Source organism: Pseudoclavibacter sp. RFBB5, assembly GCF_002931555.1.
Taxonomy (GTDB): Bacteria; Actinomycetota; Actinomycetes; order Actinomycetales; family Microbacteriaceae; genus Pseudoclavibacter.
On the sequence record NZ_PSTZ01000007.1, the window covers coordinates 1,082,906 to 1,138,346 of the forward strand.

The following is a 55,441-nucleotide window of genomic DNA, read 5'->3' on the forward strand; positions in this document are numbered from 1 at the left end:
GTGACGGGCGCCACCGAGGAGAATCGCGATGTCGTGACGACGGGTTACGTGGGGATCCAGACGGGTGACGTGCCGGGCGTTCGAGAGCAGGTCGAGGCTCTCGTCAAGGCACGCGACGGGCGCATCGACGCTCGGTCGGAGACCGGTGGAGACTTCATCTCCGCGCAGCTGACAGCCCGCGTCCCCGCTGACGACTACGACGCGTTCATCACCGAGCTGCGCGACGTCGGCGATGTCGTCTCGGTCGAGACCTCGGCGGTCGACGTGACCCTGCAGAAGACGGACATGTCCTCCCGGGTGGCGACGCTGGAGGCCTCGGTCACCTCCCTGCGGGGAATGCTCTCCTCAGCGACGGAGGTCGACGACCTCCTTGCGATCGAGACGACGCTCACCGAGCGCACCGGCGAGCTGCAGAGCCTGCGCGCACAGCTCGAAGTGCTCGAGGAGAGCATCGCCTACTCGACCGTGTCCATCTCGATCTCGAGCGACGCACCATCGCCCGGCGGTGAGCCGGCCGGGTTCCTGGCGGGACTGCGTGATGGCATGGCTGCCCTGTTCCGCGGATTCGCGGCCTTCTGGACCGCGTTCGGCTTCGCGTTGCCCGGCCTCGTGCTCCTGACCGTCCTTGGTGCCGCGGCATGGCTCATCGTGCGGCTCAGCGTGAAGGGTGCAGGGCAAAGGGCCGCCCGGCGAGCGGCAGCGCCAGCCGTCCCGAACCACGCACCTGCGGGCCCACAGGCCTCGACGGGGCCGTCGGCATCCGGGGAGACGGCGCCGCCCGGAGCCTCGTCCTAGCCGCGACTCGGCGAGCGCACCGCCGCGATCGCTAGTCTTGTGCAGGTCTCTCGCGCGCAGGCCGGCGCGAGCGACCCGCCACATCCACGTTGACCGAGGAGCACAGCATGGCTGCCGACGACACGAACACCAAGTTCGACCCTGATTTCGAGCCGGGCGACGACGACACGACGCGCATCGACGCCACCGGGGCCCCCGAGCGGGGCCTGACCGACGCCGAGGTCGCTGGCGGACTCGAGGACGACCCGGTCGCGCCCCCGCAGCAGGTCGACGAGGGCTCCGACTCCCTGACGGCGGGCGGCCCCGCTCTCAGCGGGGAGAGCAACGCCGCCGCCGAGCTGAAGGCGCACGAGGCCAAGCTCACCCGCATCTTCCAGGCGACGGTCTTCGGCCCCGGCGACGAGCGCATCGGCCGTGTCGGCCAGGTGTACCTCGACGACCAGACTCGCGACCCGAACTGGGTCACCGTCAAGACGGGCCTCTTCGGCACCAAGGAGTACTTCATCCCGCTCGACCTCGCGGAGCTCGACGAGAAGCGGATCCTCGTCCCGTACGCGAAGTCGCTCGTGACGAGCGCGCCGAGCACCGAGGTCGACCAGAACCTCAGCCCCGCCGAGGAGGACGCTCTCTACGTGCACTACGAGGTTCCCGGTCGCATGCCCGAGAACGGCACTGAGACGAGCCTCGTCGAAGGCGGGAGCGAGCTGCGCCCCGGCAGCGCTCCGGTCGTCTTCGAGGGAAGCAGCGACGACATCGGCGAGACCGACGAGGCGACCCTGGCCGAGGATGCGCTGCTCGCCGAGTCCGTCTCGGATTCGGCGTTCGACACGGAAGCCAGCCTCGACGCCCACGAGACGGCGGCACCGCTGCTCACCGCCGATGACGACGACACTCGCCTCATCGCGACGGCCGAGGCAGCGGCCGACGATGACGAGTTCGAGGCGCCCACCGTCAACGAGTGGGAAGAGATCGGCTTCCAGCGCCCGAACGACGAGACGACCGACCCGAGCACCACCGACCGCACCTAGGAGCCTCCGTGCCTATCTTCGCCACGATCTATCACTACGACGACGATTCAGACGCGACCCGCGATGAGCACCGCCCCGCGCACCGAGCCTGGCTCGGCGAGCAGAAGGATGCGGGCATCCTGAAGGCCTCGGGCCCGTGGGCGGCACCCCACGCCGGCGCGCTGCTCCTGTGGGAGAGCGACGACGAAGCGTCGCTGCGCGAGCTGATCCCCGCCGATCCGTTCGCGCAGGTCGGCGTCATCCGCCAGACCGATGTCTACGAGTGGACCCCGGTCTTCGGTCCGTTCGTCCCGTAACCGCACGAACCTCGTCGGACGAAGCCGGTCGCCGCACTCGCGGCGGCCGGCTTCGTCTCGGTTCGGTCGCCTATGCGCGGCTCTCGGCCCGCGCGGTCTCCTCGACTCGGGGCTTCTCGAAGAAGAGCACGATGACCGCCCCAACGACGAACGCAGCGATCGGCAGGAGCAGCGCCTGCCCCATCGCGGTCGAGAAACCCTCGGCGACTGCGGCGGGCAGCTCGCCGCTGCTCTGCTCGGCAGCCTCCGCCGGCATTCCCGGCAGTTCAGCCGCGAGGCGCGAGCTGATGAGCGCCGCGATCGCGGCCGAGCCGAGCACGGACCCGACCTGGCGCGTCATGTTGTAGACCCCCGAACCCGCCCCCGCGAGCGCCGGCGGGAGGTTCCTCGTCGCGCTCGTCGCGAGCGGAGCCCAGAGGCCGGAGAGTCCGAGACCCAGGAATGCGGGCGGGATGAGCAGCTGCCAGAGCGGCCGCTCCGCCGTCATGAGCAGCGACAGCCAGGCGAGCGACACGGCGACGATGAGGAAGCCGGCAAACGCGATCCAGCGCGGCTGGGTTCGGTCGGTGAGCCGGCCGACGAAGGGCGCCATGACTCCGGAGACGACCGCCATGGGCACGAGCATGAGCGCCGCCTGGGTGGGCTCGAGGGCACGCGCGGTCTGGAAGTAGAAGGCGATGGGCAGCGGCATGGAGACGATCGCGAGTCCGAGCACGGAGATGGCGAGGTTGGCGACCGTGAAGTTCCGGTCCCGGAAGAGACCGAGCGGCAGGAGGGGCTCCCTGCGATTGAAGCGCTGCCAGACCACGAAGCCGGCGAGCACGACACCGCCGGCCACGATGAGGCTCCACACCGAGATGGGTCCGGCGATCTGCCCCCAGTCGAAGGTCTGGCCCTCCTGGATGCCGAACACGAGCAGGAACAGGCCGACGGCGCTCAGCACGACCCCGAGCCAGTCGAAGGAATGCGCTTTCGTCTCGAGGCTCGGCACGAGGCGCCAGGCCAGGATGAACGCCACGATGCCGACCGGCACGTTCACGAAGAAGATCCACTCCCAACCGAGGCCGTCGACCAGGAACCCTCCGAGGATGGGCCCGACCAGCGTGGCGACGCCGGCGACCGCACCCCAGAGGCCCATCGCGGCGCCTCGCTTGTCTGGCGCGAAGATCCGGGTGATGACGGACATCGTCTGCGGTGTCATGAGCGCAGCGCCGAGGCCCTGGACTGCGCGGGCGGTGATCAGGGTCCCGATGTCGCCCGACAGGCCGCACCAGAGTGAGGCGAGCGTGAACACGACGAGGCCGATGAGATAGATGCGCTTGGGCCCGAAGCGGTCCCCCAGACGGCCGGTGATGAGCAGCGGCACGGCGTAGCTCAGCAGGTAGGCGCTCGTGACCCAGATGACCGCGGTGATGTCGGTCTGCAGGTCACGGAGGATCGAGGGGTTCGCGATGGAGACGATCGTGGAGTCGACCAGGATCATGAAGAAGCCGGTGACGAGGGCCCAGAGGGCGGGCCAGGGGCGGGAGACAGTTTCCACGAGGGTGGATGCTACGCCGCTTGCGGATGCGACGCTCAGCACCGACGGAATAGCGTGCATCCGTGGGGCGTTGTGCTCCCCGTACGCCCCGAGATAGGAGACGCATGGCAACCATCGACATCACCACTGAGACGTTCAAGGACACGGTCGACTCCTCGGGCATCGTGCTCGTGGACTTCTGGGCCGAATGGTGCGGCCCGTGCCGTCAGTTCGGTCCCATCTACTCCGCCGCGTCGGAGCGCCACGAGGACATCACGTTCGCGAAGGTCGACACCGAAAGCAACCAGGAGCTGTCCGCTGGCCTGCAGATCACGTCGATTCCGACGCTCATGGCGTTCCGTGACGGTGTGCTGCTCTACCGAGAGCCCGGTGCGATGCCCCTCGCCGGGGTGGAGAAGCTCATCGAGGCACTCGAGAACGTCGACATGGATCAGGTTCGCGCCGAGATCGCCGAGAAGTCGGGCGCGGCGCCCGCGAGCGACGCGCAGTAGTCCCAGAGGCGCTCGCCCAGCTCGCTGTCGTAGCTGCGCCAGTGCGAGGTGCCCTGCACCGGGCGCCCTCGCGTGAGACGGGCTGGGACGATGGTCTCGCCGCCGAGGAGCTCCGGATCGGTCACGGCCCGGAGCTGGCACAGCGCACCATCGTCCTTGCCCTGGGCAGCGAAGGCGAGCAGCCCGTCGAGGGCTCGCTTGCCGAACGAGGGTTCATGCACGCCAGCTACGGTCGGCGTGAGCCCACCCGTCGAGTATCCCGGATGCGCGACGAGGCTCCGCACGTGCCCGCCGGCGGCACGCGCCCGCCGGTCGCCCTCGATGGCGAGCGCCTGCGTCGCGAGCTTCGACTGCGCATACGCATTCCACGACGTGTAGCCGCCGCGCAGCTGCACGTCCTGCAGGTGCGCGCGGGTCAGGGCGGGCGCGATGCTGCCGAGCCAGACGATCGCCGCGCTCTCACGGAGCGCTGCCCCGGCCGTCAGGCGGCTCAGCATGGCGAAGTGTCCGAGCACGTTGGTCGCGAAGACCCGCTCGATGCCGTCGCTCGTCGTCTCGCGCTCTGCGGGGGGATGAACAACACCGGCGTTGAGCACGACACCGTCGAACCCGCCTCCGGCGCTCTGCCCGTCGAGCAGTGTCTGCGCGGCAGCTTCGACCTCCCCCAGCTCGGCGATGTCGAACGGCAGCGTGGTGGTGAGGTCCGGACGCCCGGTCCCGGCTGCAGCCGCGGCGAGTCGCGTGGCGTTGCGGCCCGTGATGACCACGTCCGCGCCCCGTCCGACGAGGCTCCTCGCCGTGAAGAAGCCGAGCCCCGTCGAGGCCCCGGTGATCAGGTAGCGGCGACCCGTGAGGTCGTGCGGCCCGTACTCGGTGGGTGCCCTCACTCTCCACCCCCTTCCATCGCCTCGACCAGGCAGAAGCCCGCGCCGAACGGATCGACGAGGTTCGCCATCCTTCCGAAGGGGGTGTCCGCGGGCTCGCCGAGCACGTCTGCCCCGAGGCCGCGAGCTCTGGACGTGGCTTCATCGACGGAGGGCGTCACGAAGTACACGACCCACTCGGCGTCTGGCCGCTGCGCTGCGCCCCTGGTGCCGGTCCCGCTCCCGGCCGACTCCTCGAAGGCACCGAAGCGTGCATCCTCGCCGCCCGGCCTCGGCCCGAACTGCGTGTACCGGAACTCGGGCGGCCCAGCCATGGGATGCGGGTCGAACCCCGTGGCCGCCGCGTAGAACTCAGTCGCCTCGTCCAGCTCGGTCGTGTGCAGCTCGAACCACGCGGTGGTACCGGGCTCGCCCCAGGCGTCGAAGCCTCGGCGCCCGCCGGGCTGCCAGAGTCCGAACGTCGCGCCTTGCCGGTCGGCGAGCAGCGCCATCCGCCCCTGGTCCAGGACATCACTCGGGTCGACGAGCGATGACGCGCCCGCACCGAGGGCGCGTGCGTGGGCCGCTTCGATATCCGGCGCCGCGAAGTACACGATCCACGAGGTCCGCTGGCCGGACTCGGCCGCACCGAGCCCGCCGACGACTGCCGAGCCACCGTCGGGGAGGGGACCCGCCTCGATCAGGTGGGAGTGCCCGCTTTCCGGACCCATGTCCTCCAGCGTCCAGCCGAGAACCGCGGAATAGAAGGACGCCGACCCCCGCGGGTCCGACGTCGCGAGTTCCACCCAGCAGGGGTCCCCTGCGTCGAAGCGCTCGTACCTGGGCATCGTCTGCTCCTCACCGCCGAACGAGAGATTGGATGCACCGAGTCTAGGAGCGTCAGATCTCCACTGCCGGGGAGGCGCTGAGGTCGTAGCCGAAGGCGTAGAGGTGCACGACGATGCCGGGGGCCACTTCCTTCGGCCCCTCACGGTCGGTGAGATGCACGAATCCGAGACGCTCGTAGAGGCGGTGGGCGCCGAGCATCTCCGGGCCGCTGTTCATGACCACGCGCGATGCCCCGCGGTCACGGCCGAGCGCGATGACGTGGCCAGCGAGCGCCTGACCGATGCCCCGACCTCGGGCTTCAGGAGCGACCGCGAGCATGCGGAAGTCCAGCTCTCCCGGCCGGGCGAGCTGGGAGATCCGCTCCCCAGGACGCGGCGTCCACACCGAGCCGAGAATCTGCCCGGTAGCGATGTCCTCTGCCACCCAGACCTCGTCGCGTCGTGCGCGGCTGGCGGCGTCGCGCAGGTCCTCCGCGTAGCTCGGCGTCACCTCGTAGTCGTTGCTGTAAGCACGCTCGGTGAGCCTGCCGATGGCTTCGATCTCACCGTGCCTGACCAGGCGGATGCGGATGCCCTCGGTCTGCGTCAGGTCGTAGCGGTAGGCCAGCTCCACGCCGGCGGTCTCGTCCTCGGTGTCCCGGCCCTTCACCCTGGCGAATCCGACCCGCTCGGCCAGCCGTCTGGCCTGCGTGTTCGCGGCACCGACGTCGAGGACAACCGCCCTCGCGCCACCCCGGCGGGCGAGCTCCAGGCCCGAGTGAACCAGGGCATCCGCAACTCCCGCGCCTCGCGCTTCGGGAGCCACCGCGGTGAAGCGCAGCTCGGCCTCGTCCCCGCGTGCGAGACGTGCGGGGTCCGTTCCGGCGCGAAGGACCGTCGTCGTCCCGATCACCACGGAGGCCTGCGATTCGCTGCCATCGGCGACCGCCACGAGCACCGTGCCGGCCTCGCTTCGCGCGAGGACGTCCCGCTCCGCAGGGCGACGCCACTCGCGCCACCGTGCGCTGCCGTGGGAGCCAGCATCGAAGGAGCGAACCGTCAGCGCCCCAACGGCCTCGAATTCGTCCACTCGGGCTTCTCGGACGATGAAGCTGCCCGGGTTCGTGTTCGTGCGTGGCTCGACGCTAGCTGCGACGCTCATAGACCATCCAATACTTCTCCGGGCTCGACGCGCCCGTATGTGCAACTGTCCAGCATACGACGACGCCGCGCGCAGTCGCTCAGACAGCGGGCGAGCGGCGATCAGTTCGCGTCGTCGACCGGCGTGATCACGCGGTGGGAGCCGGTCGCGGGATGCGCCGCCCGCGCACGTACCGCGGCGAGCTGTGCCTCGACGATGTCGGCGACGAGAGCGAGCGCCCGCTCCTCGAACTGCTCATGCTCGTCCGCAACCACATGCTGCGCGTCGACGTGCCGCAGCCAGGACGTGGTCGCTCGGACCGATGCGGGTGTGTAGCCCATGGACTCGGCCAGGGGCCCACCGAACAGGAAGGCAACGGGCACCCGCAGCCCTGACAGGGCGTCGCGCGAACCGGACCCGGTGCCCTCGGTCACGCCGGCGCGCTCCTCAGACGGCCCGATACCACCGTTGACCAGCACGAGCGCCCCCACACGATCTGGATGCGCTCCGGCGACGGCGACGGCGAGGTCTGCGGCGTCCGCAGCTCCGACAAGCACTGCGCGCTCGATGGAGAAGTGGTCGAGCAGTTGAACGACAGCCGGGATGCTGGTCGACGGAGCGACCTCTGACCTCTGGGCCCAGCCGAGGTCGTCGAGAGACGGCGCAAGCACGTGCGCGTCCGGAAGCAGCTCGGCGAGGGCTCCCGCGGTCACCGAACGTCGCTCATCGAGGACCAGGAGGTTGTCGTGCTTGCGCCCTTGGGAGGAGAGCCACTCGAGGACTTCGACGGGACCCCCGTCGAGCTCCACACGCCGTCCTCCGGGCCCGGATGCACGGTCGGACCGCCGTGCCGCGTGGAGGGCGCGGAGCGCGCGCACGGGCGAGATTGCCTCATCACCCGTCATGCGATCCACTCCTTCGCTGGCTCTCAATGGTACGCATTCACGCTCCAGCGTAGACGCGGTGGCGCCCGCCCGGCCGTTCCGAGGCAGAGGGAGCGCTCGGTCGAGCATTCCAACTCACGCTCGTCGGATGCCGGTCCATCACTAAGGTAAACCTAACCCCTGAGAAGCGCCGCATGTCCAACATCACCACCTGGACCGCGTTCCGAAGGCACAGGTCACCTGCTGCTGGTACCGGAAACTCGGCAATGTCGACGCCACCCAGAGCTGACCAGACGGTGGGTTTCCGGCCTATGACCCCGCGTGACGATTTTCGCCTGAATTCGCCCGCGATAGCGGGCGCAGAGCGTGATAGCGTTGGGCTCACGCGCTGAGTGTCGGGAAGCCGTCCAGTAGCACCGCAGTGAATACGGGTCGAGCGCGCGCCCCATCCGAATCGGAACTGCCCCCCAGACAGCACCGACCCAAGTACTTATCCACCCCTGATCTTTGCTCGTTCACGCTGTCGTGAACAGCAACCCGAATCGCTCCAGATTCGGACAGCGCAGTCCTGCGCGAAATAGACCGTGCCTAATAAGCACAGATCCGTACGCGGATCAATCGCCCGAAGTACGGGCTGCATAACAATGAAGGAAGAAAAACATGGCAACTGGCATCGTGAAGTGGTTCAACGCAGACAAGGGCTACGGCTTCATCGCTCCGGACGACGGAACGCCCGACGTCTTCGCGCACCACTCCGCAATCGACGTCCAGGGTTTCCGCACGCTTGAAGAGAACCAGCGCGTGGAGTTCGATGTGACCCAGGGACCCAAGGGTCTCCAGGCCGAGAGCATCCGCCCGCTCTAAATACAGGCTCTCAGCGGTCCTCGTCCTCCGACGAGCTGACCACGCCCAGCGAGTGCGACCTTCGGGTCGCACTCGCTGTGTTTGTATGCCGACGCATCTCCGGGTTGGTGAGCTATCGAAGCGGACTAAATCCGGCACCACCCTCCCCTGAAATGCGGGCACTCCACGAGGCTCCTGCCTACCCTGTTCGGGCCGCGCGCCATGCCGCGCGCACCACACCGACTTCAGGGGGAAGATTGAGCGCAACACAGACGAACCGAGCGGAACACCGCAGAACCAGCCTCGCTCTCGCGACAACGCTCGCCGCGAGCACACTCGCCATCGGCGGCGGCATCACTACGGCGGGTGCCGCGGAAGCGGACTTCACCTATCCGACCGCGATCGATCCCTCGTCGATCACGATCACGACCAACAGCGGCTCATCGACGGAGGAAGCGAAGAAGTGGGATTGGCTCCGCATCGACGCAGAATGGTCAGTCCCAACTGGGGCGACGGCCGGTGAGACGTTCGGCATCACGCTCCCCTCGGAATTCGGCATAGCGGGCGCCGGCACGTTCTCGATCTCCGCGCCGGAGGACCCGGACACGACCGTCGCGAACTGCACCGTCAGCGACGATGACGCCCCGGTGGTGACCTGCACCCTCACCGACCGCGTCGACGCGCTCCAGGACGTTGCCGGCGACCTGTGGTTCTGGGCCGAGGCGAGCGAGGTCACGGAGAAGGACGGACTCGACTTCGTGGTCGACGGCGTCGTGACGGTTGTCCCCCTCCCCGGCGGCGGTATCGGCGTCCCGGCCGGTGAGCCGCCGGTGACGTCGCTGGTCAAGGACTCCTTCCCGATCACGGCCAGTGGCAGCATGACGTGGCGCATCTACGTGCCCGGTTCGCAGTTCGCCGGCCAGGAGACGTTGACGATCACGGATGCGCTCAATGCTGGCGCAGGATTCGCGCCCCACGAGATCGATCCCGGGTCGTTCTCCTTCGCCGCAGCCACGGGGGACGGCGAACTCACGGACGTCGACCCGTCCGAGTACTCCGTCTCGGTGAGTGATGACCTGCTGAGCTACACCTTCACGTTCGCAGGTCCGATCCCGTCCGACGCTCGATACCGCCTCATGTACAGGACCACCGCCACGGGCCCCCTCGTGCTCGGGCAGAAGTTCGGCAACAGCGCGAACATCGACGGCAGCACCGTCGAGCACGTCACGACGGTCAAACAGCAGGGCGGCGGAAACGGCACGGGAACGCCTCCGACGACGCCGACTGCCACGCCGACACCGACACCGACACCGACACCGACTGCCACGCCGACACCGACACCGACGCCGACTGCCACGCCGACACCGACGCCGACTGCCACGCCGACACCGACGCCGACGCCGACTGCCACGCCGACGCCAACCGCCACGCCGACGCCAACGCCGACATCAACCGCCACGCCGACACCGACACCAACTCCAACTCCAACTCCAACTGCCACGCAGACACCGACACCGTCACAGGCCCTCACGCCGACGCCAACGAGTGCCTCGCATCCTCCTGTGACGCCGACGATCACGCCTGCTCCGGAGGGCAGCCTCGCGACGACCGGAGCCGAGACTCTGGCACCGTTCGCAGCGGCTGCAGCGGCCTTGCTCCTGGTGGCCGGTGCAATGCTCCTTGCACGTACCAGGCGCTCGCAGCCCTGACGCGCGAGCTCTCGAATGCCACCCTGTCCTCGACAGGGTGGCATTCGTCGTTCACGGACGACACCGTTCGCGCTCCGCAGATCGGGTGTGTTCGAAGAAGAACCACCGGTAGGACGAGTATCCTTCTGGGGCGAGAGGCGAACCCCCGAGCGCCGAAGACCTCGTTCACTACCAGCACCAGATCTTGAACGGAGCAACACCCCCTCCATGACCACTCCCCCCACGTGGCCTCACACTCCGACAATCCGCCCCAAGGACCGCAAGCAGCGCATCGAGTCGGCCGCCACGCAGGCGTTCGCGCTTCGGGGCTACCACCAGGTGAGCATGAGCGACGTGGCTGCCTCGGTCGGCATCTCCGCCCCGGCCCTGTACCGCCACTTCGCCAACAAGTACGACCTGTTCAAGCACACGGCCTTCGGTATCGTCGACGCCGTCGAGGGCGCAACGGATGACGTCACCGAGACCACCGTCGCCGCCGGTGCCCCCGCCGAGGAGCGGGCTGCTGCGCTCATCCACGCGACGCTCGACAGTCTCATCAAGTGCCGAGGGACCGGCGAGATCATCCGCTGGGAGTCTCGCTACCTCGAACCGGCCGACCGCGCCTCGGTGGACCAGCGCCTCGCGAAGGTCTACGGACGCTTTTCGAGCGTGCTGAAGGAGTTACGTCCAGGCTTGAGCAGCGAGGACCGCGCGCTGCAGAGCCGGGCGGCGTTCGCGGTGCTCGCGAGCGTGTCCATGCACCGGACGAGCATCTCCGCGGCGACCTCCGAGTACTTGCGCTCTGCCTCGCAGCGTGCCCTCGAAGCCGACCTCCCCGAGACGGAGGCGTACGTCGCTCCTGCCGCCACGGGGATCCCGTCGACCGCCAAGCGCGAGCAGATCGTGGCGCACTCGATCGACCTGTTCTTCGCGCGGGGATACAACCTCGTCAGCATCGAGGAGATCGGCGGTGCCGTCGGCATCACGGCCTCCGGGGTGTACCGGCACTTCGAGAGCAAGAGCGGGATCCTCGCAGCCGCCTGCTCCCGGGCCGCCGAGTACCTCGGTCAGGTGACGCGTGACGTGTTCGCGGCCGTCGATTCCAACGATGCGGCGTTGGATGGCCTGATCGACGCGTACGTCGAAGCACAGCTCGCGCACCACAAGCTGCTGCAGGTCTACATCGCCGAGTCGACGAACCTCAGCGACGAAGAGCGTGAGCGCCTGCTGGCCCTGCAGCGGGACCACATCGAGGAGTGGGCTGGGCTGCTGCGCGCGGTCAAGCCGCAGTTCTCCGCCTCCGAAGCCCGCTGCATCGCCCATGCCGGTTTCCACGTCGTGGATTCGCTCGGGCGCGTGCTTGCCTGGCAGGACACGCCGAGCAACCGCGCGCGCGTCGCGCACATGCTGCGCGCCGTCCTGGGCGTCTGACCCGCACCGCAGTCTGCGGCCCGCGCCTGGCACGGGCGCGGGCCGCAGCCGTCACCGCGGGTCGGTGCCGTGGACTCCCGCCGCTCCGTCCTCGCCGATGGGCGGGCGCCGCGCAGCTCGCACCTGATCGGCGAGCACCTGCGCGCCGCTCATGGTGAGGGCCCGACGCCACGGCAGAACCCCCTCGATCTCGATCTGGATCGACATGCTCAGCACCGTCCGGATCACCACGATGAGTCCGAGGATGAGCGCGTCCTCCAGCGAGGGCTTCGACGTGATGGTGCGCACGAGGTCGGCGGCGACGAGCACCTCGAGCCCCAGGAGGATGCCAGCCCCGAGCGACGTGCGCAGCGTCGCAAGAGCGGCGGTTCCGCCCTGCCCGCGCAGGAGCGCCAAGCCGGCGAGCACGATCGCGACGACGATGCCGATGATGATCGCGGCGGCACCGAGGACCTCGACGGCGACCGCCACGATCTCGAACACGCGGTCCATTGATTCCTGCATTCCAGCTCCCCTGTCTGCTTATTCGTGCCTGCGGTGGCGTCCGGCGAGCACACCGGCGCACAGGAACGCGACGATCCCCGCGACCGGCACCACGATGAGACCCACCCGGAGCGAGGTTGCATCGGCAAGCAGCCCCACGAGGGGCGGTGCCGCGAGAAACCCGAGTCGCATGAGCCAGGAGACGAGCGTGATAGCCGTGCCCGGCTTGAACCCGGGCAGCTCATCAGCCGTGTGCAGCGCGGCAGGCACGAGCGTCGCGATGCCCAAGCCTGCAGCGGCGAACCCTGCGATGGTCCCGCCAACGCTCGGGAACAGCAAGGCGACCCCCATGCCCAGCGCCGTCACGAGACCACCCGCCTGCGCGACTCGGCGCTCCCCGAACCGGTCGACGAGGCGGTCCCCGAGCATCCGCCCGACGAACTGCGCGCCCACGAGCGCGATGAAGCCGAACGCGGCGAGCGCCTGAGGTGCATCGAGCGAGCCGGCGAGGTAGAGGGCCGCCCAGGTGCTGCCCGAGTCCTCGACCACCGAGCCGGCGACGGTCAGGAGGACAAGCGCGAGGAGCACGACGTACTTCGCCGACCCACCCCGAGACGCCGTGCCCGCTTGCACGACCCTGATTCCGGCAGTCGACACCTCGACGTCGTCGTGCTCTGGGCCCGGGATCATCCACCGGTACGCGAGAACCGCCACGATTGTGAAGAGCACGCCGCTGATGCCGAGGTGCAGCGGAAGGGGAACATGCAGCGCCACGGCCGCCGCTCCCATGAGCCCGCCGAGCACTGCGCCGATCGACCAGATCGCATGGAATCCGTTGATGATGGAGCGCCCGAAGCGGCGCTGAACTCGCAGTCCGTGCGAGTTCTGCGCGACGTCGGTGAGCGCATCCGCCGCACCGCCGAGCGCGAACGCCGCTGCCAGCAGCAGCCCGTTCGGCGCAAAGCTCGCCGCGAACAAGGCGACGCTGGTGATCGCTGTCCCGGCCACAGCGAGGCGCGACGACCAGAAGCGGCGGATGAGCGCGGCCGCGGCGAGCCCTGCGAGGAGCGCGCCACTCGGATAGGCGGCGACGACGAGCCCGAACTCGACGTTGCTGAGCGCGAGCTCGGCTTTGAGCCCAGGATACCGAGGGAGGAGGTTCGCGAAGAGCGCCCCGTTGGTGAGGAACATGGCGGCGACGGCGATGCGCGCCCGCCGGTCAGCCCGGGAGGTCACTCCCCGACCGCGTCGTCGTGGTGCTTGCTGAGCATGATGCAATCCAAGCACAGCACGTGCGCCTCGCCCTACCGCCGGGCCTGCAGAGCCAGCAGGACGACCAGGTAGGCACCGCCCATGACGATCGTCACGACTCCCACCGGGACAGCGCCGCCGAGCGCGTGCTGCGCGACGAGGTCGGCCGCGAGCAGCAGCACTCCCCCGAGGACCGCGGAGGACAGAATCGGCACACCCGGCCCGCGCTCGAGACGCAGCGCGAGCTGCGGCGCCGACAGCGCGACGAAGGCGATGGGGCCTGTCGCCGCGGTCACGACTGCCGTCAGCATGACGCCGACGATGAGCACTGCGAAGCGTGTCGGCTCGACCCGCACGCCGTGGCTCCTCGCGGTCTCGTCGCCCAGTTCGAGCTGCCGCAGCGGGCCGGCGAGCAGCGCGACGGCGGGCACGAGGAGGATCAGGATGACCGCGGCGGGCACCAGCTGCGACCACTGGGCGAGCGCAAGCGACCCGGCGCCCCAGATGGACGCCGTCATCGCGACCTCCGTCTGCGCGCGCAGGAGCATCCAGGTGTTGAGGGCGTGCAGGAAGGCCGTCACGCCGATGCCGACCACGATGAGGCGGAAGCTGCTGACGCCTCCCCGACGTGCGAGGGCGTAGACCAGGATGGCCGTGAGCAGGCCGCCGGCGAGCGCTCCGAGTGCCGTCCCGACGAAGGTGCCCGCGCCGGCGATGATGACGATGACGGCGCCCGTGTACGCGCCGGTCGAGAACCCGATGACGTCTGGCGAGCCGAGCGGATTCCGCGTCAGCGACTGGAAGAGCGCGCCGGAGACGGCGAGGGCCGCCCCGAACACGAGTGCCGCGACGACTCGCGGCGCTCGCCACTCGAGCACGACGGTCGTTGCGAAGCCGCCGTCGGGGACGAAGACCGCCTCGAGCACTTCGATGGGGGTGAGCGGGTACTTGCCGAGCCCGAGCGCCACGACGGCGAGCAGGACGGCGACGCCGCTGAGGATGAGCGTCACCACGACGGTGCGCCGCAGTCGGAACTCGCGCGCGACCCTCGCGGGACCTGCGGGCCTCGACGGTGCCGCCTGGTGATCGCGCCGCGGCGTGATGTCCTGCCTGGTCACAGGCCGCTCACCTTCTTCCGGCGTGCCAGGGCGATGAGCACCGGGGCGCCGATGAACGCTGTGACGATGCCGACGGGGAGCTCGCCTGGCCGGAGCACGACCCGGCCGAGGACGTCTGCGACGAGCATGAGAGAGGGGCCGAGGAGGACGCTGAGTCCGAGGATCCAGCGCTGATCCTGACCGACCATGGCCCGTGCGAGGTGCGGCACCATGAGGCCGACGAACGCGATCGGGCCGGCGATCGCCGTGGCGCCTCCCGCGAGCAGCGTGACGGCGACGATGGACAGCACCCTGGTGCGCGCGACCGAGGAGCCGAGCGAGTGCGCGAGGTCGTCGCCAAGCGCCAGCGCATTCAGCGAGCGGCCCAGCGAGAGCGCCAGCACCACTCCTGCGACGACGAACGGCGCGACCGGCAGCGTGGTCTCGAGCGTTCGAAGTTGAAAGGAGCCGGACTCCCACACGAGCAGGGCGTTGAACCGCTGCGGGTCGGAGAAGCGGATCGCGGCGATGATGCCGCTCAGCACTGCCCCGAACGCCATGCCGGCGAGTGTGAGCCTGAGCGGGTTCGGCCCGCCTTTTCCGCTGCCCAGGAAGTAGACGAGCACGGTTGTCGCCGCGGCGCCCAGGAACGCGAACCACACGTACCCGTTGGGGCTGGTCACGCCGAGCACGGCCACGGCGAGCGCGACGGCGAAGGATGCCCCCGAGGTGACGCCGAGGATGCCGGGGTCCGCGAGGGGGTTCCGGGTGACGGATTGGATGATGGCACCAGCGACTGCCAGGCCGGCGCCAACGAGCAGGCCGATGATGGTGCGCGTGACGCGCAGGTCGAGAATCGCCGTGCGCGTGGCCTGGTCGACGTCTCCCCCGGTGACCGTGGCCCAGACCTGCCCGAGCGGCACTTCCCGGGAGCCGATCGCGATGCTGAGGGCGCAGGCGAGGGCGAGCAGGAGAGTCGAGATCAGGAGCATGGAGCCTCGCCGCGCCGCTGAGACGCGCTTGGTCGAGCCTGCCGAGGAACGGACCACGCCGCCAGGTGCGCCGGCTTTCACTTCTGTCGTCACGACAACCGAGTTTAGGCTAACCTACATCGACTGCCGCTCACTCAGACAGAAGGTCTCCATGAACCACCTCGCCAAGGGCCTCGCCCTCGCTTCCGCAGCCGCTCTCCTGCTGACGGGATGCTCCGCGACCGCCGACACCGATGCAGGAGACACGTCCGCCCCGGCAGCCGGTGGCACGTTCCCAGCGGTCGTCGACACCAAGTTCGGCGAGGTCACGATCGATGAGGCACCGACCCGCATCGTCGCCCTCGGATGGGGTGATGCCGAGACCGCGCTCGCGCTCGGCGTCCAGCCTGTCGGCGCGTCGGACTGGCTGGCGTTCGGCGGTGAAGGTGTCGGCCCCTGGGCTGAGGGTCTCTACGACACGGCCCCGGTCATCATCGAGACCATGGAGCCCGACTACGAGGCGATTGCGGCCCTCGAACCCGATCTCATCCTCGACACGAAGAGCTCCGGAGACCAGGACCGCTACGACCGTCTCTCCTCGATCACCACCACGGTCGGTGTGCCGGAGGGAGGCGACAGCTACCTGACGTCGACCGAGCAGCAGATGCAGCTCATCTCGAGCGCGCTCGGCGTCCCCGAGAAGGGTGACGAGCTGCTCGCGGACGTGGACGCGGCCTTCGCTGCTGTCGCAGACGCCAACCCGGAGTGGGCTGGCAAGACGGCGACCGCGGCCACGAAGACGTCCGAGGGCTGGGGCGCGTACATCGACGGCAGCGAGCGTGTCGCGTTCCTCGAGAACCTCGGCTTCGTGCAGAGCCCGAAGATCGCCGAGCTCCCTGTCGCCGAGTCTGGCTTCACCTCGACCGTCTCCAACGAGCAGCTCGACCTGCTCGACGCAGACCTGATCGTCGCGTTCCCGATCTTCATCGAGAAGTCGGCCATCACCGATGACGCGCAGTGGCAGCAGATTCCCGCAGTCGCGGACGGGCGTGCCGTCGTCATCGACGGCGACGTCGCCTCGGCGTACTCACTCGGCACGACGCTCGCCGTGCAGTACGCCATCGACCAGGTCGCCCCGCAGATCCAGACGGCGCTCGCCGGCAAGTAGCGCGCACCCTGACGCAGATGGCGCCCGCCCACCGAGTCCCGGTGGCGGGCGCCGTCTCCGCCTGCGCACCTTCGGCGCGCTCACTCGCGACGCGCATCCGTGAGGGACGCGAATCGCTGCCCTGTCCAGGTCACGGCCGCCTCGAGCGGGCCCCGACGCCGCCACCAGAAGAAGACGGCGCCGACGGCGAGCGCGCACGCGACATGGATAAGCCAGATCGGGGCGCTCGAGACGAGCCAGAACAGCTCCGGGGCATCCGCGAGCACACCGCCGTGGACCAGCGCCGTATAGGTGACCCCTGCCACGATGACGTGCAGGGTGTAGATCGTCAGCGGTGTCGCCCCCGCACCGAGAGCCGGTCCGAGGACGCGGAGTGTCGCGTCGCCGAGTCGCAGGCAGACGGCGAGGCACAGGCCGATGGCGATGATTGAGGTGCCCGCCGTGATCGCCAGGTCGAACGTCGTCCCGGAGTGAGGGGCGGGCGATGCCAGGAACCAGCCGCTCTCCGTCGGGGTGGTGCCGAAGGCGGCGGAGTAGAAGAGCTCGGACGCCTGATCTCCGGCACCCGTCGAGGCGCTGATCGAGCTCAGACCGCCGAACGGCCCGGCGAGCAGCATGCTGATGCCGACGCCCAGGAGCGCAAGCACTGATCCCAAGGCCGTGAGTCCGAGGCTCAGCTGCAGGATCGTGCCGCGCTCGCGGGCGACGAGGAGCATCCGCCCGACCACCATGCCGACGATCGCGTAGACCACCCAGGTCAGCACCGGGTAGGTGCCCGTGACGAAGAGCCCCCGGAGGAGCTCGAGCGGATGCGCGAGGTCGAGCCAGCTGGGTGTGCCGAGCTCGGAGCCGACGTTGAGGGGCGCGCGCAGGAGCATCGACAGGAACGGCCACAGCCCGGCCCAGGCGGTCGCGACCATGAGCAGCGACACGTTCGAGAGCCGGAGGAGCGGCGCGACGAGCCAGAACACGAGCCCGTAGTAGACCAGGATCACGGCGATCGGGCCGGGCACGAGGCCGAGGGTCATACCGATCACCATGAGGGCCAGGCCTCGCCCGAAGACGTTGAGGGCAGCCGCTCCGAAGGCGCGGCGGTCCCGCTGCTTCCTCGTGGTGAGCACGACGCCGATCCCGGCGAGCACCGCGAAGAGGGCGGCCGCCTTGCCGCCGAGGAACGCGGCGAGGGCAGGCGTGGATCCATCCGAGTTGGTGACCCACACGTGCGTAGCCATCATGCCGATGAGCGCCAGGAAGCGCGCGAGGTCGAGGCCCGTGATGCGTCCCGCGCGCCGAGCGCCCTCGCCGGCAGGCCCACCACCTCGGAGGGGTGCGGCCGGCTTGCCTGGCATGCTCTGGGCGCTCACGCATTCACGCTACCGTCACGGCGCGCCGACGCGCACGTCCCCGCGGGGAGGCGGAGTCAGCTCCGGAGGATCTTCTCCATCGATTTCCCCTTCGCGAGCTCGTCGACGAGCTTGTCGAGGTAGCGGATCTCCTGCATGAGAGGCTCCTCGATCTCCTCCACTCGGATGCCGCAGACGACGCCCTTGATGAGGGCGCGGTTCGGCTGCATGAGCGGCGCATCGCCGAAGAAGCCCTCGAAGTCGACGCGGCGCTCGATGGTCCCGTCGAGCTGCTCCTCGGAGTACCCGGTGAGCCAGCGGATGATCTCATCGACCTCGGCCTTCGTGCGCCCCTTCCGCTCCGCCTTCGTGACGTAGTGCGGGTAGACGTCCGCGAACGCGGTCCCGTAGATGCGATGGCCTGCCATGTCAGCTCCCTCGTGTTGTCCAGATTCTAGCGACGTCACCTGCCGTCACGCGCTGTCACATCGGAAGATTCCGCGCGCATCCGGGGTTGGTTCGAGCATGACAACTCTCGGAATCATCGGTGCAGGCAATATCGGCAGCCAGGTCGCTCGGAAGGCGGTGGAGGCGGGGTACGACGTCGTCATCAGCAACTCCCGCGGGCCGGAGACGCTCGCGTCGCTCGTCGCGGAACTCGGACCGACGGCTCGCGCGGCGACGGCCATAGAAGTTGCCGAAGCCGCGGAGGTGGCCGTCGTGACCATCCCGCTCCACGCATACAGCGCCGTGCCGATCGAGGCACTCGCCGGCAAGATCGTGCTCGACACCAGCAACTACTATCCGCAGCGCGACGGTGCCATCGCCGAACTCGACGACGAGACCACCACCACATCCGAGCTGCTCCAGCAGCACCTCCCCCAGTCGCGGGTCGTCAAGGCGTTCAATCACATCGGCGCCGCCGACATCACCAGGGATGCTCGCCCCGCGGGAGACGCCGATCGGCGCGCTCTGGTCGCGGCCAGCGACAGCCAGGACGCCCTCGACGTGGTCCGCGGACTCTACGACGAGTTCGGCTTCGACACGGTCGAGGTGACGCCGCTCGCCGAGGGGTGGCGCATCCAGCGCGACACCCCGGGCTATGGAGCCCGAGCGACGAAACCCCAGCTGGTGGCGGCGCTCGCCGAGGCGAAGCGCTACCGCGACCTCAGCTGATAGCCAGCGACGCGGAGCGCACGAAAAGAGGGCCCGATCGAGTGATCGGGCCCTCAGTGCTGTGGACCTAAGGAGATTCGAACTCCTGACCTCCTCGATGCGAACGAGGCGCGCTACCAACTGCGCCATAGGCCCTGACGGGAGGAAACATTACCACTGGGCAGCACGGACTGCCAACGCGACCCGCGCGAGCCGTCGCCGAATCAGAGCCACCGTGCATCCCGCATAAGGTTCCACGATCCTGGATCACGGACGTCAACATTGGAGGAATCCGTATGAGCTTCTTGACTACTCATACGGATCGTTTGGAACGGTCCCACAGTGTGTACCATCTCGAGGTATGCGCACCGCCGGACTCCCGCCTACGTGGCAACGTGACTCGCACACCTCCGTGATCGAGCCGGACGTCTCCCCGCCTCTCGCCTTGCTTCCCGCGGCGAGAACCCTGCCAAGGCAAGAGCAGGGCCACGCTGTCCAGTGGGAGCCGCATTCGCATCCCGTGAGCCAGCTTCTCTCCGTGCAACGCGGGATCATGAAGCTCGTGGTAGAGCGAAGCGTCTGGGTGGTGCCGCCTCACTTCGCCGTCTGGGTCCCTGCCGGCATCGTCCACACGAGCCGCGTCTCCGCAGACTGCGAGTTCCAGGCGACGTTCTTCTCTGAGCGGGAGTCGTTCCTCCGCCCCCGAGACGCCTACGGAGTGACGGTCACGCCGTTGCTGCAGGAACTGCTGGTCCGCCTCCAGGCCGCCGACCTCACCCAGGTGCAGCGCCGCAACATCGAGCGGGTCCTCTTCGACAACCTCGCCCCAACGTCTCACGACCTCCGCGTCCGCATGCCCCGCGACCAGCGCATCCTGCCCATCGCAGACGTGCTCAGCGCAGACCCGGGCGACCGCCGATCGCTCGACGAATGGGCCGAATCGCTCGCAGTGAGCAGCAAGACGCTCGCCCGGATCTTCCAGAACGAGACGGGCGTCTCGTTCCACAGCTGGCGCCAGCTGGTCCGCGTGCAATCAGCGCTCGAGCAGCTCTCGAACGGGCACAGCGTTGCGCTCGTCGCCCGAACGCTCGGGTACGCGCAGACCAGCACGTTCATCGACGCCTTCAGACGAGTGCTCGCGATGACCCCGGGCCAGTACCGCGCGCACGCCCTCATCGCCTGAACCGCGGAGCGTCCCGGGAGGCGCAGGACCGGACTCTCAACACCAGACACAGCCGAACCGTGGGATACTCGGGAGCAAGGCAAGCCTAGCCTGTGCCCGCCAGACGAAGTAGGTCCACAACATGCGAGACACCACCGAGCTCACCCCTGCGAGTGCACCGCCGATCGCCGAGGCTCGCAAGCGCGGCCTCGCGTGAGCGGAGAGCTGCGCGCCGCCGACCTCACGGTCGCCTACGACCAGCGGACCGTCCTCGATGGGTTCGACGTCACCATCCCGGCGAACTCCTTCACCGTCATCGTCGGACCCAACGCGTGCGGCAAATCCACCCTCTTGCGCTCGCTCGCCCGTCTGCTGCCCGCTGCTGGCGGCAGCGTGCTCCTCGACTCCACGGATATCCGCACGCTGAAAGCCAAGGAGCTGGCCAAGCGCATCGGGCTGCTCCCCCAGTCTTCGATCGCCCCCGACACGATCACGGTCGCCGACCTCGTGTCGCGCGGCCGGCACCCGCACCAGGGCATCCTCCAGCGGTGGTCTCACGACGACGACGACGCGGTCGAAGAGGCCCTCGTGCGGACCGGCCTCACCGACCTCGCGGCGCGCAGCGTCGACGAACTGTCCGGCGGTCAGCGCCAGCGCGTGTGGATCGCCATGGTGCTGGCTCAGGACACCCCCGTCGTGCTTCTCGACGAGCCGACCACCTACCTCGATCTCGCGCACCAGATCGACGTCCTCGAACTCTGCGCCGAGCTGCACCGCCAAGGCAAGACCCTCATCGCCGTCCTGCACGACCTCAATCAGGCAGCACGCTACGCGACGCACCTCATCGCATTGAACGCGGGTGAGCTCATCGCCGAAGGGCCCCCGGCAAGCGTCGTCACCGAGGAGCTCGTCGCCGAAGTCTTCGGCGTTCGAGCACGAATCGTGCCGGACCCTGAGACGGGCACGCCGCTCGTCGTTCCCCTCGCCCACTCCGCCCTCGTGCAGCGGTCTCCCACGACAATGCCTGCATGACCGAGGAATACACGCCATTCCCGCCATTCGTCACCCAGGTCAAGCGGGTGGCTCGCGTCTCCCCCAGCTACGTGCGGATCACGCTCGGTGCCGACGGCCTCGAGCACTTCGCACCGCACGGCAACGACCACCGCATCAAGCTCGTCTTCCAGCACGCCGACGGCAGCTACGGCGACTTCGGTATCAAGGACTCTCCAGCACCCGCGCTCACCGACTGGTACTCGAAGTGGCGCACGCTGCCAGACGAGCAGCGGAACCCCATCCGCACCTACACACCCAGTGCGACGCGCCCATCGCTCCGGGAGATCGACATCGACTTCGTCCTCCACCAGCCGGCCGGCCCCGCCACCGCGTGGGCGGCGAACGCCAGGCCCGGGGACGAGCTCATCGTCGTCGGCCCCGACGTCCGAGCGGACGACTCGACCGGCGGCATGGACTTCCAACCCCACGGGGCGAGGCGCCTCCTGCTCGCTGCCGACGAGACGGGGCTGCCAGCCGTGCGCAACATCCTGCAGCGCCTCCCGACGACGACCGCGGCGAGCGTGTTCCTCGAAGTCCCGTCGGCCGCCGATTGCGTTCCCCTCCCCACCGGCAACGCGGACGTCGTCGTCACGTGGCTCGTGAGAGGGCAGCACCCATACGGCGAGCGGCTCACCCAGGCCGTGGATGCCTGGGCCGTCGCGACGGAGATCTCCGGTTCGTTCTACGCGTGGCTGGCCGGCGAATCGTCGACGGTGAAGGTCATCCGCCGACACCTCGTCCGCCAGTGCGACCTGCCGCCGAGCTCGATCACCTTCTCGGGGTACTGGAAGATCGGCCGGGCAGAGAACTGAGGGGCGGCCGGGTCAGTCGCCGTTGGGGGCTGATGTGAAGTTGGGGCCACCGCTGGGCTGCGGCTCCGGCTTCGGCTCCGGGGGCTTCGTCTCTTCCGGCTCAGGAGCCTGCGACGGCGCAGGCGCCTGCGTCATCTGCGGAGCCTCGGTCGCTGGTGGCTGCGTCGCCGCAGGCGCCGAGGGGGCAGGCGCAGCGGTCGTGGGAGCAGGCGGAACGTAGGTGCGGCGGTTGCCGAAGTGCTCGGCTCGGGCATCGCCAACCACCTGCGGGATCTCGATGACCGCGGCGACCAGCGCCGTCAGATCCTGACCCTGCGCGTTGGCGCGGACGATCTCGATGAGCTCAGCCAGCCGCTCATCGGTCTCCCACTCGGACTGGTCGTACTCTTCGACCTCGGTCTCCGCTGCGGTCGCAACCCGCTGCGAGTACTCCGCGACGAAGTACGGCACGGCGGATTGCATCGTCGAAGTGGCGCCGGCGGCGTCGTTCGCGTCGATCTGATCCCGAGCCGTCGCGAGCAGGTCGCCCATCTTGGTCTTCGACTCGTCCGTCACAAGACCGTTCGACATGACGTACGCCGGCTCGATCGCGTCGACCTGCGCACTCACAGCGAGGGTCTCCGGGCTCAGGACCACGACGGCCGGCTGCGCAGGGGCAGCCGTGGACGCTGCGAGCGACTCCTTGCGGACCGAGGCGAACGAGCCGATCGACACGGGGATCACCACGACGACGACCACAAGTGCGACGGCGGCCACGAACCAGCTCACCCGGGCGGCAGCCGGAGCGGCACGGAAGCGCGCGAAAGGACCACCGAGGAGGAGACGAGCGTTCGTCGCGCCGGTGCGGTCGAGCGTCTCATCGCCGGCCGCGAAGATCCCGTTCGGCACATCGATCGATGAGTCGTCGGTCTTCGCGAACGGGTCGCCGTCTACTGGTGTTGCCATGATCCGACCACACTAGTGGATCGCCTGCACCGCCTGGCGGCGACTAGCCGACGCGGCGACGCCGAAGCGCGGCGTCGAGATCGCCCATGCCGGGCTCGACCTCGTCCAGAATGCCCATGCTCGCCCAGCGGCTCGGCCGCTTCTCGACCGGGGCCACCACGATGGGGTTCAGCACGGCCTCGCTCAGCTGCGGCGACGACTGGGCCAGCCCGGCACGCGTGGCCGCGGTCTGCGCGAGGGGCACCCCCTGCATCGCGGCGGAAGCGCGCGTCGAGAACGTCGCGATCCCTGGCTGCGCGTGCGCATCCCGAATCTTCTGCTCGGACCGACGCGCTGCCTCACGAAGCAGCTCGAGGTGGTTGACCTTCTCGATCTCGACACCGCCGCCAGGACCGTCCGGACCGGGCCGCCCGGGGGTCCCCGACTCCTCCTCAAGAGCAGTCAGCGACTCCGCGGACGCACGCTCGAGGTACAGGGGCTTCGGCACTGGAACGGGAACCCAGCCGTCGAGCGGCTCCGTGACCTGGACCTCCGCGGCTGGCTGAGCTGCGGGGCCGGCCGCGTCGCTCACCGAGAAGTCGATCGTTGCATCCGCGCGTCGTTCAGCCTTCGGCTGGCGCTCGGCGCCAACCGCGACTCGTGCCGCGAGCCGCTGCGCGTTCGCGATGCGGGCGAGACGCTGCAGGCCCGCGACTCCGGCGAGCACCGACACCACACCGGCAACCAGCACCCACCAGACCCCTGCGGTCGCGCCGAGCGAGATGCCCACTCCGACCGCGATGATGCCCACGAGCGTCACGAGAGAGGTGACAAGACGACCGCGCCGGGTCGCACGCGCGGCGCGCTGGCGGTCTTCCGCAGAGCGGGGCACGGTCACGGCAGGCAGGGCCCGACGAGCCGCCTCATCGCGTTCACGTTCCGCGCGCTCGGCCTCGGCCCTCGCGCGCTTGATGCGGCGCTCCTGCTCGCTCACGCCACGCCCGTCGGCCCGCACGCGAGCCCCACCGAGATCGCTCGTGGTCGCGAGCGAGTGCAGGGCCTGCTGCATGCGGATGGCGTTCTGCTCAGTGGCGAGGTAGTTGCGGCGGCGCACCCACGTCGGCACGAAATAGGCGAGCCAGAGCGTCACCGCCAGGGCGAGGACGAGACTGCTGCCGAACTGCATGGCGTCAACATTAAGCGCGGACGCACCCGCGGCCGCCGATTGCTGCGGAGTGTCAGATTCGGGAATCCTGAACTTCTCGCGACGCGCGGGCTGAACCTCACCGGAGAGGGTTCGACGTCCGCTCCCAATCAGCCTCGGGCACCTGCGCCTCACGCTCGTCGGCGGCGCCCTCGCGCCACCGTCGCAGCACCCCCTGCGGCACCTCTTCGCGCACGACGGCGAAGCAGAAGTGGTCGCGCCAGTCACCGTCGATGTGGATGTACCGACGACGAAGGCCCTCGTACCGGAAGCCCAGCTTCTCGACGACCCGCAGGGACTTCGCGTTCTCGGGTCTGATGCAGATCTCCATGCGGTGCAGACCGAGCCCCTGCAGGCAGTGGTCCGTGGCCATCGCCGTCGCGATAGTCGCGAGCCCCTTCCCCGCGAAGTCACGCGCGACCCAGTAGCCGAGTGTCGCCGAGGACAGGGCACCGTAGCTGATGCCAGACACCGTCAGCTGGCCGGCGAATCGACCCTCGTACGTGATCACGAACGGCAGGGCCGTGTGCGCCGAGGCCTGGGACAGCAGGGAACGGATGCCGCCGCGCACGTCCCAGCGACCGCCACCACCAGGGCTCGTCGCCTCCCACGGCTGCAGCCACTCGCGGTTCGCGAGCAGCACTGACTCGAGTTCCCGCGCATCCCGGACCCTGATGGGACGCAGCGACACCGGGCCGTGCGTCAGCGTGGGAACGGAAGCACTCATAGGAAGCGGAGTCTACTCTGCGAGCGACTTCGCGAACTGCCGCAGCCACGGGCTGAGCGCCGGCCCCAGCTTGGGGTCGTCGACGGCGAGCTCGACGATCGCCTTGATGTAGTCGAGCTTGTTCCCCGTGTCGAAGCGACGCTCACGATAGACCACGCCCACGACACCGCCGAGTTCCGCCCGGTTCGCGGCCAGCACCTGGAGGGCGTCGGTGAGCTGGATCTCTCCCCCGGCGCCCGGCTTCGTCTGCTCGAGCACGGCGAAGACCTCGGGGCGCAGCAGGTAGCGGCCGATGACCGCGAAGTTCGAGGGCGCGTCCTCGACAGACGGCTTCTCGACGAGACCCGTGATCTGGATCGTGTCCGGACCGGCGCCCGGCACACCCTCCGCGACGCTCGAGGCGGCGTCATAGGCAACGACCCCGTAGGAGGAGATCATGGCCGGGTCGACCTCCTGCAGGGCGACGACGCTCGCCCCCGTCGCCTCGTGCACCTCGATCATGCGCGAGAGCAGCGAACCGCCACCCGCCATGATGTCGTCACCGAGCAGCACGGCGAAGGCCTCGTCGCCGACGTGCTGACGCGCGCGCAGCACAGCGTGCCCGAGCCCGAGCGGGTCGCCCTGACGCAGGTAGTGCACGTCGGCGAGATTCGTCGCCGCCCGCACCCTCGCGAGCTTCTCCGTCTCACCCCGCGCCTCGAGGAGCGCCTCGATCTCGGCGACCCGGTCGAAGTGGTTCTCGAGGGTCGTCTTGTTGCGCCCAGTGATCATGAGCACGTCCGACAGGCCCGCCTCGACTGCTTCCTCGACCACGTACTGGATCGCCGGCCGGTCCACCACCGGCAGCATCTCCTTCGGTATGGCTTTCGTCGCAGGCAGGAACCTCGTCCCGAGACCCGCAGCAGGAATAACGGCCTTTGTGATGCGCGAGGACATAGGCCGTATCGTATGGCCCTCGCAGGTCGTCGCGAAACGCGAAGCGCCCGCGCGCGTCATCGCGGCGCGGCACCTGCGGGTCCCTCGACGGCCGCGCGTGAGCCGCGCACGTGCCCTTCGCTAGGCTCCTTGCCATGGCGACCGACGCGAAGACCGAGAAGCGCGCCCTCCGCGCGGAGATCCGACAGCGACGACGCAGTCACGGAGAGCTGCTGCTCTCGGAGCACGCCGAACACCTCTCGCACCACCTGCGGGAGCTCGTCGTCGCCCACGGCGCGACACGCATCTCCTGCTACCTCTCCGGCGAGTTCGAGCCGAGCACCAGGCCGTTCCTCAACTGGGCGAGCGACGCTGGCATCACCGTGCTCCTCCCCGTCACACGTGAAGACGGACTCCTCGACTGGGTCGTCTCCGACGGCGAATCGGAGCACCCGCACGAGCTCGGCTTTCCCGAAGCCATCGGCGAGCTCCTCGGGCCCATAGCGCTCGGCGACGCGGACCTCCTCATCGTGCCCGCCGCATCCATCGATCTGGAGGGCTACCGGATGGGCTGGGGGCGCGGCTACTACGACCGGACGCTCGGCTCGATGGCCGACAGGCCGCCCGTCTTCGCCGTGGTCTTCGACGACGAACTCGTCGGCGTTGTCCCCCGCGAGGTGCACGACGAGCGGGTGGATGGCGTCGTCACGCCGTCCGGGATCACACGTTTCTGACGCATTACCCCGCGGGCCCTCCGGCGCGTTTATGCTGTCCTGGTCCCGAAAGCGAGATTATGCCTACCTATTCCTACCGTTGCACCGAATGTGACAACGCCTTCGACATCCAGCAGGGGTTCGCCGACTCGAGCCTCACGGTCTGCGACGCGTGCGGAGGCAAGCTGCGCAAGGTCTTCGGTGCCGTCGGCGTCTCCTTCAAGGGATCCGGCTTCTACCGGACCGACTCCGCGGCCAGCGCCAAGAAGGGCTCCGGCTCCGGCTCCGCTTCCTCTTCGGGGGCCACCTCCGAGTCGAAGCCCGCACCTGCCAAGAAGGACCCGGCTCCAGCCGCGGCCTCCAGCACCTCCAGCAGCAGCACTTCAGCTTCTTCCTGAACTGACAACTTCTCCGTACGCGAGTACAGAACGAAAGGGGACCCCGTGAAGGGATTCCGCGAATTCATCATGCGTGGCAACGTCATCGAGCTTGCCGTCGCCGTCATCATCGGTGCCGCGTTCACCGGCATCGTCACCGCCATCGTCGATGGCATCTTCAACCCGATCATCGCTACCATCTTCCAGGCTGACGACATCGCGGCCGCGACCGTCAACATCGCCGGGGCGCAGATCGGCTTCGGCGCGGTCATCGCGGCGATCATCCAGTTCGTCCTGATCGCAGCGGTCGTGTACTTCGCGATCATCGTGCCGATCAACAAGCTCAACGACATGAGCTACCGCCTCATCCACGGCAAGCCGAAGCCCGCCGTCGAGGCCGCCGTGACCGAGAAGGACATCCTCGAGGAGATCCGCGACCTCCTCAAGGCCCAGCAGGAGTCGCCAGCCAAGCTCCAGGGCGAAGGCCCCGAGACTCGCGCCTAGTCGAACTCGCTACAGCGCCGCAGCCCCAAGCGCTGCGCAAGAACGCCGCCGGTCACCCCGGCGGCGTTCTTGCGTCTCGGCGCCGTCTCAAGGGCAGGCCATGGGCCGATCAGGACGAACGGAACGTCTCGCGGCCCCACACCCAAGAGAGACACGCGATGGCGAGCATCAGCGACGAGACGATGATCGCCCAGGTGAACCCGAAGAGGTCGGCGATGACGCCGGCCACGATCGGGCCGAGGATGCTCCCACCGTCCTGCGTCATCTGGTACGTGGAGAGCACCTGGCCGCCGCTGCGTCCGTAGCCGATGATGTCGGAGATCACGGCCTGCTCCGCGGGGGCCGCGAGCCCGGAGCCCAGTCCCAGCACGAAGCTCAGCGCGAGCATCGTGGCGATATCGCTGGCGAACGCCGTCGCGAACATCGCCACCGCCGAGACGCCGAGGCCGATGAGGATGAACGGGCGACGCCCGACACGGTCCGTCTTCCGCCCCGCATACTGCAGCGAGACGACGTTGCCGACCGCGCCGACGGCGATGACGACCCCGATCACCCAGGGCTCCTGGCTGATGCTTGTCGCGACGAACAAGGGAAGGATCGCCGTCCGCACGCCGAAGTTCGCCCATCCGTTCGCGAAGCCGAACACGAGCGAGGCACGATAGGCGGAGTCCTGGAGCGCCTCGCGCAGGGACTTCGGCTCGAGCTTCCTCATGCCGGGGGCTCGGTCGTCGCCGGCATCGTGCAGTCCGGCCTCCTCGGCGGCCTTCTTGGCAGTGACGCGGTGCGCGCGCCCCATCATGACCCCGACGATGGCCGCGGCGATGACGAGGGTGCCCGAGTAGACGAGGAACGGCACGCCGATGCCGAACTGCGCGAGCGCCCCGCCGACCGCGGGTCCGGCGATGTTGCCGACGAGGAAGATGCCGCCCCAGAGGGCCGAGATGCGCCCGCGGATCTGCGGCGGCGAGTAGCGCGCGATCATGCCGGCGGCGGAGATCGTGAACATCACGGACCCGACGCCACCGAGCCCCCGGAAGACGAGCAGCTGCCAGTAGTCCTGAGCGAACGCCACGGCGGCCGTCGACGCCGCCACGATGAGGAGTCCCGCGACGTAGATGCGCCGCTCCCCCAGCTTGTTGATGAGGGCGCCTGCCCCGGGGGCGAACACGAGCCTCATGAACGCGAACGCGCTCACGACCACCGAGACCAGCGTCGCGCCGACGCCGAAGCTCAACGCGTACTGGGGCAGCACGGGCACGATGAGCGCAAAGCCGATCGCGATGAAGAACGTGGCGACGAGCAGCACCCAGATCTCTGCGGGGATGGGAGGCCTGGGGCCGTCCGCGCTCGAGACGACAGGGGTCTGTCCGGTGGTGGGATGCTCGGGATCCGAACCAGGCACGTTGGGGTCGTTCGGTTCGATGGCCCGCTCAGCCATAGTGCGGTGGCTTGTCGGCGCGCAGCCGGTCGTCGTTGGGCCCCCTGGGGCTTTCAGCACGGTCGTCGGCGTAGCGCACGTCGGCGTCGCCCCAGGCGCTCGGAGAGTCCTCGCCGGCGAGCACGGCGGGCTCACGCCTGCCGTCGACAGACTGCGGCGCTGGGTCGCTGCCGGGCGGCGGCGCCGTCGTCACGCGGCGTCGCGGCTTGCGCCCGATGGGCGTCGATGCAGGCTCGCTCTGGTCGTTCGAGTGGGTCACGCTCAGCTCGAACCGCCGGGCTCGCCCGGGCGAGCGATCGCGATCTGCTGATTGCCATCGGGCAGCGTGACCGACGCGAGGCTCGCGCTTGCCGCGGCCCCCGCATCCGTCGTTGACCGACCGGAGGTCAGCTCACCCAGCTCTCCCTGCATCGAGCCGGCCGCGATACCGGCCGTCTCAGCGGGCAGCGGCACCTTGAGGGCCTTGCCGATGCGACGCGCGACGGCCTCAGGGTGCGCGAACAGCTCGAAGGAGTGCACGCGCAGGTAGTACCAGCCGAGGCGCTTGAGGAGTTCTGGGCGCAGGCGCAGCGTCTCGCGCAGCGTCGCATCCGCAGAGCCCGCGATGCGCAGGTCGAGCCCGTCCGTGTCGATCGCGATCGCCCGGCCGCGGTAGGCGGCGGCCAGCGGGATGCGTCCGCGGTGGAAGAGCTCGACGGTCATGCCGAAGGACTCGAGTCGGTTCGCGAGGTCGAGCAGCATGGGCGGTGCCTCGACGTCGCGTGCCTCGCCGTCACCCTCCTCGTCGGTCGCGGGGTCTCCGGCAGTGGGCTCAGACGGTGCGGCGCTGCCAGCGGGCGTGCCTGCCTTGGCCGCCTCCGGGTCGGCTTCACCGAGGATCTGCGCCAGGCCGAGAACGCCCCGCGACATGCGCGACGGGTCGAGCTCGCCGGGCCGGATGCAGGAGACGACCACGAGCGACCGGCGGGCACGCGTCATGGCGACGGCAAGCGCACGTTCGCCGAGCTCGGTGCCGAGCACTCCGAAGTTCGCGAGGACGCGGCCGTGCGGCGTTCGGCCGAAGCCGATCGAGAAGATCACGCGGTCGCGCGACTGGGCGGTGGCCAGCTCGATCGTCGTGACGGTGAACGGCTCGCCGCGGGCTGAGGTGAAGAACTCGGCGATGTCGCTCCGTCGGGAAGCCGCGGAGTAGACGGCCTGCTCGACTCGACGGGCGTGCAGGGCGGACGCGGTGACGACCATGAGCGACTCGCGGGGGCGGTGGACGGCGTGGTCGACGACGAGTTCGACGACGCGGCTCACCTCGGCGTCCGTCGATTCGACGCCGCCGGTGATCGGGTCGGGAAGCCCCGTTCCGTTCTCCACGAACGAGAAGCTGAGGCTCGAGTGGCCGAGCAACGTGCCAGCCCAGGGCATGGAGCGGATCCGCCCCTTGTAGAAGCGCCGGTTGACGAGTTCAGCGAGGTCTTCGCCACCCGCGCGGTAGCTGCGCGTGAGCGCGTGCTCCGGCAGGAACTCGGCGAGCCGCGAGTACACGGACTCGCCGACCTGGTCGGTGTGCCGGAGACCCCACGTGTCCGTGCTGTCGGCCGACGGTCGGGTCACGGCGACCGTGAACGGCGTCGGGTACTGGGTGACCGGGTCCCCGAACGCGACGACCTGGTCGCCACGACGGATCGCCCCGATGCTCTCGGCGATCGACATCGTTCCCGCATCCACCAGGACGACGGTGTCGAAGTGGATGCGCTCGCTGACGAGCGGCACATCGTATGGAGTCGTGAGCCAGAGCTGAGCGATGCTCTTCGAGACGTCGCCAGCTTCGAGGGCGAGCTTCGTGGAGGGCACGCCGGGGCGGCGCAGCAGCTGCCGCAGCGCATCCGCCTGCTCGCTGTAGTCGACGATCGCGACCTTCCATGCCTCGGCGAGCTGCCAGGCGAGCTGCGCCGCGGAGTGATCGGTGTGCGCCTGGTCGACGACCCTGAAGTCGCTCTCGAGTCGCGTCACGACCCGGGTGTTGGCGTTGAGGAGGGCCTTGTCGCGGTCGAGGAGGTCCTCCAGCACCGACTGCCACCACGCGAGCTCGAGCTCGTCGCCGAGCGCATCCGCCTCGACGTGACGCTCGGAGAGGTCCTCGAGCAGCGGGGTGAGGCCGAGGTTCTCGAGGCGCTCGATGATGGTGAGGCGCTCGACGATGTTGTGCAGCACCTCGCTGTCGGCCGCGAGTTCCGTGATGCGGGCCGGGAGGTCCGCCAGCGGCAGCTCGCTCAGCGAGACGGCGCCGGCGTCGACGAGCGGCTCGTCGAGGAGGCGCAGCTTCTCGGCCACCTCGCGGTGGAACTTCCTGACGTCCGAGATGCCGGTGGGGACGGTCGGGGTGGAGCCATCCGTGACGTAGCGGTGCCAGAGGATGCGCTGACGCTGGGCGAGCTTGAGCGACTCGTGGAGGTCCTCCACGACGACGCCGGGCCGCACGTAGTCCTTCGCGAGCTGCCGCAGCTGGCGGCGGCGCGCCGACGTCAGGTCGCTGCCCTCCCGCTTGGGATTCGTGGCGTGGATGACGTCCGTCAGCGAGTGGTCGAAGACCGCCGGGCGGAAGCGGTCGAGCGTCTCGCGCAGGTCGAGCAGCAGGCGGAGGTAGATGCCGAGTTCGCCGTACGTCTCGGCGGGGCGCATCCGGGTTCGGCCGACGAGCTCCTGCGCCCGGTCGATGACCTCGACCAGCACTCCCGCGTCGAGCTCAACGGCTGCCTCTTGCGCGCGGTTCGCTTCGTCGGTTGACTCGAACGAGACGCCGTACCAGGGCGAGTCGTCCGGGCCGTACTTGAACTGGCCGAGCTCGCCGGCGGCGCGGAGCTGACGCGCGATCGCATCGCGGCCCGTGGCGATGGCCTCGATGGCGTCGCGGTCGAGACGCGCCGTCGTGATGGGCGGGTGCTCTCGCAGCTCGAGGCGGGAGAGCTCCTCGAGGGCGTCGAGCGCGGAGACGCCGAGCGCGGGGTCAGGGTGCACGAGTGCGTCGCGGTAGTCGGCGAGCACGTGGCGGAGACGGACGAGCGCGTCGTCGAGCTCGTGCATCGCGGGCTTACGAGCCTTCTCGTTGCGCGAGATGGATGCGATCGCGTCACGGCGGAGGGTTCGTGGCGTCACGGCGAGGCCCTCGAGTCCCACGCTCTTGAGGCGAGCCCTGATGGCGCGGATGCTCGCTGAGCGTGGCGTGACGACGAGGACGCGCTTGCCGTCGGCGACGAGCAGACCGAGCGCGTTGATGACGGTCTGCGTGAGGCCGGTGCCAGGCATCGTGTTGATGACGGCTGAGTTGCCGGCCGCGATCGCGTCGACGACGCGCTCCTGCTCGGTATCCGCGTCCAGCAGGAACCGGTCCCCGACCGGGTCGCGACGGTCTGGGCTTGGCCGCTGCTCGGCGGGCCGCGGCGCGGCGACCTGGCGGCGTGCTTCCTCGTCACCCGCGAGGGCTCGAAGCACCGGGTGGGTGAGCTCGTTGGTGTCGCGGAGCATGGCGCTTGCCACCTCGCCGAAGCTCGAGATGACGGCGCGGGCCGAGACCGTGAACTGCGGGATGGACGCGCCGAGCGCTCGCGTGCGGTCGAAGACCTGCTGCGGCAGGAAGGCGTCGTTGGACTTCGCGAGCTCGAGGAGCTCGGCCACTGGGAGGCGCACGCCGAAGTGCTGCGCGAGGTGGCGCACGAGTGAGGCGTTCACGCGACTCGGGCCCTTGAGCGTGAACTCGTAGTCGCGACCTGCACGGCGCAGGTCGACCGTGCGAGTGAGGATGGGCGCGCGGAAGTGCTTCCCGTCCTGCGTCCACTCGGCGAAGCCCGTGGCGAGCTGGATCGTGCTCATGCCGCGGCCGGCGAGCAGCTCGGTGCCCTTCTGCGCGATGAGGTCGGCGGCGTCCCGAGCGCCACGGAACGACGAGTTCTCGCGCACGAGCGCCGACAGCAGCACGGTCTTGCCCGCAGCGAATGGCGCGATGCCGCCGGGGTGCGCGCTGGTGAGTTCGACGTACGTGCCTGGTTCGTCGGCGAAGTCGAGGAGCGGAGATGGTCCGCCGAGTTGCGCCAGCTCGTGCAGCCAGGCGTCCTGGGCTGCGTCGACGGCCGCTTCGAGCGCCCGCGCCTGCTCGGCGCGTTCGAGGTCCAGCGCGGTGAGCTCCTGCTCGTCCTCCGATGGCACTGGGTGGGTCTTGCGTTCGTGCGCTACCGCATCCGCTACCCAGGAGCGGCCGCGAGTGAGACTCGGACCGTCGGCGTTCCGTGCGCGCACACCGTCTTCGTGGTCGCGTCCGAGGTCGAGGGACTGGCCGTTGTCGTGGTCATCGCGGTCGCCCTCACCACGCTCGGCGCGCTCGCGCTCGAGGCGTTCCCGCACCGGACTCAGGTCGGGAATCGGCTCCGTCTCATTGTTTGTGGGCGCACCCTTGCCGGAGCCGTGATCGTCGCTCTTCGCGTCGCCCGGCTCTGAACCTCGTTTACGAAACAGACCCCACACGCGTGACACTGTAAGTGTCTCGGCCGGTCGGAGGGTGGAGGCGCGCGTGGGTTGCGCCGAGCTTGGCCTAGTTTTCGCGCGACTCGGGGTCGGTACCGTACGGCGGCACCTGACCGGCTGCCCCATCCCCGCCGACCGTCTCCGACCTGTTCCGCCCCCGGATGGCGTTCACGATGAACACGATGCCGACGACGATGACGGCAGCCGGCCACAGCTCCCAGATGTTGCCGAGCCCGCCGAGCACGAGCTCGTTGAGTAAGAAGAACGCGCCGACGGCGATGAGGATCCACCCCCACCAGTTGCGGATGCTCGTGATCAGGGCGACGACACCCACGATCATGGGGAAGATCGGCCAGAGGATGCCCCACTCTATGGGGAGGATGCCGAGACGGTCGAGGAGGTAGGCGGTGCCCATGATGATGAGCCCGATGCCGAGGCCGATGGGGCCCGCGAGGCTCGCCCTTCGCTGTTCTGAGGTGCTCATGACCCAACACTTCCACTTCGAGCGGTCCACGGACCCGTTCGTTGCGAAATCATGATGAACTTCCGGCCGCTCCCAGGCTGCAGCGGGTCGCAGTGCGCGCGGAAGTCCGCGAGCACCGGTAGCATTGTCGCGCCAGCCTCTGTAGCTCAATGGAAGAGCAGTTGCGTCCTAAGCAAACGGTTGGGGGTTCGAGTCCCTCCAGGGGCACCAGTTCTTCGGTGCATCGCAGCGGCCGCAATCCCGCGCTGGCACTAGTGGGTCCGTAGGATCGGACCATGACGACGATCTTCGACGAGCAGCATCGCCCGGAGCCGCCGCTCGGCGAGGATGAGTGGTCGACGTTGAACGGCTTCCTCGACTTCCACCGGGCCACGCTCGCCTGGAAGGTGTCAGGGCTCAGCGCGGGTGACCTTGCGAAGACGCTGTCACCCAGCACCATGACCCTCGGGGGCCTCGTCAAGCACCTCACGTACGTCGAGGACGACTGGTTCGGCGTCGTCCTCCTCGGTGAGGAGCCGCGCGAACCGTGGGCCTCGATCGACTGGCAGGCCACGCCCGACTGGGAGTGGGACACCGCGCGAGACAGCGAGCCCTCCGAGCTCCTCGCAGCGTGGGAGGCCGCCGTATCGCGGTCACGAGCCGCGGCCGAGCGCGCCTTCCAGCTCGGCGGCCTCGAGCACCCCGCGGCGAGCGGCTTCTCGGACGGCCGCATCCCGCGGCTGCGGTGGATCCTCATCCACATGGTCGAGGAGTACTCGCGGCACAACGGGCACGCCGACCTGCTCCGCCAGGCGATCGACGGGAGCGTCGGCGAGTAGGGACTCCGGCTCCCCGCTGCACACACGTCTCGGCGAGGATCGCCTCCTACCCTTGCGGGCATGACCTCATCGCAGACCTGGCTGATCACCGGCGCGAACCGCGGACTCGGACGCGCCCTCACCATCGCCGCACTCGATGCCGGCCACGACGTCGTCGCGACGGCCCGCGGCCAGCACTCGCTCCCGGCGCACGAACACCTGCTGGTGCTGCCGCTCGACGTCCGCGACCGAGCCGACGTATTCGCGGCGGTCGACCAGGCGACAGCCCGGTTCGGCACGATCGACGTGCTGGTGAACAACGCCGGCTATGGGCTCATCGGCACGGCAGAGGAAGTCTCGGAGCAGGACGCGAGGGGCATCCTGGACACCGACCTGCTCGGCCCGCTCTGGCTCAGCCAGGCGGTGCTGCCCGGGATGCGAGAGCAGGGATCGGGGCACATCGTGCAGATCTCGACGGTCGGCGCGGTTGGGACCATGCCGACGCTCGGCCTCTACAACGCGGCGAAGTGGGGCCTCGAGGGGTTCAGCGAGGCCATGGCCGCCGAAGTCGCCAGCTTCGGGGTGCGCGTCACGATCGTGGAACCCGGCGAGCTCCGCACCGACTGGGCCGGCGGCAGCATGCAGTTCAGCGAGCCACTGGCCGCCTACGACGAGCTGCGCACAAGCCTCTTCGGGACGCCGCAGGTGCCGTGGCCGTCTGCGCCAGCTGCCGACGAGCCGCAGGCCAGTGGCACCTCGCCCGCGGATGCCGCCGCAGAGATCCTCGCGCACGTCGTCGACCCGGACGACACGAGAGTGCGACTGCTGATCGGCGACGACGCCCCACCACAGGTGCACGCCGCCTTGGGCGCGAGGCTCGACGAGTATCGCCGCGACCCCCGCTTCCCTGGCTGACGGCCCCGAGGACGAGGCCGCACCGCGGGGTCGGGATCAGGCCTCGTCAGCCACGCGGATCAGCACCTTCCCGACCGCGCCACCCTCGACAGCGTCGTGCGCCGCCGCGGTCTCCTCGAGCGGGAACCACGTGATGGGCAGACCTGCCGACTCCCCCACGGGCAGCGCACCGTCGACGAGCGCCGCCGTCACGTCCTCGGCGGCCGCGTGCAGCGCATCCGGCCCCACCGTGTACAGCAGCAGTCCCTGCCAGCGGACGTTCTTCGCGAAGCTCGCGATGATGGGCACGGTGAACTCGTCGCCGTTGTTGTTCGCGTAGTAGGCGATGCTGCCGTGATTCGCGATGACCTCGACGTCGAGCGCCGCATTCTGCGTCGGCGCGACCTCCACGATGTGGTCGACGCCGTTCGGGGCGAGCTCCTGGATGCGCTCGGCAAGCGCGGGGTCGGGGTAGCGCACCACGTGGTGGGCTCCGGCAGCCCGAGCCAGTGCCTCCTTCTCTTCACTGCTGACCGAGGTGATGACCGTCGCACCTGCCCACGCCGCGAGCTGGATCGCCGCGTGCCCGACCGCGCCGGCGCCACCGTGCACGAGCACCGTGCGGCCGGTGAGCGCCCCGGGCGAGAGACGGGCGGGGCCGTGCTCGTGCACGGTCAGCGCCCGGTGCGCCGTCATGGCCGGCACGCCAAGGCTGGCAGCCACATCGAAGCCGATGCCCTCGGGCAGGGCGACGACGCGATCGGCGGGCAGCACCGTGAACGCCTGCGCGGTACCCGTCGGACGCTGGTGCGCCGCGAGGTAGACCCAGACGCGGTCACCGACCGCCAGCCCCGTCACGCCCTCGCCCAGCGCATCCACGACCCCGGCACCGTCCTGGTTCGGGACGACTTCGTCGAAGCCGAGTGCGCTTCCGGCTCCGCCTCCCTCGCGCGCCTTCCAGTCTGTCGGGTTCACGCCCGAGGCGACGACCCTGATGCGCACCTCCCCTGGCCCCGGCTGCGCGACTTCGCGCTCGACCAGGGAGAGGACGTCGGAGGGACCGGTGGATGCGTAGACGATTGCCTTCATACCAAGGTCCAGCACGGCCGAGGCGCGAGGTATTCCCCGCTCGGCGAGCCTCCTCGGCCGATTTCCGCGCTCAGCCTGGTTCCCTGGCAGAAGCAGTGACACGATGGCGTCATGAGCAGCGACGACGATGTTCGGCGATTGGCGCTCGCGCTCCCCGAGACCGAGGAGCGCACCGCCTACGGCACTCCGGCGTTCTACGTCGGGAAGAAGATGTTCGCGCGCTTCCACGATCAGCCCGGAGTGCTGGTCTGCTGGCGCGCCGACCTGGGCGAGCGCGAGGCGCTCCTGCAGGGCGAGCCCGAGGCGTTCTTCACCACCCCGCATTACGACGGCCACCCGAGCGTGCTCGTGCGGCTCGAGGCGGTGTCCACGGCGAGACTGGGCGAAGTCCTGCAGGAGGCGTGGCGGGCGAGGGCGACGAAGCGCATCCTCCGCGACGCCGACGCCGACGCCGACGCCGACACCGACACCGACACCGACTAGGGGCGGTCGCGTCCTTCTCCGACAGTGGCGACCGAGAGCCTTATGATCAGCGGATGGTCAAGGTCATTGCAGTCATCCGTCCCGTCGCGAGCGAGACGATCGAGGCGGAAGCCGACTCCTACGAAGAAGCGAAGTCGAAGATCGAAGCCATGGTGCCGGAAGGGTACGAGCTGCTCTCGGTCCGCTCGACGAAGTAGGCAGCACTGGCGCCCCCAGGGGTGCCTGGCCCGTGGAGACCGCTGGTTCCGTCGACGAGAACGGGCCCCGTCAGCGCTGGGAAGCGCCGACGGGGCTCGTTCTCTGCGGAGAACCCCGCAGTCGGTGTTACGGGCGCAGCGGGTTCGGTCCGCTCGAGCCGCGAGCCACGAACAGGTTGAGCAGGTTGAGGAACCCGATCGCTCCGACCTGGAGCGCGGCCGTCTCGAAGACGCGGAAGTTCGGCGACGCTGGGATGGTGCCGCTGCCTGCCCCCGGGAGGGGCACCCGAACCGACCGGAACGGATCCTTCGACGAGTCATCGTTCTGCGCGTTCACCGTGATCACGAGGACGTTCGTGAGCGCACTGAACAGCAGCGAGAGAAGGTTGTTCAACGGGGTGAAGATCGCGTTGAGGGTGCCGTTCGGCGCCAGAAGGCCACGGACAGTCCCCGCAACGACACCTGCGAGATTCGGTAGCAATTCATCGAGTACGGGAGCGAGGTTGAGCGTGACGATTCCGAGTCGGGCAACTGCCGTCGCCCCACCGCCTCGTCCCGCAAGGAACTGGGCGAGTGTTCCGCTGATCTCAAGGCTTACAATTCCGATGAGATTGGCGGTGATCGAGATTGTGATCGAACCCGCGAGGCGCGTGATGATGTCTTCTACAAGCGTGTTTAGAGCCGCGACTATTGCATTCGTCGGAAGAGGCAAGTCGGCGAAGAGCCGCGTATTGGCCGGCAGATTATTGAACGTCTTCTTGTCTGGCGTGTTGAGAAGTGGCGCAAGGTCGACCGTCACGGTTCCCGCAGTCAAGTCGAGCCGAAGGGGAGAATTCGCCCCGCCAATGGGAGCTGCGGTGAGAGCAGCGAGGTCGACACTAGCGCTAACGTTCAGGTTCGCGGCACCACCGATGGCACCCACGACGCCACCCAACAACGGGATCTTGGCGAGCTCGTCGAAGATCGCCTGGGTGCTGACGGGGAGGTTGACCGGAATGGTCGTCTGGAGGGCGGTGCCGAGCGCACCGACGACTCCCGAGGTCACCTTGGCACGCAGGTGGCTGAGGATGTACTGGCGCTGGATGCCGCCGGTGGGTGGCTGCACGGTGACGGGCGGCGCGGTGGCGCCGCGGAAGGCCTCGGACACAGAACCGGAGGTGACGTTCGGCGCCGGCGGCGTGCCGACGACGGTCTGCGGCGGGACGCAGAGGACGTTCGCGTAGGTGCGGCCGGCCACTGCCCCGATGTCGAGGTCGAGGTCGGTCAGCGAGTTCAGGAGGTCGGCAGCGACCGGCGAGCCGATGAGGGTGCCGAGCTGCGTGAAGACCTTCGTGAGGTCGAGGTTTCCGAGCGTCAGCTCGCTCTGGGCGGGCGTCAGGGCGATGAGGCCGTCGTTCGCGACTGCGCCGCTCGATCCGTCTGTCGTGCCGTACTGGTTCGCGTAGGAGCGCTGGTTCAAGAGGCCGAGCGACTGGGGCCCCGTGACGATCTGGAGCACGCCGGAGAGCAGGTCGATGACTCCGTCGAGCGGCGACGTGTTGTCGGCCTGGACGGTGTTCCCCGAGAGCTGCGTCGGGGCGCCCGTGAGACCGGCCAGCAGCCCGCCGAGCAGCTCCGTGCCGAGCAGCGTCCCACTCAGGAGGCGACCGTTCGAGCCGGCGTTGAACAGGGTGCCGGTCGGGAGGCAGCCGGCGGTCGTCAGTGACGCGGCGGCGAGTGGTGCGGATGCGGCGGCAACGACGAGGGGTGCCGTCCAGGCGGCGCCGGCGACGATGGAGCGACGTGTGACGGTCCCGGTGCGTGTCGGAGTCGCCGCGAAGGCACTCGGCACCTGCGGGGTCTGGGCAGATGATTCTTGGGACGTGCTGGGCATTCGGCGGCACTCTTTCGCTGGGGGGACGAACGGCAGTGGGACCACGTGCGTCGGAGACGCTGGGTACTTCGACTCCGAAATCACGCGCTAGGACAAGAACATAGCGCAATACCACAGCGTCCTGGAGTCTGATCCACATATCCGCGTCACACGTGGTGATTCACCCGGATATTCACCCATCTCAACCAACCGAACGGTGAGCGATCGGGAAAAGCGCCCTAGTCGAACATCCCGTCGAGCAGCCCACCGATCATGAGCCCTCCGAGCACACCCCCGACGACGTCCCCCATGTCGCCACCACGTCGACCCCCGCGACCGCCGTACCCGCCGTGGTATCCGCCACCGCGCGGCTGGCCCCACTCGTCGTAACCCTGCTGCTGCGGGCGCGACTGGTCGATGTCGCGCTGCGCGAGCTGCAGCGCCTCGCTCGCAAGCGAACCCGCCCGCCGTGCAAGCGACAGGGCCTGCTCACGCTCCTCCTCACCGCCGCGGTAGCTGACGAGCTCGTTCCGGATGCGCTCGGCCTCGGCCAGGCGCGTCCGCGGCGCGGACCCGATCCACCCTCGGTGCCCCGAGATCACGTCGTTCGCGACGGCGATCTGCCGGTCCGCGTCATCGATCGCCGTCACGATCTGCGCCTGCGACGGGATGGGGCGCGCCGCTCGATCCCTCGCCTTCGCCACCGCTTCGTCCAGCGCCGTGTTCGCGGCCCGGAGGCGCGACAGGGACGCGAACGGGTCGGTGCGCTCACCCGCCGGAGGGAGCGAGGCGAGCGCATCGGTGAGCCGCTCGGCTGCCTCCTCGACCTCGCGACTGCGCGGCACGTCTCGCGCCGCGACGAGGTCGCCGCGGGAATCGGCGATGACCGCGGCGAGCGTCGACTCGGCACGAAGCGCCTCGATCTCGTAGTTCTCGACGGCGTCGAGCAGCGTGTGCACTCGGCGCACGGCCTCCGTCGATGCCTCGAGCGCGAGCCGGGACTGCTCGTTCTGGCCCGCCTCGCGTCGACGCAGCGACACATCGGCGCTGTGCTCGGCGAAGGTGAGCAGCTGCGCCGCCTCCGCCGGGTTGTCGCCGACCTGGTGCAGTGCGGCATCCGAGTACCGGAGGGCAAGCCGATCGATGCTCGCCTGCGCGTCAGGGATGCGCGCCCGGAGACGCTCCGAGTCGCGCTTGACGCCCTCCAGCACGGCTGGGGTCTGACGAACCACCGCGACGGCCTCTTCCAGCACAGAGGACTTCTCCTCGAGCAGGCCCATCGCCCACTCGCAGATCTGCACGATGCGCGCATTCCTGGTGCGCAGCTCCTCTGGCGTGTCGGGGATGTCGTCGACGTTGAGCTGATTGAGGTGGAACGCCTCGCCCATGTACTTGCGCACATTGACGAGCGTGTCCCTGAGGTCCTGCGTGGCACCCGAGCCGAGCTCGGCCTCCGCGAACGACAGCTCGTCGTTCATGAGGCGGATGCGCTCATCGGCGTCGACCAGCGCCACTCCCGCCTTCATCGCCAGGTCTTTGTCGTGAGCGTCGATCTCGGCCTGCTGCGCTTGCTTCGCGCGGCGAGCGCGCCCCCAGAATCCAGATGCCATGCCGCAGATTCTAGTTGCGCGTCACCGGGCGAAGCTGTCGATGTTCACCGCCGGCGGAGCGCCCCGCAGACCGGCTCAATACCAGATGCCGGGAGCGGGCTCCGGCGAGACCCGAAGCAGACGCGCGACCTGAGCGCTCGCCCCGTCCGTCACCTCGCTGAGCACCCCTGCTGCGCGAAGCGCGGCGGGTGCGACCCCACCGAGCAGGAGCGACGAGAGGGCATCCACGCGCAGGCGCACCGCAGGCACCGCCTCCGGGAGGCGGTCGACCGCTTCGACGGTTCCGGCCCCGTCAGAGCCGACCGTGAGGAGGAACGACCCGTCCGCGAATCCGAGCGCATCCTCGACCTCCAGGCCGAGCACTCCAGGCGACGCGTAGCTTCGCGCCTCCAGCGCCGCCTTCACATCGAGGATCCGCAGCCACTGGTGATCCGTCGTCGTGACGCTCGCAGCCCGCTGGTCACCGAGCATCCACCTGACCGGCTCGTCGACGGCGACGTGCTCCGCCTTGACGGTGGAGACGAGGTCCGCCTCGAGGAAGAAGCGCCAGAGGGCCGCGTACGCGTCATCGCTCACCGAGCGGAGGAACTCGACGCTCAGCGTGTGGCTCGCGTAATCGTTGTCTCCGCCCTCGTACTTGAAGAGCGCCGCCCCCTGCAGCTCGCCGGACTCCGACGTATAGGTGACGGCTCGGAGCTTCTTGCCCTCACCCTCCTCGTCGTGCACCGTTCCTGCGAGGCGCGGCCACATGCCGTCCCAGCCCTCGATCTCGCCGACCGTCGACGTCCGGGCGCGGTCGAAGAGCCCCGCGGCCCGCTCCGCCCACTGCTCGCGGCTGACGTAGTCGACGCGACCATTCGGCGTGGGGCCGCTCCATCGAACGCGACGGGTGTCGATGCTGAGGTTCGCCGCGAAGGTCGCGGGCCCGAATCCGAAGCGCCCGTAGATCGTCGACTCGGAGACGGTGAGCGCCGCGAGCGGAATGCCCAGCGCAGCCGCCGTGCGCAGCTCGCCTTCGAGCAGGTTCCTGGCGATCCCCCGCCTGCGGCGCGCCTGCGAGACGGTGACCGAGCTGATGGCCCACACGCGCAGCTGGGTGCCGCCTGGCAGCGTGAGCTCGGCTGGCCACGAGCTCGTGGTCGCGACGGGCTCATCCGCCTGGGGAGCGGAATCGTCCCAGACGCCAGTCGTGCGCCGGTAGCCGAGCGATGCCCGCATGCCCTCGAGGTGCTTCTCGCTGGGCTCTGCCGCGAGGAACCCGCGCAGGTCGGCCCGCGCCCACGCGGCGAAGCCAGCTGCGTCGCTCGCGTCCAGCGTCTCGTAGCGCAGGCCGGACTCGGCGAGCTTCGCCTTCGAGGTCTCGTCGATCGGGAAGCGCGTGAAATCTTCAACTGCAGACATGCCTCCAGCGTAGGTCCCGCCCGTCAGCTACGTCCTGAAGGCGGTCTGGCGCGGCGATTCGAGCCGGCGCACCGGTGCCGCACTGGACCAGGCGGAGGCCACGTGACATTATCTGCGTATGCATGCAGATAAGCAGACATCGACGGGTGCCTCGCTCGGTCCCGCTGACACCGCACCGCTCGTCGAGCTGGACAGCCCCACCGTCGAACTCGCGGCCGAGGTCTTCGGGATGCTCGCCGACGCCACCCGCGTGCGCATCGTGCTGGTCCTCAGCACCGGCGAGCACGCCGTCAACGACCTCGCCGAAGCCGTCGGGAAGACGCCGGCGAGCGTCTCGCAGCACCTCGCGAAGCTGCGACTCGCGAGGATCGTCGCGACCAGACAAGAGGGGACGCGCGTCTTCTACCGGCTCATCAACGGGCACGCCAGGCGTCTCGTCGCGGATGCCATCTTCCAGGCCGAGCATTCCGTCGCCGGAGTCGGTGGCGCCGACGCCATCCCGCCGCACCACCGGAAGGACGACGCGCGCGGACCGGTCACCGCTGGGGACTCCGATGCGTGACCTGCTCGAGAACCGGGCGTTCCGGCACCTCTTCGGGGCGCAGGTCGTCGCCCTCGTCGGGACGGGCCTCCTCACGGTCGCGCTCGGCCTCCTCGCGTTCGACCTCGCAGGCGGCGACGCCGGCATCGTGCTCGGCACGGCGCTCACGATCAAGATGATCGCCTACGTCGTGGTCTCCCCGGTCATGGCCGCGGTGACGAGCCGGTGGTCGAGGAGGCGAGTTCTCATCTCGGCCGACCTCATCCGGGCCGCCATCGCTCTCGGGCTGCCGTTCGTGGGCGAGGTCTGGCAGGTCTACCTGCTGATCTTCGTGCTGCAGGCGGCGTCGGCGACCTTCACGCCGACGTTCCAGGCCGTGATCCCCGACGTGCTCCCGGACGAGCGCCGCTACACACGCGCACTCTCACTCTCCCGCCTCGCCTACGACCTCGAGGCGCTCGCAAGCCCCGTCCTCGCAGCTCTCCTGCTGACGGTCGTCACCTACAACTCCCTGTTCGTCGGCACCGTCGTCGGCTTTCTCGTCTCGGCGACCCTGGTCGCCGCGACCAGGTTCCCGAGCGTCGCGCTCGCCGCGCCAAGCCCCTTCCTCGCTCGACTGACCGCGGGCATCCGGGTCTTCTGGCGCAGCCGCGACCTCAGGGCGCTCCTGGCACTCAACCTGGCGGTCGCCGCCGGGACGGCGATGGTCATCGTCAACTCCGTCGTGCTCGTGCAGGCGCAGCTCGGGCGGCCGCAATCCGACCTCGCCGTGCTGCTCGCGTGTTCCGGTGCGGGGTCCATGCTCGTCGCGCTCGGCCTGCCGCGCGTGCTGGAGCGAGTCTCCGACCGCAGGGTGATGCTCGCAGGTGCCGCGCTGGTCCCCGTCAGCCTCCTCGCTGCGGCCGGCGCCCTCTCGACGTCGAGCGACCTGGGGTGGATGCTCGCCCTCCCGGTGTGGGCGCTCCTCGGCGCGGCCACCTCACTCGTGCTGACCCCGTCGTCTCGCCTCCTGCGCCGGGCGGCGTCGAGCGATGAGCGGCCGGCCGTCTTCGCGGCCCAGTTCTCGCTCTCGCATGCCTGCTACGTCCTCTGCTACCCGGCGGCGGGTTTCCTCGGCGCCTGGCTCGGACTCGCGCCGACCGCCGTGGTGCTCGGCGGGGTCAGCCTTGTCGCGACGGTCGTCGCCGCGCTGACCTGGGCAGATCGTGGCGCGCACGATCGACGCCCGGAGCCCGCCCAGGTCTGAGCTCGCGCCGCGCTCGGCCTCGGTCTCGGGATGGGAAAGTCGCTTCGTTGCGGGTAATTTCCCAGCACGAAGCGACTTTCCCATCCCGAGAGGCACGGCCCATCCCGAGAGGCACGGCCCATCCCGAGAGGCACGGCCCATCCCGAGAGAGAGGGACCTACCCGCGAGGGAGGGACCTACCCGAGAGGGAGGGTGGATGCGCGGCGCGGCGCGGCCGCGCCCGACTCAGACGCCCTGCTGTTGCTCATCCTGCGGCTTCGACCGCGCGGCCGCGATGATCTGCCTGGCCGCGACATCCGCACCCGCAAGCAGCGGCGACGGCTTGCCCGGGGTCGCCCCGATCGCGCTGCCAGGCTGCGTGCTGAGCGCCGGTATCCCGAGCACGACGACACGCTCGTCCACGGAGCCGTCGCCGCGCACGAGGTTGAGGCCTGGCGCGTGATCGTCCAGTACTGCCCCGGTCGCCTCCATGCTGTCCGTCTCCACGTCGACGCCGTCCCGCGAGCGCCGCGTGTGCACGCGGGCGCGCCCCGAGTCGAGCAGTGCTCGGAGCAGCGGGTCGTTGGTGGCGGGCACCTTGCCCTTGGACATGCGGGGCTCGATGAGCGCGCGGGCCCGGACGACGGCGCCGGTGATCGCCGAGCGGGCGACGAACTCGCCTGCTGCCTCGTCGAGGGAGACCTCGGTCTCGGGCCCGGTGAGGTGGAGGATCCCGGCGTCGATGAGCGAGAGGACCTCGCGGGTGCGCCCTGAGGGCGGGCCGGATGCGAGGAACAGGCCGTCGGCGTTGAACCACCCCTCGAAGTCCAGCACGGCGGATCGCCCTTCGAGGACGCCGGCGGCGGAGAGCCGTCCGGCCTGGCCTCGGAGCGCGCCCATCGCGCGGTTGACGGCGGCGCGCGGGTGCGTGTCCGGTGCGGACATGGAGCCGAGCTCCGCTTCGACGAGCTGCGCGACCTGCCGCGCCCACTGCTCTGGCGTGATCTGCTCGCCTCGCGTGGGCCGGCGGAGGGAGTCGATCGTGAAGGCGTGTGCGCCATCGTCGAGGTCCTGGTCGATGGATGCGGTGAGCACCTCGTCGAGAGCGGCGACGTCCTGCGCCCGGTCGAGTTCCTCGAGGGCGGCGTCCAGCGGCACCAGCATCGCTCCCGGGGCCCAGCCGGCGAGTGCCGTCAGGTACGCGACGGCGAACTCGCGGGCGATCGCGGGCCACACGTCTCGGGGGAAGTCGAGCGATGCCGGTTCCGCCGCGGCGAGCGCGTCGAACCAGGCACGGTCGGCGAGTCGGGCGGAGAAGGGTGTCGCTTCCGCCCAGCCGTCAGCCTTCGCACGGTACGGCACGCCGCGGCGCGAGCCTGCGTGCAGGATCGGCTCCCGGCCGGAGGGCAGGTAGCGCAGTCGGCCCCTCTCGTCGCCCGCGATGGGCTCGAACTGTCCGCCGCGGCCGGCCGTGAGCACGGCGACGACATCGAAGAAGTTCGCGCCGAGGCCGCGGACGATGACGTCCTCGCCCCCGGGCACGACCGCCCAGTCCTGCTCGGCTGGCATTCCCGGTGCGATGTAGACGAGGCCCCGCTCGCGAGCGGCTCGCTCGAATCGCTCCGTCTCCTCGCTCGGCAGCGCCTGCACCATGCCCTGGGCGAGCACCACGACCGACGCCGTCAGCTCGGTGCCGTCGGAGAGGACCACGGTGCGCGTTGCGGCACCGTCGCCACGCACATCCACGGCTGTCCCCTCGATGCGAGTGACGCTGACGTACCCGCTCGCTTCGGCGGCCTCCAGCTGCTCGCGGAAGTAGATGCCCTGCAGGCGTCTCGAAGGGAAGCTCCCGGGCCGGACGGCTCGGGCTTCGTCCAGGACCCACGGGGTGGGGTGCTCGCCGCGCTGCACGATCGCCTCCGCCCAGTCGACGAGGTCTGGGCCTGGCACCACGGGCCCGGACATCTTGGTCGACTCGTCGGCGTGGATGGTCGTCGAACCGGACGTCGTGTTGTTGAGGAACTCGGCCGGCTGGTCGATGCGCCAGGTCGCCCCGGCGCCGACGTCGATCGCGTCGACGATGGCCAGGTGGATGCGCGTCGCGGGCCGGCGAGCCGCCACCCGCAACGCCGTGGCGACGGCGCGCGGCCCTCCCCCGACGATGACGGCGTCGAACATCAGATGCGGTACTCCAGGTCGTCCTCGACGACGGGGCGCACCTCGACGAACCCTTCGCGCTCCTCGACCGTCACGCGCAGCCCGTAGACCTGCTTGAGGGTGTCCTCCTGCAGCGCCTCGGCTGGCGTGCCGCTCTTGATGATCGTGCCCTGGTCGAGCATGACGATCTGGTCGCAGAAGCGGCCGGCGTGGTTGAGGTCGTGGATGGCGATGAGCGCCGTGATGCCCTTCGTGCGTGTGATGCGGCGCACGATCTGCAGCGTCTCGATCTGGTAGCGCAGGTCGAGGGCGCTGGTCGGCTCGTCGAGCAGCAGCACCTTCGGGTCCTGCGCGAGCGCCCTGGCCACGAGCACGCGCTGCGCCTGCCCTCCGGACAGCTCCGACATGTTGCGGTCGACGAGCTCGTCGAGGTTGAGCAGCGTGATGGCGTCCTGCACGTGGCGCCAGTCCTCGGCACCGGGGGCCATCCCGTAGTGCGGGGTGCGGCCGAGGAGCACCGCCTCCCGCACGGTCAGATCGAACGGAGCCTCACCGGACTGCGGCACGTAGGCCACCGTCCGGGCGTGCTCGCGCCTCCCGAGGCTCAGCACATCCGTGCCGTCGAACGTGACGGTGCCCTCGCTGGGCTTGTGCACGCGGGCGATGACCTTCGTGAGCGTCGACTTGCCGGAGCCGTTGGGGCCGAGGAGCGCGCAGAACGTGCCGTCCTGCACCTCGAGGCTCACACCCTTCAGCACCTTGTGCTTGCCGTAGGCGAACTCGATGCCGTCGATCGTCAGGCTCATTTGAGGGCCGTCTTCCTCGTGAGGATGAGCTGGATGAAGATGGGCGCGCCGATGAAGGCGACGACGATGCCCACGGGGATGACGGCGGGCGCGAGGATCGTGCGCCCGACCGTGTCGGCGACGAGCAGCAGGAGACCACCGGTGACCACCGAGAACGGGATGAGGTAGCGGTGGTCCGCGCCGATGATGAGGCGCGCGATGTGCGGCCCGACGAGGCCCACGAAGCCGATGACGCCGCAGAAGCTCACGATGACCGCGGCGAGGACAACCGCCACGATGATGAGCCCCACGCGAAGCGCCTGCACGTTCACGCCGAGGCTCTTCGCGGCGTCGTCACCGGCGAAGGCGACGGCGTTGAGGTCCTTCGCGAACCACAGCACGAACGGGATCGTCGCGAGCACCAGGATCCCGACCGTCTGCACGTCCCCCCAGGTCGCGTCGTTCACCGAGCCGAAGGTCCATCGCACGATCGCCTGCAGCGTGTTCTCGTTGGCCGTGAACTGCAGGGCGGCGGTGAGCGCCTCGAAGAGCTGCGTGATGGCGATGCCGAGCAGCAGCAGGGTGGCGATCGCCATTCCCTTGGCGGATGCGAGGCCGAGCACGAGCGCAGACACGGCGAGGGAGACGACCAGCGCGCTCGCGATGATCGCCCACGACGGGAGGGTCGTGCCGCCCGCGATGGTGATCGCGAGGGCTGCGCCGAACGCGGCCGCGGGCGAGACGCCGAGGGTGAAGGGGCTGACCAGGGGGTTGCGCAGCAGCCCCTGCATGAGCACGCCGGACAGCGAGAGTCCCGCGCCGGCGGCGAAGGCCAGCAGCACACGCGGCAGGCGCAGCTCCGTCACGATCGAGAACTTCTGGGCGAAGTCGTTCTCGAGCGTGCCGCCGAAGATCGACAGCATGACCGCGGCCCAGACGTCCCCGAACGTGACGCCCGCCGTGCCGATCGTGACGGCGGCGATGATCGCGAGCGCGCTCACGATGAGGCCGCCGACGATCGCGAGCCGTTTGACGTTGGCGCGCTTGCGCTCGCTCGACGCGACCGCGTTCTGCTCGCCGGCCGAGCCCGTGCCGGCCTCTGGTGTCGCGACCGTCACTACGCGCCCGCCTGGTACTGCTGGATGTACTCGCTTGCACCGGGGAAGTCGGTGTCCTGGAAGTCGACGACCCAGCGCTCGAGGAACTCGTCAGGGTTGACGTCGGAGAACTCCTCCGGGTGCAGCCACTTCGCCAGGTAGAGGGCGCCGATGGACTTCGCGACGGCGCTGGTCGCCCATCCGTTCGCGAGGTACACCTCACCGTTCTTGATGGCGTCGACGTTCGACCAGCCCGGGCGGGCCGTGATCTCCGCGCCGAGCGAGTCGAAGCGCTCCTGGCCTGTCGGCGTGGCGCTTGGTTCGAACTCGTGCACGATGACGGCGGGGTTGCGGGTGACGACCTCGGCGGGGTCGACCGTGATCTCCTCCTGCTCGTCACCGCCGCCCGCGGCGTTCTCGAACACGTTGGTGCCGCCGGCCGCCTCGATGATCGCGTGGAAGCCGGAGCCGGGGAGCACCGTCAGGTACGGGTCGACCGTCTCCCAGTACACGGGCACGGGCTCGACGCCCTCGGTGCGCTCCGCGACGACGTCGAGGATCTCGCTCGAGAAGTCGGTGACCGCCTGCGCGCCCTCTTCCTTCTGGAAGACCTGTCCGAGGAGGCTCACGGTCTCGTCGAAGACCGCGTAGTCCCACGCGGTCGCGACGACGACGGGGATGTCGAACGACTCGAGCTGCTCTGCAGCCTCACGCCAGACGGCGTTGCGGGGCATGATGACGACGTCGGGGTCGAGTTCGGCGACCGCCTCGTAGTTGATCTGGTCGAGGCCCTCGGCGATGACGTCTGCCTCGTCGACCGGCAGGTACGGGAGGCGGTTGATGGAGGCGCGGTCGACGCCGACGACCGTGTCGCCCGCGCCGATCGCACGCACGAACTCGTTGCCGTAGCTGTTGAGCACGACCGCGCGCTCGACGGGTCCGTCGATGGTGACCTCGCGGTCCTGGTCGTCGATGACGGTGATCGTCTCGGCGTCGGCCCCGCCCTCGGGGGTGACGGTGCCGCAGCCGGTGAGCAGCAGCGTGCTGGCGACGAGGGCCGCGATGGCGGCGGGAAGTCGACGTGCGATGGGCATAGGGGAACCTCTCGGTGGCTGGGGGTGCAGAAGAAGGTGCGAGAAAGCGGGCCGGGATGCTCAGCTGGCGGACGCGGCGGACGCGGGCCAGTTGGGCTCGCCGAGGCTGAGCATGAGGCGGTTCGCCCACGCGAAGAACGCGGTCGACCCGACGAGGTCGAACAGCTCGGCGTCGTCGAGGCCGAGATCACGGAGCTCCTCGATCTGGCTGGGCGTCGCACTCGGGCGCAGGGTCGAGAGGCTGGCCGCGAAGCGGATGATGGCGGACCAGCGTGCATCCTGCTTCGCACTCAGCGCCTCGAGCGCGGTCGGCTGCCAGTTCGCGTCCCTCGGCAGGCTCGCGTCGATGACCCGCTGGACGTCGTCGTGACGCTTCGACTGGAACGTCGCCTTCCGCGAATGCACGGACGCGCAGTAGATGCAGTCGTTGACCTTGCTGGCGACCGCCGCCGCGAGCTCGCGCTCGGCACGCGGCAGTCCGTCCTTGCTCAGGAAGACGGCGTTGTCGATCGCGCTGCGCGCCTTCAGCACGGCGGGAACGCGGGACAGGAGCCTGAAGTAGACGCTGTTGGTGGTGGCCTTCGCGGCGAAGGAATCGACCTGCTCGGGAGTGAGCTCGTCCTCCGGGGGAGCGGCGATCCACGGCGACCACTCGAGCTGCTCTTGGGTGTACGCGGTCGGCTTCTGCAGGCCGGAGATCGTGCGTCCGCTCAGGTCCTTCGAGCGGCCGGCCGCGACCGTCGAGCGCGCAGGCGCATCCACCCGCTCCGGCGACCGGCCTGCGAGGAGCGCGTCGCCGTCGAGCATGCGCGCGAGGTAGCTCTCGAACGCGACGAGCTCGCTCAGGAGCACGATCTCGTCAGGGGTGATGCCGGTGAGCGGCAGCACGTGCTGGTCCTCGTGGGTCGCGAGCGCCGGCGACACCGTGATGAGGTCGACGTGCTCGACAAGCGCACGGAGCTTCGGGTCGGCGGGCAGCTCGTCGCCGACGAGGCGTGCGTCCGCGCCCTGCGCGAGGTGCCACTCCGCGAGCTGGGCGTTGCCCTGCCAGCGGGCCACCGTGCGGGCGAACCCGTGCAGAAGCGTGGCTTCGAGCGCCTGTGGTGCCTCGTAGAGCGCCGAGCAGGCGGCGAGCGTCTGCTCGATGACCTCGGGCTTGGCTGCCGTCAGCGAGGCGATCGACTCGGGAACCGTCGGGGAGATGCGCACGTGGGGGTCCTCAGCAGTGGAGTTCGGGGGAGATCAGATACCAAACTGCCACCACCGGCGGGGCCCCGTGCAATTGCGTTACCCCGCATGAACTCGACGGCACCCGACCGGGACACCGGTCCCGCATCGCTCGCGCTCGGTCAGGCGGTGCCGAGATCCGGGCGAGTCAGATCCGACTGCCGGGGTCCGGTCAAGGAGGCCGTGCGCGGGATGAGCTCGATGTCCGGCACCGGGTCGAGCGTCAGGCGCGCGTGCGTCTCCACGTCGAAGCGCTGCTTCCCGTAGCGCAGCTTCTGTCGTTCGATGCCCTCCGGCCGGAAGCCAGCGCGGCTCGCGACGCGGCACGAGGCTGCATTGCCCGTCCGGTGCCCGAGCTCGAGGCGGAAGAGGCCGAGTTCCGTGAACGCCAGGTCGGCGATCGTCGCGAGGCCCCGCGTGGCGAGGCCCCTCCCCCGCGCCCCCTTCGCAAGCCAGTAGTAGGCCCAGCCCGTCTGGTGCACGTGCTCGATGTTGCTGAGCCCCACGTTGCCGACGGCGATGCCGTCGACGATGATCGCCAAGTCGTGCTTCGCCGTGCCGGAGACGAGGTGCTGTGCCATGTACGAGACGAAGTCGAGTTCCGTCGAAGGCACCCCTCCCGGGAATTGCGCTGCGAGGTCCGGCGACGTCCGCATCGCGTTCGCAAGGGCGGGGGCATCGTCGGCCACCCATGGTCGGAGGTGTGCATCCACCCCCGCAGTGTCGCATCTGCACATGTGCTCACACGGAGACGACGCGCGGGAACGCGGAGGACGACGTAACATGTACAGGCTTCGGAGCCGGTGGGGGAACATCAGCGTCGGTCTGCGAGACCTCCGGAGCTCGCTCACTTCGCCAGATCGGACGACTTCATGACCTCAGAAACGCTCAAGCCTGCCCCGCGGCGGCTGAACCACGGGCTCCAGCGGATGCTCGGCCGCGACACTCACGAGCAGGGACGCGCCGCGACGCCGCTCGAGCTGCTCTACGACCTCGCGTTCGCCGCGTCGTTCGCCGCCGCCGGGAATCTTTTCGCCCACGGCATCGCGGAAGGCCACACGGTGCCCGCGATCATCGGCTTCGGCTTCGCGATGTTCTCGCTGGTGTGGGCGTGGATCAACTTCTCCTGGTTCGCCTCGGCCTTCGACACCGACGACTGGCTCTTCCGGCTGCTGACGATGGTGCAGATGGCGGGCGTGGTCATCCTCGCCCTCGGCCTCCCGGCCATGTTCGAGTCCATCGACCACGGTGAGGTGCTCGACAACCGCGTCATGATCGCAGGCTACGTGGTCATGCGCGTCGCGCTCGTCTGCCAGTGGCTCCGCGCGGCCCGGAGCGGCTCGCAGTACCGGACGACGGCCATGACGTACGCGGTCTTCGTCTCCGTCGCGCAGATCCTCTGGATCGTCATCGCGATCCTCCCGCTCACGCTCGTCTTCGCACTGCTGGGCGGACTCGTCGCGCTCCTCGTCGAGATCGCTGGCCCTCTCGTCGCCGAAAGCCGCGGCGCCAAGAACGGCACGGCAACGCCCTGGCACGCACACCACATCGCCGAACGCTACTCGCTGCTCGCGATCATCGCGCTCGGAGAAGGGGTCTTCGGCACGATCGCCGCCGTCACGACCGTCACGACCGAGTACGGCTGGAGCTTCGACGCGATCGTGCTCGTCGTCGTCGGCATGGTGCTCATCTTCGGCATGTGGTGGGTGTACTTCATGGTGCCAGCGGCCGAGGTGCTGCACGTCCACCGCGAGCGCTCGTTCCCGTGGGGCTACGGCCACTTCTTCATCTTCGCGTCGATCGCCGCGACCGGAGCTGGTCTCCACATCGTGGCGTACACGTTCGACGAGCACTACCACGTGAGCGACGTCACGGCGGTGCTCGCCGTCGCGATCCCCGTGCTGATCTTCCTGCTCACGGTGTTCACGCTCTACTCGTACCTGCTGCGCACGATCGACGCGTTCCACGCGCTGCTCGCGCTCGCATCCGTCGCCGTGCTCGCTGCCAGTGTCGTCATGGCCGCCAACGGCGCCAGCATCTCGGTCAGCCTGCTCGTCGGGATGCTCGCACCCGTCGTCGTCGTGATCGGCTACGAGTCGGTGGGGCACCGCCACGCCGCGGCGCACCTCGACCGCATCGAGCAGGACGCGCCCGCACCCCACTAGCTCCGCCGCGGGCTGCCGCCGCGTCTCCACCCACCTCGCGCGCGTCTCTGGATGGGTTTCTCGCTTCGGGATGGGAAACAAACCATCCGGAAGCGAGAAACCCATCCCGAGTCTGCTGGCGCCCGGGCCGAGACTGGCGGCGGCTCGGGCGAGCCCGCCCTCCTACCTGACGCGGCGGCGCCAGGCTCCGGTCGCGTACAGCGACCAGGCGATGAGCACGGGCTGGAAGAAGAGGCGAAGGAAGCGCTTCTTGTCGGTGTCGAGCCCGAACGCGTCCCGGCGGTGCACGAACTGCGCGAGGTTGCCGGGGAACACGGCCGCGAAGAACGCCGCGGCCACCCAGCCGACGGTCGGCCGCTGGGATCGACGGGCGAAGAGCAGCGACAGGCCAAGCGCGATCTCGGCGACTCCGGATGCGAGCACCACCTGGTCGGTCGTCAGGGGCGCGTATCTGGTCACCGACTTCGGCACCTGTGCCTTGAACTCATCCCGCGCGACGGTCAGGTGCGTGACCCCCGCGAAGACGAGGAAGCCGCCGAGGAGCACGCGCTTGACGGTCCGAAGCCGCGAGGTGGGTGCCTCGTCGGCGAGGCGGATATCCGTGCTCTTGATCGCCATGATCGTCACGCCTTCCGGGCCGTCTTGCCGAACCGGAATGCCATCACGAGCTGCGTGATGCCGCCGATGATGAGGATGAACGCGACGATCCAGAGCATCACGACGACGATCCCAGCCGGCCACAGCAGGATCAGCAGACCTGCGACGATGCTGAGCGCGCCCGAGATGATCGCGAACCAGCGCGACTGGTCGGGGGACGCATCCGCGAGCGATGCGATGCCCTCGATGATCCAGGTGATGGCGATGAGGATGCCGAGCGCGTCGATGAGCGCCGCGGGCTGCACGAGCGCGAGGATTCCACCGGCGATCAGCAGCAGGCCGACCACCGCGTTGAAGACGCGCCACCCGGTGGGGAGCCCCTTGGAGACGATGGCGCGCACGAGGCGCAACACGCCGGTGAACACGAAGAAGATGCCGAAGACCCACGCGATGGCGGTGAGCGCCTTCTCGGGGAAAGCCAACGCGACGATGCCAAGGATGAGTGCGACTGCGCCGGCGATGCCGAAGATCCAGCGCAGCGTCGTCACCTGCTTCGGGCTCAGGAGCGTCGGGTTGAGGTTGAAACGCACGATGGGGGTGGACTGGCTCACTGCGGACTCCTTCAGTGGGGGATGCGCCGCGCGCGGCGTCGACGCCCCTCGTCCGGAGAGCGAGGGGTTGCCGTCATCCTAGTGACGAAGCGCGCGTCGCAGGCCCACCGACGGCGTGGGCTCTTCGCCCATCCTCCGACCGTCCCTGAGGGTGATGACGGCGTCTGCCGCCGAGATCTCGTGGGCGTCGTGACTCGCGACGACGATCGTCCTGCCGCGTGCCGCGAGTGCGGCGAGGCAGGTTGCGATGCGCTCGTTCGATTCGGCGTCGACGCCTGCCGTCGGCTCGTCGAGGAGGAGCAGCTCGGTGTCCTGCGCGATGCCCTGCGCGATGAGCGTGCGCTGCCGTTGGCCGCCGGAGAGCTCGCCGAGGAGCCGTCCGCGCAGAGGGCCGAGGCCGAGTTGCTCGATGGCTTCGCGCACGTGCTGGGCGTCGGAGCTCCGGCGCCCATCCGCGTGCGCTCGACGGCGCAGGCGGATGCCGGTTCGTGCTCGCTCGGCCCACCTGCCCATCGCGACCGCGGCCCCGACGGTCATCGGGAAGGCCTCTGGGAGTCGGGCGTGCTGCGGCACGAAGGCGATCCGCCCAGGGGATGCGTCGAAGTCGTGCCATTCGAGTGACCCGGAGGTGAGCGGCGTGGTCCCGGCGAGCACGCCGAGCAGCGTGCTCTTGCCTGAGCCGTTGTGCCCGACGACGACCGTGATCGCGGCGCGGGCGATCTCGAGCGAGACGCCCGCGAGCGCCTCGTGGGAGTCGTAGCGGACAGTTGCGTTCGCGAGTGTGGTGAGGGCGGCCATGCTCGAACCCTATCGGTAATGAGAAGCGTTTTCATTATGCTACGGTCCTTCCTCGTGCCCTTCCTCACCGATCCCCTCGAAGCGAGCTTCTTCGCCAGAGCCCTCATCGGCGGCTCCCTCGCCGCCGTCCTGTGCGCCTGCGTCGGCACCTGGGTCGTGCTGCGCGGCATGGCCTTCCTCGGCGAGGCGCTGGCCCACGGCATCCTGCCCGGCGTCGCACTCTCTGTGCTCCTCGGCTTCCCGCCCGTCGCCGGCGCCGCAGCCTCTGCCGCCGTCATGGCTGTCGGCGTGCGCACCCTGACGAAGCGCACCCGCCTCTCGAACGACACCGCCATCGGCATCCTCTTCGTCGGGATGCTCGCGCTCGGCATCGCGATCGTCTCGAGATCGGGGAGCTTCGCGGTCGACGTCACGGCCATGCTGTTCGGCGACGTGCTGGCCATCGGACCGGCAGAGCTCTGGCTCATCGGCGCATCCCTCGTGCTCGCGGTCGCCGGACTCGCCTTCTTCCACCGCGGGTTCACGGCACTCGCCTTCGACGAGCGCAAGGCCTTCACCCTCGGCCTGCGCCCGGAGCGCGCGAGCCTCGCCCTCATCGCGCTCGTCGCGCTCGCCGTCATCGCGTCGTATCAGGCCATCGGCACCCTGCTCGTGACGGCGCTCCTCCTGGCTCCCCCTGCCGCCGCATCCCTCACACGCAAGAG

56 protein-coding genes and 2 tRNA genes (2 of these 58 cut by a window edge) are annotated in these 55,441 nt (G+C 69.4%); 25 read left to right on the forward strand and 33 right to left on the reverse strand.

Annotated elements, in window-relative coordinates:
- The 3 genes from C5B97_RS13010 to C5B97_RS13020 form a co-directional block, all read left to right on the forward strand.
- Positions 1-795: the 3' portion of a DUF4349 domain-containing protein gene (locus tag C5B97_RS13010; protein ID WP_181027002.1), read on the forward strand. It extends 150 nt beyond the left edge of the window; only the last 795 of its 945 coding nucleotides appear in the window; the start codon falls outside the window, past its left edge; the stop codon is at positions 793-795.
- Between the two features lie 107 nt (positions 796-902).
- Positions 903-1,823, forward strand: a complete 921-nt coding sequence (locus C5B97_RS13015) for a PRC-barrel domain-containing protein (protein WP_104312415.1) — start codon at positions 903-905, stop codon at positions 1,821-1,823.
- 8 nt (positions 1,824-1,831) lie between these two features.
- Entirely contained in the window at positions 1,832-2,119 is a 288-nt protein-coding gene (locus C5B97_RS13020; RefSeq protein WP_104312416.1) for a YciI family protein, read from the forward strand.
- Positions 2,120-2,189: 70 nt separating this feature from the next.
- Here C5B97_RS13020 and C5B97_RS13025 read toward each other — a convergent pair whose 3' ends face one another.
- Positions 2,190-3,659, reverse strand: coding sequence for a DHA2 family efflux MFS transporter permease subunit (locus tag C5B97_RS13025; protein ID WP_104312625.1), 1,470 nt, complete (start codon positions 3,657-3,659; stop codon positions 2,190-2,192).
- Positions 3,660-3,763: 104 nt separating this feature from the next.
- On the opposite strand from C5B97_RS13025, the gene C5B97_RS13030 reads away from it, so the two are divergent.
- The gene (locus tag C5B97_RS13030) at positions 3,764-4,150 is read left to right on the forward strand and encodes a co-chaperone YbbN (protein WP_104253758.1); all 387 of its coding nucleotides are present in this window, start codon (positions 3,764-3,766) and stop codon (positions 4,148-4,150) included.
- On the opposite strand, the gene C5B97_RS13035 is transcribed toward C5B97_RS13030, so the two are convergent.
- The 4 genes from C5B97_RS13035 to C5B97_RS13050 form a co-directional block, all read right to left on the reverse strand.
- Complete coding sequence (locus C5B97_RS13035; protein WP_181027003.1) at positions 4,090-5,037, reverse strand: SDR family NAD(P)-dependent oxidoreductase; 948 nt, start codon at positions 5,035-5,037, stop codon at positions 4,090-4,092. The two genes, C5B97_RS13030 and C5B97_RS13035, sit on opposite strands and share 61 nt — an antisense overlap.
- Positions 5,034-5,861 (reverse strand): VOC family protein, encoded by an 828-nt coding sequence (locus tag C5B97_RS13040; protein WP_104312418.1) that lies wholly within the window; start codon positions 5,859-5,861, stop codon positions 5,034-5,036. Before C5B97_RS13040 ends, C5B97_RS13035 begins: the two co-directional genes overlap by 4 nt.
- Positions 5,862-5,913: 52 nt before the next feature.
- The gene (locus tag C5B97_RS13045) at positions 5,914-7,002 is read right to left on the reverse strand and encodes a GNAT family N-acetyltransferase (RefSeq protein ID WP_104312419.1); all 1,089 of its coding nucleotides are present in this window, start codon (positions 7,000-7,002) and stop codon (positions 5,914-5,916) included.
- Between the two features lie 101 nt (positions 7,003-7,103).
- Positions 7,104-7,886 (reverse strand): alpha/beta hydrolase, encoded by a 783-nt coding sequence (locus tag C5B97_RS13050; protein WP_104312420.1) that lies wholly within the window; start codon positions 7,884-7,886, stop codon positions 7,104-7,106.
- Between the two features lie 639 nt (positions 7,887-8,525).
- Between C5B97_RS13050 and C5B97_RS13055 the strand changes: the two genes are divergently transcribed.
- The 3 genes from C5B97_RS13055 to C5B97_RS13065 all read left to right on the forward strand — a co-directional run bounded on the left by C5B97_RS13055 (position 8,526) and on the right by C5B97_RS13065 (position 11,827).
- On the forward strand, positions 8,526-8,729 hold the full coding sequence (locus C5B97_RS13055) for a cold-shock protein (protein ID WP_068478769.1): 204 nt from the start codon (positions 8,526-8,528) through the stop codon (positions 8,727-8,729).
- 236 nt (positions 8,730-8,965) lie between these two features.
- A complete protein-coding gene (locus C5B97_RS17990; RefSeq protein ID WP_181027004.1) occupies positions 8,966-10,417 on the forward strand; it encodes an Ig-like domain-containing protein in 1,452 nt (483 codons plus the stop codon).
- A 207-nt stretch (positions 10,418-10,624) separates the two neighbouring features.
- Positions 10,625-11,827 (forward strand): TetR/AcrR family transcriptional regulator, encoded by a 1,203-nt coding sequence (locus C5B97_RS13065; protein WP_181027005.1) that lies wholly within the window; start codon positions 10,625-10,627, stop codon positions 11,825-11,827.
- Between the two features lie 51 nt (positions 11,828-11,878).
- Here the strand turns inward: C5B97_RS13065 and C5B97_RS13070 are convergent, their stop codons facing one another.
- From C5B97_RS13070 to C5B97_RS13085, 4 genes are all read right to left on the reverse strand, one after another.
- Entirely contained in the window at positions 11,879-12,331 is a 453-nt protein-coding gene (locus C5B97_RS13070; protein ID WP_104312422.1) for a DUF1622 domain-containing protein, read from the reverse strand.
- 18 nt (positions 12,332-12,349) lie between these two features.
- Entirely contained in the window at positions 12,350-13,546 is a 1,197-nt protein-coding gene (locus C5B97_RS13075; RefSeq protein ID WP_258068233.1) for an MFS transporter, read from the reverse strand.
- 68 nt (positions 13,547-13,614) lie between these two features.
- Positions 13,615-14,679, reverse strand: coding sequence for an iron chelate uptake ABC transporter family permease subunit (locus tag C5B97_RS13080; protein WP_104312423.1), 1,065 nt, complete (start codon positions 14,677-14,679; stop codon positions 13,615-13,617).
- Positions 14,676-15,743, reverse strand: coding sequence for an iron ABC transporter permease (locus C5B97_RS13085; protein ID WP_258068234.1), 1,068 nt, complete (start codon positions 15,741-15,743; stop codon positions 14,676-14,678). The genes C5B97_RS13080 and C5B97_RS13085 overlap by 4 nt, the downstream gene beginning before the upstream one ends.
- Positions 15,744-15,801: 58 nt before the next feature.
- On the opposite strand from C5B97_RS13085, the gene C5B97_RS13090 reads away from it, so the two are divergent.
- Complete coding sequence (locus C5B97_RS13090) at positions 15,802-16,797, forward strand: ABC transporter substrate-binding protein (protein WP_104312425.1); 996 nt, start codon at positions 15,802-15,804, stop codon at positions 16,795-16,797.
- A gap of 80 nt (positions 16,798-16,877) precedes the next feature.
- On the opposite strand, the gene C5B97_RS13095 is transcribed toward C5B97_RS13090, so the two are convergent.
- Complete coding sequence (locus C5B97_RS13095; protein WP_104312426.1) at positions 16,878-18,161, reverse strand: heparan-alpha-glucosaminide N-acetyltransferase domain-containing protein; 1,284 nt, start codon at positions 18,159-18,161, stop codon at positions 16,878-16,880.
- A gap of 56 nt (positions 18,162-18,217) precedes the next feature.
- The gene (locus C5B97_RS13100; protein ID WP_104312427.1) at positions 18,218-18,568 is read right to left on the reverse strand and encodes a DUF2200 domain-containing protein; all 351 of its coding nucleotides are present in this window, start codon (positions 18,566-18,568) and stop codon (positions 18,218-18,220) included.
- Between C5B97_RS13100 and C5B97_RS13105 the strand changes: the two genes are divergently transcribed.
- A complete protein-coding gene (locus tag C5B97_RS13105; RefSeq protein WP_258068235.1) occupies positions 18,567-19,316 on the forward strand; it encodes an NADPH-dependent F420 reductase in 750 nt (249 codons plus the stop codon). The two genes, C5B97_RS13100 and C5B97_RS13105, sit on opposite strands and share 2 nt — an antisense overlap.
- A gap of 62 nt (positions 19,317-19,378) precedes the next feature.
- Here C5B97_RS13105 and C5B97_RS13110 read toward each other — a convergent pair.
- A tRNA-Ala gene (locus C5B97_RS13110) sits at positions 19,379-19,451 on the reverse strand.
- A 397-nt stretch (positions 19,452-19,848) separates the two neighbouring features.
- Here C5B97_RS13110 and C5B97_RS13115 point away from each other — a divergent pair.
- The 3 genes from C5B97_RS13115 (at position 19,849) to C5B97_RS13125 (ending at position 22,322) form a co-directional block, all read left to right on the forward strand.
- A complete protein-coding gene (locus C5B97_RS13115) occupies positions 19,849-20,478 on the forward strand; it encodes an AraC family transcriptional regulator (protein WP_181027006.1) in 630 nt (209 codons plus the stop codon).
- 192 nt (positions 20,479-20,670) lie between these two features.
- Complete coding sequence (locus C5B97_RS13120) at positions 20,671-21,489, forward strand: ABC transporter ATP-binding protein (RefSeq protein ID WP_104312430.1); 819 nt, start codon at positions 20,671-20,673, stop codon at positions 21,487-21,489.
- Positions 21,486-22,322: a siderophore-interacting protein gene (locus C5B97_RS13125; RefSeq protein WP_104312431.1), complete on the forward strand. Its 837-nt coding sequence runs from the start codon at positions 21,486-21,488 to the stop codon at positions 22,320-22,322. Before C5B97_RS13120 ends, C5B97_RS13125 begins: the two co-directional genes overlap by 4 nt.
- Positions 22,323-22,334: 12 nt before the next feature.
- Here C5B97_RS13125 and C5B97_RS13130 read toward each other — a convergent pair whose 3' ends face one another.
- From C5B97_RS13130 to C5B97_RS13145, 4 genes are all read right to left on the reverse strand, one after another.
- Positions 22,335-23,267 carry a hypothetical protein gene (locus tag C5B97_RS13130; protein ID WP_104312432.1) on the reverse strand — a complete coding sequence of 311 codons (933 nt, stop codon included), beginning with the start codon at positions 23,265-23,267 and terminating at the stop codon, positions 22,335-22,337.
- A gap of 43 nt (positions 23,268-23,310) precedes the next feature.
- On the reverse strand, positions 23,311-24,432 hold the full coding sequence (locus C5B97_RS13135) for a hypothetical protein (protein ID WP_104312433.1): 1,122 nt from the start codon (positions 24,430-24,432) through the stop codon (positions 23,311-23,313).
- A 97-nt stretch (positions 24,433-24,529) separates the two neighbouring features.
- A complete protein-coding gene (locus C5B97_RS13140; RefSeq protein ID WP_104312434.1) occupies positions 24,530-25,177 on the reverse strand; it encodes a GNAT family N-acetyltransferase in 648 nt (215 codons plus the stop codon).
- Positions 25,178-25,189: 12 nt separating this feature from the next.
- Complete coding sequence (locus tag C5B97_RS13145) at positions 25,190-26,113, reverse strand: UTP--glucose-1-phosphate uridylyltransferase (protein ID WP_104312435.1); 924 nt, start codon at positions 26,111-26,113, stop codon at positions 25,190-25,192.
- A 134-nt stretch (positions 26,114-26,247) separates the two neighbouring features.
- Here C5B97_RS13145 and C5B97_RS13150 point away from each other — a divergent pair, with 134 nt between their 5' ends.
- From C5B97_RS13150 to mscL, 3 genes are read left to right on the forward strand one after another with little or no spacing between them, the layout of a single operon-like run.
- On the forward strand, positions 26,248-26,826 hold the full coding sequence (locus C5B97_RS13150) for a 5-formyltetrahydrofolate cyclo-ligase (protein ID WP_104312436.1): 579 nt from the start codon (positions 26,248-26,250) through the stop codon (positions 26,824-26,826).
- Between the two features lie 59 nt (positions 26,827-26,885).
- Complete coding sequence (locus C5B97_RS13155) at positions 26,886-27,203, forward strand: FmdB family zinc ribbon protein (protein ID WP_104312437.1); 318 nt, start codon at positions 26,886-26,888, stop codon at positions 27,201-27,203.
- Between the two features lie 45 nt (positions 27,204-27,248).
- Positions 27,249-27,686 carry a large conductance mechanosensitive channel protein MscL gene (gene mscL / locus C5B97_RS13160; RefSeq protein WP_104253781.1) on the forward strand — a complete coding sequence of 146 codons (438 nt, stop codon included), beginning with the start codon at positions 27,249-27,251 and terminating at the stop codon, positions 27,684-27,686.
- 109 nt (positions 27,687-27,795) lie between these two features.
- Here the strand turns inward: mscL and C5B97_RS13165 are convergent, their stop codons facing one another.
- From C5B97_RS13165 to C5B97_RS13175, 3 genes are read right to left on the reverse strand one after another with little or no spacing between them, the layout of a single operon-like run.
- Positions 27,796-29,124 (reverse strand): MFS transporter, encoded by a 1,329-nt coding sequence (locus C5B97_RS13165; protein WP_104312438.1) that lies wholly within the window; start codon positions 29,122-29,124, stop codon positions 27,796-27,798.
- Complete coding sequence (locus C5B97_RS13170; RefSeq protein WP_104312439.1) at positions 29,117-29,383, reverse strand: hypothetical protein; 267 nt, start codon at positions 29,381-29,383, stop codon at positions 29,117-29,119. Before C5B97_RS13170 ends, C5B97_RS13165 begins: the two co-directional genes overlap by 8 nt.
- Positions 29,384-29,385: 2 nt before the next feature.
- A complete protein-coding gene (locus C5B97_RS13175; protein WP_104312440.1) occupies positions 29,386-33,318 on the reverse strand; it encodes an ATP-binding protein in 3,933 nt (1,310 codons plus the stop codon).
- A 3-nt stretch (positions 33,319-33,321) separates the two neighbouring features.
- On the opposite strand from C5B97_RS13175, the gene C5B97_RS13180 reads away from it, so the two are divergent.
- Complete coding sequence (locus tag C5B97_RS13180) at positions 33,322-33,606, forward strand: hypothetical protein (protein ID WP_104312441.1); 285 nt, start codon at positions 33,322-33,324, stop codon at positions 33,604-33,606.
- A gap of 94 nt (positions 33,607-33,700) precedes the next feature.
- Here the strand turns inward: C5B97_RS13180 and C5B97_RS13185 are convergent, their stop codons facing one another.
- Positions 33,701-34,117: a DUF5668 domain-containing protein gene (locus C5B97_RS13185; protein ID WP_104312442.1), complete on the reverse strand. Its 417-nt coding sequence runs from the start codon at positions 34,115-34,117 to the stop codon at positions 33,701-33,703.
- A gap of 135 nt (positions 34,118-34,252) precedes the next feature.
- Between C5B97_RS13185 and C5B97_RS13190 the strand changes: the two genes are divergently transcribed.
- From C5B97_RS13190 to C5B97_RS13200, 3 genes are all read left to right on the forward strand, one after another.
- Positions 34,253-34,327: transfer RNA gene (locus C5B97_RS13190), tRNA-Arg, on the forward strand.
- 65 nt (positions 34,328-34,392) lie between these two features.
- The gene (locus tag C5B97_RS13195; RefSeq protein WP_104312443.1) at positions 34,393-34,935 is read left to right on the forward strand and encodes a DinB family protein; all 543 of its coding nucleotides are present in this window, start codon (positions 34,393-34,395) and stop codon (positions 34,933-34,935) included.
- A gap of 60 nt (positions 34,936-34,995) precedes the next feature.
- Positions 34,996-35,829: an SDR family NAD(P)-dependent oxidoreductase gene (locus C5B97_RS13200; protein ID WP_181027007.1), complete on the forward strand. Its 834-nt coding sequence runs from the start codon at positions 34,996-34,998 to the stop codon at positions 35,827-35,829.
- 36 nt (positions 35,830-35,865) lie between these two features.
- On the opposite strand, the gene C5B97_RS13205 is transcribed toward C5B97_RS13200, so the two are convergent.
- Positions 35,866-36,897 carry an NADPH:quinone reductase gene (locus C5B97_RS13205; RefSeq protein WP_104312444.1) on the reverse strand — a complete coding sequence of 344 codons (1,032 nt, stop codon included), beginning with the start codon at positions 36,895-36,897 and terminating at the stop codon, positions 35,866-35,868.
- 111 nt (positions 36,898-37,008) lie between these two features.
- On the opposite strand from C5B97_RS13205, the gene C5B97_RS13210 reads away from it, so the two are divergent.
- Together C5B97_RS13210 and C5B97_RS17995 are read left to right on the forward strand one after the other, a co-directional pair.
- Positions 37,009-37,380 carry an MmcQ/YjbR family DNA-binding protein gene (locus C5B97_RS13210; protein ID WP_104312445.1) on the forward strand — a complete coding sequence of 124 codons (372 nt, stop codon included), beginning with the start codon at positions 37,009-37,011 and terminating at the stop codon, positions 37,378-37,380.
- Positions 37,381-37,433: 53 nt separating this feature from the next.
- Complete coding sequence (locus C5B97_RS17995) at positions 37,434-37,577, forward strand: hypothetical protein (protein ID WP_167516459.1); 144 nt, start codon at positions 37,434-37,436, stop codon at positions 37,575-37,577.
- 127 nt (positions 37,578-37,704) lie between these two features.
- Here C5B97_RS17995 and C5B97_RS13215 read toward each other — a convergent pair whose 3' ends face one another.
- From C5B97_RS13215 to C5B97_RS13225, 3 genes are all read right to left on the reverse strand, one after another.
- The gene (locus C5B97_RS13215) at positions 37,705-39,450 is read right to left on the reverse strand and encodes a choice-of-anchor G family protein (protein ID WP_104312446.1); all 1,746 of its coding nucleotides are present in this window, start codon (positions 39,448-39,450) and stop codon (positions 37,705-37,707) included.
- A gap of 218 nt (positions 39,451-39,668) precedes the next feature.
- On the reverse strand, positions 39,669-41,039 hold the full coding sequence (locus C5B97_RS13220) for a hypothetical protein (RefSeq protein WP_104312447.1): 1,371 nt from the start codon (positions 41,037-41,039) through the stop codon (positions 39,669-39,671).
- Positions 41,040-41,114: 75 nt separating this feature from the next.
- A complete protein-coding gene (locus tag C5B97_RS13225; protein WP_104312448.1) occupies positions 41,115-42,440 on the reverse strand; it encodes a GNAT family N-acetyltransferase in 1,326 nt (441 codons plus the stop codon).
- A gap of 118 nt (positions 42,441-42,558) precedes the next feature.
- Here C5B97_RS13225 and C5B97_RS13230 point away from each other — a divergent pair, with 118 nt between their 5' ends.
- Together C5B97_RS13230 and C5B97_RS13235 are read left to right on the forward strand one after the other, a co-directional pair.
- A complete protein-coding gene (locus tag C5B97_RS13230; protein ID WP_104312449.1) occupies positions 42,559-43,002 on the forward strand; it encodes a metalloregulator ArsR/SmtB family transcription factor in 444 nt (147 codons plus the stop codon).
- Positions 42,995-44,227 carry an MFS transporter gene (locus C5B97_RS13235; RefSeq protein ID WP_104312450.1) on the forward strand — a complete coding sequence of 411 codons (1,233 nt, stop codon included), beginning with the start codon at positions 42,995-42,997 and terminating at the stop codon, positions 44,225-44,227. The genes C5B97_RS13230 and C5B97_RS13235 overlap by 8 nt, the downstream gene beginning before the upstream one ends.
- Before the next feature lie 225 nt (positions 44,228-44,452).
- Here the strand turns inward: C5B97_RS13235 and C5B97_RS13240 are convergent, their stop codons facing one another.
- The 6 genes from C5B97_RS13240 to C5B97_RS13265 form a co-directional block, all read right to left on the reverse strand.
- Positions 44,453-46,384 (reverse strand): FAD/NAD(P)-binding protein, encoded by a 1,932-nt coding sequence (locus tag C5B97_RS13240; protein WP_104312451.1) that lies wholly within the window; start codon positions 46,382-46,384, stop codon positions 44,453-44,455.
- A complete protein-coding gene (locus tag C5B97_RS13245) occupies positions 46,384-47,169 on the reverse strand; it encodes an ABC transporter ATP-binding protein (RefSeq protein ID WP_104253794.1) in 786 nt (261 codons plus the stop codon). Before C5B97_RS13245 ends, C5B97_RS13240 begins: the two co-directional genes overlap by 1 nt.
- Positions 47,166-48,266, reverse strand: a complete 1,101-nt coding sequence (locus C5B97_RS13250) for an iron ABC transporter permease (RefSeq protein WP_104312452.1) — start codon at positions 48,264-48,266, stop codon at positions 47,166-47,168. Before C5B97_RS13250 ends, C5B97_RS13245 begins: the two co-directional genes overlap by 4 nt.
- Positions 48,266-49,339 carry an ABC transporter substrate-binding protein gene (locus C5B97_RS13255; RefSeq protein WP_104312453.1) on the reverse strand — a complete coding sequence of 358 codons (1,074 nt, stop codon included), beginning with the start codon at positions 49,337-49,339 and terminating at the stop codon, positions 48,266-48,268. The genes C5B97_RS13250 and C5B97_RS13255 overlap by 1 nt, the downstream gene beginning before the upstream one ends.
- A 60-nt stretch (positions 49,340-49,399) precedes the next feature.
- Positions 49,400-50,548, reverse strand: a complete 1,149-nt coding sequence (locus tag C5B97_RS13260) for a peroxidase-related enzyme (protein WP_104312454.1) — start codon at positions 50,546-50,548, stop codon at positions 49,400-49,402.
- A gap of 140 nt (positions 50,549-50,688) precedes the next feature.
- Positions 50,689-51,279, reverse strand: a complete 591-nt coding sequence (locus tag C5B97_RS13265; protein ID WP_104312455.1) for a GNAT family N-acetyltransferase — start codon at positions 51,277-51,279, stop codon at positions 50,689-50,691.
- Positions 51,280-51,438: 159 nt separating this feature from the next.
- Between C5B97_RS13265 and C5B97_RS13270 the strand changes: the two genes are divergently transcribed.
- The gene (locus C5B97_RS13270; RefSeq protein WP_219819801.1) at positions 51,439-52,731 is read left to right on the forward strand and encodes a low temperature requirement protein A; all 1,293 of its coding nucleotides are present in this window, start codon (positions 51,439-51,441) and stop codon (positions 52,729-52,731) included.
- 162 nt (positions 52,732-52,893) lie between these two features.
- On the opposite strand, the gene C5B97_RS13275 is transcribed toward C5B97_RS13270, so the two are convergent.
- The 3 genes from C5B97_RS13275 to C5B97_RS13285 all read right to left on the reverse strand — a co-directional run bounded on the left by C5B97_RS13275 (position 52,894) and on the right by C5B97_RS13285 (position 54,737).
- Positions 52,894-53,349, reverse strand: a complete 456-nt coding sequence (locus C5B97_RS13275) for a hypothetical protein (RefSeq protein ID WP_104312628.1) — start codon at positions 53,347-53,349, stop codon at positions 52,894-52,896.
- 5 nt (positions 53,350-53,354) lie between these two features.
- On the reverse strand, positions 53,355-53,939 hold the full coding sequence (locus C5B97_RS13280; protein WP_181027008.1) for an HdeD family acid-resistance protein: 585 nt from the start codon (positions 53,937-53,939) through the stop codon (positions 53,355-53,357).
- A 78-nt stretch (positions 53,940-54,017) separates the two neighbouring features.
- Positions 54,018-54,737: a metal ABC transporter ATP-binding protein gene (locus tag C5B97_RS13285; protein WP_104312458.1), complete on the reverse strand. Its 720-nt coding sequence runs from the start codon at positions 54,735-54,737 to the stop codon at positions 54,018-54,020.
- A gap of 54 nt (positions 54,738-54,791) precedes the next feature.
- On the opposite strand from C5B97_RS13285, the gene aztB reads away from it, so the two are divergent.
- On the forward strand, positions 54,792-55,441 hold the 5' portion of the coding sequence (gene aztB / locus C5B97_RS13290) for a zinc ABC transporter permease AztB (RefSeq protein ID WP_258068240.1). The gene runs 238 nt beyond the window's last position; the window shows 650 of its 888 coding nt (coding positions 1-650); the start codon lies at positions 54,792-54,794; the stop codon falls past the right edge of the window.

What these genes read in the sequence shown, in the direction of transcription:
- C5B97_RS13015 (WP_104312415.1), top strand. Translation starts at nt 903, where the DNA reads ATGGCTGCCGACGACACGAACACCAAGTTCGACCCTGATTTCGAGCCG.
- C5B97_RS13030 (WP_104253758.1), top strand. Translation starts at nt 3,764, where the DNA reads ATGGCAACCATCGACATCACCACTGAGACGTTCAAGGACACGGTCGAC.
- C5B97_RS13040 (WP_104312418.1), bottom strand. Translation starts at nt 5,861, where the DNA reads ATGCCCAGGTACGAGCGCTTCGACGCAGGGGACCCCTGCTGGGTGGAA.
- C5B97_RS13045 (WP_104312419.1), bottom strand. Translation starts at nt 7,002, where the DNA reads ATGAGCGTCGCAGCTAGCGTCGAGCCACGCACGAACACGAACCCGGGC.
- C5B97_RS13050 (WP_104312420.1), bottom strand. Translation starts at nt 7,886, where the DNA reads ATGACGGGTGATGAGGCAATCTCGCCCGTGCGCGCGCTCCGCGCCCTC.
- C5B97_RS13055 (WP_068478769.1), top strand. Translation starts at nt 8,526, where the DNA reads ATGGCAACTGGCATCGTGAAGTGGTTCAACGCAGACAAGGGCTACGGC.
- C5B97_RS13065 (WP_181027005.1), top strand. Translation starts at nt 10,625, where the DNA reads ATGACCACTCCCCCCACGTGGCCTCACACTCCGACAATCCGCCCCAAG.
- C5B97_RS13070 (WP_104312422.1), bottom strand. Translation starts at nt 12,331, where the DNA reads ATGCAGGAATCAATGGACCGCGTGTTCGAGATCGTGGCGGTCGCCGTC.
- C5B97_RS13090 (WP_104312425.1), top strand. Translation starts at nt 15,802, where the DNA reads ATGAACCACCTCGCCAAGGGCCTCGCCCTCGCTTCCGCAGCCGCTCTC.
- C5B97_RS13105 (WP_258068235.1), top strand. Translation starts at nt 18,567, where the DNA reads ATGTCAGCTCCCTCGTGTTGTCCAGATTCTAGCGACGTCACCTGCCGT.
- C5B97_RS13100 (WP_104312427.1), bottom strand. Translation starts at nt 18,568, where the DNA reads ATGGCAGGCCATCGCATCTACGGGACCGCGTTCGCGGACGTCTACCCG.
- C5B97_RS13115 (WP_181027006.1), top strand. Translation starts at nt 19,849, where the DNA reads ATGAAGCTCGTGGTAGAGCGAAGCGTCTGGGTGGTGCCGCCTCACTTC.
- C5B97_RS13125 (WP_104312431.1), top strand. Translation starts at nt 21,486, where the DNA reads ATGACCGAGGAATACACGCCATTCCCGCCATTCGTCACCCAGGTCAAG.
- C5B97_RS13130 (WP_104312432.1), bottom strand. Translation starts at nt 23,267, where the DNA reads ATGGCAACACCAGTAGACGGCGACCCGTTCGCGAAGACCGACGACTCA.
- C5B97_RS13135 (WP_104312433.1), bottom strand. Translation starts at nt 24,432, where the DNA reads ATGCAGTTCGGCAGCAGTCTCGTCCTCGCCCTGGCGGTGACGCTCTGG.
- C5B97_RS13140 (WP_104312434.1), bottom strand. Translation starts at nt 25,177, where the DNA reads ATGAGTGCTTCCGTTCCCACGCTGACGCACGGCCCGGTGTCGCTGCGT.
- C5B97_RS13145 (WP_104312435.1), bottom strand. Translation starts at nt 26,113, where the DNA reads ATGTCCTCGCGCATCACAAAGGCCGTTATTCCTGCTGCGGGTCTCGGG.
- C5B97_RS13150 (WP_104312436.1), top strand. Translation starts at nt 26,248, where the DNA reads ATGGCGACCGACGCGAAGACCGAGAAGCGCGCCCTCCGCGCGGAGATC.
- C5B97_RS13155 (WP_104312437.1), top strand. Translation starts at nt 26,886, where the DNA reads ATGCCTACCTATTCCTACCGTTGCACCGAATGTGACAACGCCTTCGAC.
- C5B97_RS13165 (WP_104312438.1), bottom strand. Translation starts at nt 29,124, where the DNA reads ATGGCTGAGCGGGCCATCGAACCGAACGACCCCAACGTGCCTGGTTCG.
- C5B97_RS13185 (WP_104312442.1), bottom strand. Translation starts at nt 34,117, where the DNA reads ATGAGCACCTCAGAACAGCGAAGGGCGAGCCTCGCGGGCCCCATCGGC.
- C5B97_RS13195 (WP_104312443.1), top strand. Translation starts at nt 34,393, where the DNA reads ATGACGACGATCTTCGACGAGCAGCATCGCCCGGAGCCGCCGCTCGGC.
- C5B97_RS13200 (WP_181027007.1), top strand. Translation starts at nt 34,996, where the DNA reads ATGACCTCATCGCAGACCTGGCTGATCACCGGCGCGAACCGCGGACTC.
- C5B97_RS13205 (WP_104312444.1), bottom strand. Translation starts at nt 36,897, where the DNA reads ATGAAGGCAATCGTCTACGCATCCACCGGTCCCTCCGACGTCCTCTCC.
- C5B97_RS13210 (WP_104312445.1), top strand. Translation starts at nt 37,009, where the DNA reads ATGAGCAGCGACGACGATGTTCGGCGATTGGCGCTCGCGCTCCCCGAG.
- C5B97_RS17995 (WP_167516459.1), top strand. Translation starts at nt 37,434, where the DNA reads ATGGTCAAGGTCATTGCAGTCATCCGTCCCGTCGCGAGCGAGACGATC.
- C5B97_RS13215 (WP_104312446.1), bottom strand. Translation starts at nt 39,450, where the DNA reads ATGCCCAGCACGTCCCAAGAATCATCTGCCCAGACCCCGCAGGTGCCG.
- C5B97_RS13220 (WP_104312447.1), bottom strand. Translation starts at nt 41,039, where the DNA reads ATGGCATCTGGATTCTGGGGGCGCGCTCGCCGCGCGAAGCAAGCGCAG.
- C5B97_RS13225 (WP_104312448.1), bottom strand. Translation starts at nt 42,440, where the DNA reads ATGTCTGCAGTTGAAGATTTCACGCGCTTCCCGATCGACGAGACCTCG.
- C5B97_RS13230 (WP_104312449.1), top strand. Translation starts at nt 42,559, where the DNA reads ATGCATGCAGATAAGCAGACATCGACGGGTGCCTCGCTCGGTCCCGCT.
- C5B97_RS13235 (WP_104312450.1), top strand. Translation starts at nt 42,995, where the DNA reads ATGCGTGACCTGCTCGAGAACCGGGCGTTCCGGCACCTCTTCGGGGCG.
- C5B97_RS13240 (WP_104312451.1), bottom strand. Translation starts at nt 46,384, where the DNA reads ATGTTCGACGCCGTCATCGTCGGGGGAGGGCCGCGCGCCGTCGCCACG.
- C5B97_RS13245 (WP_104253794.1), bottom strand. Translation starts at nt 47,169, where the DNA reads ATGAGCCTGACGATCGACGGCATCGAGTTCGCCTACGGCAAGCACAAG.
- C5B97_RS13255 (WP_104312453.1), bottom strand. Translation starts at nt 49,339, where the DNA reads ATGCCCATCGCACGTCGACTTCCCGCCGCCATCGCGGCCCTCGTCGCC.
- C5B97_RS13270 (WP_219819801.1), top strand. Translation starts at nt 51,439, where the DNA reads ATGACCTCAGAAACGCTCAAGCCTGCCCCGCGGCGGCTGAACCACGGG.
- C5B97_RS13275 (WP_104312628.1), bottom strand. Translation starts at nt 53,349, where the DNA reads ATGGCGATCAAGAGCACGGATATCCGCCTCGCCGACGAGGCACCCACC.
- C5B97_RS13285 (WP_104312458.1), bottom strand. Translation starts at nt 54,737, where the DNA reads ATGGCCGCCCTCACCACACTCGCGAACGCAACTGTCCGCTACGACTCC.